The following is a 56,547-nucleotide window of genomic DNA, read 5'->3' as shown; positions in this document are numbered from 1 at the left end:
CCGAGGAACACGAGCCCCGCACAGACGAGCAGTGCCCAGAGCAGGAACAGGCTCACGTAGAAGTCGCCCATGAACACCGCGAACTTCAGCAGTACCGACAGCCCGTTGACCGCGACGGTCGCGGCCATCGCGGCCATCACCGCGAGCGGCGCGAGCTTCATCACGTAGCCGGTGATCTTGAGCATCACGTGCGACAGCTGGTCGATCGCGGCGATGAGGACCTTGCCGCGGTCGCCGAGTGCGGCGAGCGCGACGCCGAAGAACATCGAGAACACGACGATCTGCAGGATCTCGTTGTTCGCCATCGCCTCGGCGAACGACTTCGGCACCATGTGGCCGACGAAATCCTTCAGCGTGAACTTGGACGTCGCGAGGTTCGCGGAGGCGCCGATGTCCGGCAGCGGCAAGCCGAGATTGTCGCCGGGCCGCAGCAGGTTCGCCATCAGCAGCCCGAGCAGCAGCGAAACCAGCGACGCGGTGATGAACCAGGCGATCGATTTCGCGAACACGCGTCCGACCGACGCCGCGTCGCCCATGTGCGCGATGCCGACGACCAGCGTGGAGAAGACGAGCGGCCCGATCACCATCTTGATCAGGCGCAGGAACACGTCGGAGACGAGCGAGATGTACCCGGCGACTTCGGCGGCGGCCTTCTTGTCCGGAAAGCTCGTGAAGACCATGTAGCCGATCGCGATGCCTGCCACCATCGCGATCAGGATCCAGACGGCTGCAGCATTCTTTTTGCGCATCGTGAGCCTCCCATGCAGCGGTTTCGCAATCGGGGGATGGAAGGACGATACAGGACCAGAATGACGATGAACAGTGCAACCGGGTTCGGGTTTGCGCTAGCGCCGGGTGATGGCCGGTCCGGGCGACGGCGATTGCACCGGTGGCGCTTCGTGCCCGACGCCGGTGCAACCCGATGCCGGTTTGTGCGGAGCAGCACGTCGCTTGTATGAAGGCCGCCGCATTGCGACGACCGGCGCCGCGCGTTTCGCCCCGGTCATGCGCACGGAGATCCCGCTGCCTCGTGCTGAAATCGCGGGCCTGCGCCACGCACCGGACGATCCCGGCGGTCGGCGAATGCGCGCGTTGCGCGCGGCGGCCCACGGTTTTCGATCAGCCGGCCGGCGCGACCGATGCACCCGTGATGCCGTGCCGGCGCAGCGAATCGGCGACGAAGCCGGACGCCTTCATGTCTTCCACGAATGCGTTCAGGGCCGCCGCGGCCGCGTCGCCGCGGCTCTTCGGCACGCCCATCGCCTGCCGGATCACCATGAAGCGCTCGTCGAGCAGGTGCAGGCCGGGTGTTTTCGCGGCGTCGGCTTCGAGCTGCTGCTTCACGCCGGCCGCCACCTCCAGTTGCTGCTCGACGAACGTCGACACGACGGCTTGCGACGTCGGCGCGCGCACGATCCGCGCGGCTTTCAGTTCGCGGGTGAGGAACAGGTCGTACGCGCTGCCGTTGCCGACGGCCACGCGGTTGTGCGGCTGGTCGACGTCCGCGTTGGTGCGGATCGGCGAGGCGTCGGGAACGAGATAGAAGCCTTCGATCAGCACGTACGGCGCGGTGAACGCGACCGTTTCGCCGCGCAGCGGATCGACCGCGAAGAAGCCGAAATCGGCGCGCTCGTCGGTCAGCGCCTGCACCGATTTGCCAGCGGCGTCGAACACCACGAGTTCCAGGTCGGCCGACAGGCGCTCGGCGAAGGCGCGGGCGAGGTCGATCGAGACGCCGAACGGTTCGCCCGTCGCCGGGTCGCGGTTCGCGAGGATCGGGTTGCCGAGGTTGATCGAGGCGCGGAGCTTGCCGGTGGGCGTGAAGGCGGAGACGACAGCGGGAGCGATGGGCATGAGCGGACTCGCGGGAGGCATGGGGTCGGTCGGGTGACGGACGCGCGACGGTGCGTCGATGCTGAGCTTATCACCGGACGTCGTGGATCGCATGTGCGGGCGTGCCTGCGCGGAGACGACGAGACGTCGAGTCGGCCCGCGGCCTTCATGGGCGGTCGCTGCATCCTGTCACCGGGCTGCACACGTATCCGCAGGGGAAGCGGACGCCGGACGGCGAGCAACATGCGATCAACGCAGGCTGCAGCATGATCGGCAACGACAACGAGGCGCTTCTGTCGGCGGCGCGTGTCGGGCTGGGGATTCTCGCGCGCGGCGACTGCCTGATGATGCAGGACATCGACACCGGCAATCCGACGAGCGTGCTGCCGTGCCGGTGCCGGCTCACCCCTGCACGCTGAGCGCCTTCTCGAGCGCGGCAATCAGCTTGAACGCATCGCCGCGCGCGATCAGAAACCCGCGGCTGGTGTACTCGCACCCGAAGGCATAGAAGCTCGGCAGCAGTGTCACCATGTCGTTCTGCCGATCGAAATCGACTTCGCATTTCGTCAACGGGAAGAACGGAAGCGCGTCGGCCGGCATGTTGTACACGATGGGCTCCTAGTACATTTTCCGGGGCGGAAGCAGGCGCTTCGTCTGCAAGCGCTGTCGGGCAACGGCGCTGGCCTTTTTTCGCTTGCGCTCCGTCGTGGGCTTCTCATAGCTCGTGCGACTGCGCAGCTCGCGAATCAGCCCGGTTTTCTCGATGTCGCGCCGGAATCGCCGCAGTGCGACATCGATCGGTTCGTTGAGCTTCGGCGTAATTGTCGTCATGTAGATCCTGTCTGGAAAGCGGTTGGAACGGAAGGCTAGCCGAGCCGTGTCATGACGGCGCTGGCTATCTCGTCGGATTCGAATTCCGAATAGCCTGCTCCGATCGATAGCGCACGTACCGCCATGAACATGTGGAGCTCCGGTTGATGGCACATCGCTGAATCGGCGATTCCGGCGGGCACGGCGGTGTCGAGCCGGGTGACTTCACGCCGTCTGATCAAGCCGAGCAGTTCGTCGATGATCATTTCGACCTCCAAAATACCGAAAAAGTGTATGGCATTGACGAGCCGCGTCAGCTCGCGTTGGCGAAGAATCCCTGTTTGCCGCGATTGTCGTCGATGATGTTCTCGGCATAGCGGACCGACGCACGACGCGCGTCACCGGCGTTGTCGAAGGGGGACGTGTCGCGCAATCTGAAGGTCTGGCTCTGCGTCAGCGTATCGGTGGTGCCGCGCAGGCAAATCTTGACTGCCGCGTCGAACCCGGCGTCGTAGTTGTGCGGGCAGCCATGCGGCGCGGCCACGTGAGAGTAAATCAGTGGATAAATCTCGAATCCACGATAGACGTGCATGCTCATGACGAACTCCTGGCGTTCGGCCACGACGAGTCGCATGGGCGAACACATCCGGCCTGTACTTCCGTTGTGGGACGGGCCAGTGGGTGAAGGGGACAACGTTGCAGCGCGAAGGCGGGGCGATGCAGCAAGCGGGCGGGTGGAGGGGCGAACGGCCAAAGGACGGCTGATCGCGCGGATGGACCCATCATACGCGCATCGTTTGCCGAGCGGTCGATTTATTCGGTGGCCGCAAGTACGCAGCGGCACGCCCGGCGACGACGTCAGAGCGTCGTCAGCAAATGCAACTGACGTTCGGTCTCGTCGCCCGCGACCAGCGAAAAGAACCCGGTCTCGCGACGTTCGACTACTGTGAGCCCCTCGCTGTCGGAGAAGACGTTCCACGCGCTGTCGTCGACATGCGCGATTGCGCCGCGCGTGCGCGCGAATGCCAGCAATAGCGGACTCGCCTGGCGGCGCAGCACTTGACGATCCGAATTCAGCACATACGGTGGCCAGCCGGCCCGAAGGACGAGATAGTAAGGAATGGAGCCGGGATCGATTGTCATTGGAGCGGTTTCGTAGATGGGCCTGCGTTTGCCGCCCGGCTGCATTCGGAACGGCGGCGGGGAAAGCGTGCGATGGAGTGACGGGCGTTCGCCGTGATGTGTGTTCAGTCTATGCGTTGAACCGCTCGATTCGCAGGATATCGTAACGATCCCGTGCGGGGGCGATTGCGTATCCGGTTTCGGTCGGCGTGTGCGTTGCGGTCCGGCGACGAGAGCGGTCCGGTCGTCAGGTGCGGCGCGCGCGCTCCATGCGTCGAGTGGGGCTTCCGGCTGACGAAGCGTTGTAGCGATCTCTACTGAATTGCAGTGTTCGCGACAGCCCATTATGCTGCCTTCATGAATCCGGTCCCGACTTCCTGGCTCCTGTTGATCGTCAGTCTGCCGACTGCCGGCGCGACCGCGCGCATGCGCATCTGGCGTACCGTCAAGGCGCTCGGCTGCGGCGCACTGCGGGACGGCGCTTACCTGTTGCCCGCGCATGCCGAGCAGGCGGCGCAGTTGCGTAACCTCGCCGACGAGGCCCGTAACGGCGAAGGGCAGGCGTGGTTGCTGGATGTCCGTGCGGACGACCCCGCGGACGAAGACGCGTACAAGGCGCTGTTCGATCGCGCGGCCGATTACACGGGCTGGCTCGCCGAGCTTTCGGAGGCTCGCAAGACGCTGCCCGAACTGGCGGCAGCCGATCTCAATCGCATGCAACGCCGCCACGCTCGCACGTACGAGGCGATTCGACGCATCGATTTCTTTCCCGGTGAAACCTCGCTGCGCGCGGATGCGCAATGGCGGGATTTCACCGCCGCGATCGAAGCGTTGCGCTCGCCCGGCGAGCCGCATGCCGCCCAGCGCGGCATTCCACGCCGCGACCCTGCGCAGTATCAGGGCAGGCTGTGGGCGACGCGCCGTCACCTGTGGGTGGATCGCGTCGCCAGCGCGTGGCTGATTCAGCGTTTCATCGATCCGCATGCACGCTTCGTGTGGCTGGACAACCTCGCCGATTGCCCGCCCGACGCGCTCGGTTTCGATTTCGACGGCGCGCCGTTCACGCACGTGGGCGACCGCGTGTCGTTCGAGGTACTGGTCGCCAGCTTCGGGCTCGGCGACAACGACGGACTCGTCCGGCTGGGCGCCATGGTGCATGCGCTGGATGTGGGCGGCGCGACCGTGCCGGAAGCCGGCGGGTTCGAGGCCATTCTCGCCGGTGCCCGAAAGCGTCTCGCCGACGACGATGCGCTGTTGACGGAGATCGGCGCCGTACTCGATTCGTTGTACGTGCATTTCCGCGGCAACCGCCAACCCTGACCTTGTTGCTCGCCCGAACATGAACACACATCGCGACCGCCCGGCTTATACGTTGTGGCAACTGATCAGGTACTTCGCGTGGCTCGGCGCGACGGGTTTCGGCGGACCGGTCGCGCTCGCCGGCTACATGCATCGCGATCTCGTGGACACGCGTCGATGGATCGCCGACGCGGACTACAAGGAAGGCCTGGCGCTCGCGCAACTCGCGCCGGGCCCGCTTGCCGCGCAACTGGCGATCTATCTCGGCTACGTGCACTACCGCATCGTCGGCGCGACGCTGGTCGGGATCGCGTTTGTGCTGCCGTCGTTCCTGATGGTGGTCGGGCTCGGCTACGCGTACACGCGATTCGGCGGCCTGACGTGGATGCAGTCGGTGTTCTACGGTGTCGGCGCGGCGGTGATCGGCATCATCGCGATCAGCGCGCGCAAGCTGACCGCGAAAAGCATCGGCCACGACAAGCTGCTGTGGGCGATCTATCTCGCGCTGGTCGCCGTGACGGTGATCACCGAATCGGAAGTGGCGTGGCTGTTTCTCGCGGCGGGCCTGCTCGTCTGGTTCACGCGCGCGCCGCCCAGGTGGCTACGCCAACGGCGCGTCAATGCGGCGATGGTGTTGCCCGTCTCCGCCACCGGCGCGTGGCTCGGTATCGTCGACTGGCCGCAGCTCGCGCAACTTGCCGCGTTCTTTGCGAAGGCCGGCGCGTTCGTGTTCGGCTCGGGGCTTGCCATCGTGCCGTTCCTCTATGGCGGCGTCGTCACCGAGCACCATTGGCTCAACGAGAAGCAGTTCGTCGACGCCGTGGCGGTCGCGATGATCACGCCGGGCCCGGTCGTGATCACGGTGGGCTTCATCGGCTATCTGGTGGCCGGGTTGCCCGGTGCATGCGTGGCGGCTGCCGGCACGTTCCTGCCGTGCTATTTGTTCACGGTGTTGCCGGCCCCGTACTTCAAGAAGTACGGCAGGCTGCCGGCGATTCTGGCGTTCGTCGACGGCGTGACGGCCGCGGCCGTCGGCGCGATCACGGGGTCGGTGATCGTGCTGGCCCGGCGTTCGATCGTCGATGTGCCGACCGCGTTGGTGGCGCTCGCGACGATCGTGTTGCTGGTCAGGTTCAAGAAGCTGTCGGAGCCGGTGGTCGTGGGCGGAGCCGCCGTGCTGGGCCTGATCGTGTATCCGCTGTTGCATCACTGACCGTGGAGGCCGCCATGCAATGGATTACGCGACAACGTCCGAAAATCGACCGGGTGGCGTGTCCCTGGCTCATTGCCCGGTTCATCGACGAGACACCCGAATTTCTGTACGTTGCGCCGGCCGACGTGCTGCGGATCGCCGACGAGACCGGTGCGATTCCGTACGACATTCCGGGGGTGGAGCTGACGCACGTCGGCGAGCAATGCAGCTTCGATGCGTTTCTCGACAAATATGGTCTGGCCGACGATCGCGCGTTGCAGCACATGGCCCGCATCATTCGCGGCGCGGATACGTCGCGACTCGATCTGACGCCGCAGTCCAGCGGGCTTTATGCCATCTCGCTCGGGCTGTCGGACATGTTTTCCGACGATCACGACATGCTCGAACATGGTCTCGTCATGTACGACGCGCTGTATGCGTGGTGTCGGCATTGCCAGGCCGAAGGCCATGCGTGGCCGCCGAAGATGGCGGAGTGACGAGCGGGAAAGCGGGGATGCGTGCAGACGACTGGCGTGGCCGCCGGTCGGCTTGCTAGACGGACGAAACAAAGCCCGCGAGGCGCGGGCTTTTCGTCAACAGTTGCCTTTCTTGGCCTGTCCCGGCGGACAGAAGCCATTTCCCGGCCCGCCTTGCGGCGCGACCACGACCGGCGCGCCAGGAACATAGGCGACGCACCCGCCGAGCGCGCCCACCATGCTCGCCGCTGCGAGCAATGCGATCACCCCTTTTTTCACTTCGTTCTCCCGTTGGAAGGAAAGGGCCGTTCGGCCCTTTCGATGATGCCGTCAGTTCGTCAGAAACTGAAGTTGACGTTGGACTGACTGGTCGTTGCGTTGACGTTTGCCGATTGGGTCGCCCCCGATGCCGCGTCGGCCTCGATCGTATATTGGCCCGCGGCAGCCGGCGCCGCGGCCAGCGCGACCGGCAGCGAACCCGAGTAGGTGCCGACGATCGGTGTGGCAGCGGGCACGGACAGCGAATAGGCGCCGGTGTCCATGTTCGCGTTGCTCGACGTGATCTCGTAGGCGTTCGCATCGATCGTCTGCAGCGCACGCACGAAGGCGTTCGCGCTCGCCGTCACCGTACCGCCGACGGTGCTCATCGTCGAGGCCGGCAGCGTGATCGGCGCGTTCGACGCCGACACCGCCGTGGTCGTGTTCACGACCACCGGAACCGAGCGGACGATGCCCGATGCGAAGTGGTTCTGCACGATCACGACATCGTAATTGCCCTGCGTCGAGCTCTGGATCAGCGGCGACAGCACGAACTTGCCGGAACTGTCGGCCACCGTGCCGCGGACGACCTTGCCGCCTTGCTCGGCATAGACCGTCGCGCCGGCTTCGGCCGATGCGACGTAGCCGGAAATCGCACCGCTCACGACGGTCGGAATCGCGGTGACGACGGGTTTCAGCGCATACGAGCCGTTGCCGCGCTGGACGATCGACTTGCAGGCGTTGAAGTCGAGCACGAGATCGACCAGCGTATTGGGCTGAACCGTGAACGGCTGGATGATCTTGTAGCCGCTTTGCGTCGCGCTCGGCGTCGCGAGCGCCTGTTCGGTGCCGCCGGTCGGGACGACCGAGTTCGCGAGCGTGTTGCCCTGGTTCTGCGCGAGCACCAACCGAACTTGCTGATACTGGCCGGCGGGCAGCGCGGTCTGGCCGAGATCGGCGAGCACGCCGTTGGTCAGCGACAGCAGGTCGATCTTCTGCGGCGTCGCGAGGGAAACGGTCGACCAGCCACCGTCGTTGTCGGCGGCGTTCGCGTTGGCGTTGACGCGGACTTGCGAAACGGTGACGTACACATGGTCGAAGCCGCACGATGGCGCATCCGTCATCGCGACGTGCAGCGTACCGGTTTGCGTGCCGCCACCGTCGTCGCCGCCGCCGCAACCTGCAAGGACGAATGGTACGAAGGCGGCGCACAGGGCGCTCTTGATGATGTTGTTCATATGTCACCCCCAAGTGGGATCGTTATTGTGGGTGACGGAAGGATAGCGAGGCGGCAGCCGGCTATTTGGGCATCTTTGAAACCGACGGTAACAATTTGTTCGATCGGTCAATTTTTACCGGGATTGATGTCGCTTCGGATGGCCCGGGCCGGGTGGCGGCGGGCAATTACGTCGTACGGCATGGCCGCACGTTCTTTCGTCGTATGTTTGTATCGCCAGGGGCACGGGGACTCATGGAGCGGCGAGAAATTGCCCGGGCGGCGCGAGTGTGCCCGCCCGGGATGTATCGGGATGAAGTCGACCATCAGGGCAAGCCGGCCGGCTGTAACACTGAGTTGTCGGCAAAGCACGGCCGTTCGCGGCGGCAATCTGGCAAGATGCGGCGACTGACTGGATACAGGGTGTTCCATGCATATCGCGATCGTGACCTTCCAGGGCTTCAACGAGCTCGACTCCCTCATTGCGCTCGGCGTGCTCAATCGAATCAGGAAGCCGGGCTGGCGGGTAACCCTTTCTTGTCCGGAGCCTGCCGTCACCTCGATGAACGGAGTGACCGTGCAGGCGCAGTCGACGTTGGCGGACGCTTGCACGGCCGATGCCGTCCTCATCGGCAGCGGTATGCAAACCCGCCAGGTCGTCAATGACGCGGCACTGATGGCGCAGCTCGAGTTCGACCCTGCCCGGCAGCTCATCGGCGCGCAATGTTCGGGCACGTTGGTTCTGGCGAAGCTCGGCTTGCTCGGCAACATCCCGGCCTGCACCGATCTCACGACCAAACCGTGGGTGCTCGAGGCGGGCGTCGACGTCCTGGATCAGCCGTTCTTCGCTCGAGGCAACGTCGCCACGGCGGGGGGCTGCTTTGCTTCGCAGTATCTGGCCGCGTGGCTCATCGCGCGCCTGGAAGGCGAGGACGCCGCGCGCAGCGCGCTGCACTACGTCGCGCCGGTCGGGGAGAAGGACGAGTATGTTTCGCGTGCGCTGACGAACATCAAGCCCTACTTGGGGTAGCTCGACGAGCAATGACGCCGCCTCCATCGCAGCAAGCCGGGCGCGGCGAGTTGACGGGCCGTCGTCGTGTTCCTCACTGGAGGCATCGGCGACGACGATTCGCGCCGGTCAGGCTGGATAGCGGTTGATGCGCGATCAACCCGGCCCGTCGCTCGCTGCCGCGAGCAGCGGCACGACCAGATCGCTGATCGGCGTCGGAATGCCGTGGGTGCGTCCGTACCGCTGCACGACGCCATTCCGGCAGTCCCATTCGAGGGGGCGGTTGCCCTGTCGGTCGGCAAGAATCGACGTACCCAGATCGGGTGGAAAGCCATGGAATCCATCGACGATTTCCTGCGGCACGTCATCGCCCAGCTTCGCGCCCTCCGCACGCGCGACCTCGAGACATTCCCGCAGGTAGGCGAGCGCCAGGGCCGTGATGTCGCTGCGCGAGAACATGCCGGCGCGGCGGCCGGTCAGCACCATGAGTCCCGCCACGGCATTCTGCAAAAGCTTTCGCCACGCGAGCGAGATGAAATCCTCGGCGACCTCGGGCGAGCAGCGCGTGCCGCGTAAAGCCGACACCACCACATCGCTCGCCGGCGTATCGGGCAGCGTGAGCCGGGGCTTGCCCCGCAGCCACACCGACGCGTCCGGTTCGCGTTGCGCCGGAAACCAGACGACCGACGGCACCACCGCGGCGCCGGCCGCATACGGTGCGAACGCGGTCTTTTGCTCGACGCCGTTTTGCAGCACGCAGACGACGGTATTCGCATCGCATAGCGCGGAGATCCAGGGTGCGGCGCTCGCCGCCTGCGTCGCCTTGACCGCGACGAAGACAAGATCGACCCGTTCGGTGATCGCGTGCGGATCGGTCAGTACGGGCCCGGGCACGACGATCTCGCCGCCATCGAAGCGCAACGTCAACTGCGCGTGCGCCGAGCGGCCGCAGATCACCGGCGTGTGGCCGGCTTCGTGAAGGGCGGCGGCGACCGTCGTTCCGATCGCGCCCGGACCGACGAGGGCGACGCGCGGGTGGGGGGATTTCGTCATGGTGTTCGTCCTGTCGAGTCGTTTGCCAGATGCGGGCGCAGTGCGAGCGCGAGCGGGAAAATCGCGACGGCGGTCAACGCGGTCGCATACGTGGCGCCGTGCACACCGATCCTGTCGCCCAGAAAACCGTAGAGCACGGGCGATATCGCGCCCGATGCGATCGTTCCCGTATAGAAAATCGCGAATGCGCGCTCGGTGTGCTCGGGCGCGGACATCTCCGGAACGGTGCCGTACAGCACCGACGAGGTGCCGTTCAGCATCATGCCCAGAATCGGCAGCAGCACCATGGTCGGCGCCAGCGGGAGATACATCACCGCGACGATGCACGCCGCCGTACCGCCCTCCGTGAACAGCACCGTACTGACCATACCCATGCGCGCGCCGAGCCAGCCGCACATGAACTTGCCGGCCGCGCCGCCGATGAAAACGAGTGCAAGAGCCGTTCCCAACAGCTGAGGCGAGACCCCCTTTGCGTTGAGCAGGAAAGGCAGGAAGGTGAGGAGTCCCATGCGTACGGCCGTATCGAGCACGCCGATGGAAAACAGCGCGGCGAATCCGCTTGCTCCGGTGCCGCTGCGTTGAGTGGACGCTCGTACCTTGGCTGTCGTCTTTGCGGCGGCACCACGTGGCACGGCGGGAAACCACAACGCGATGACGGCAGCCACGACACAGCCCAGTCCGGCGACGATCCATAGCGCGTGGCGCCACGGCATCAGGGTCACGAGCAGCGAAATGGCGGCCGGCAGCGCGGATTTCCCCAGATCGCCGGAAAAGTTGTAGATGCTCAGCGGGCCCCGCGCGTCGCGCCCGTAGAGGCGCGACACGGCGCCCGACGCGATCGGATGCTGCGTGCTCGATCCGCCGCCCGAAATCGCCAGCGCCACGCCCAATCCGAGCAGGCCGCCCGACAGGCCCGCGATCGCATAGCCGAGCGCGGCGAGCAACGTACCGAGTGCGAGGGTCGTGCGGCTGCCCAGACGCTGGGCAAGCCGCCCGGCAGACAACTGCAGCGTCGCCATCGTGCCGGCGTAGATGCCGCGCAGGATCGCCAGCGCCGCAAAGTCGAGCCCGAATTCCGACTGCCACACGGGTAGCAACGCATAGATCATGTCCGTATAGCCATCGTGCATCGCGTGTGCAATGCAGGATAGCCATAGCACGCGCCGTCGGGATGGCGCGGTTTCCGACATGACGGGTGGGGAAAAAACCGGCAGGCGCATCGTCGTTCGCTCCGTGCGAGCGGGTCATGGAAGCCGCGCGCGGTATCGTTTTCAGGCTCGATGGGTGAATTTTATGGCTGACGGGACAGCCATTTCAATTGAGCTAAAATCGCGTCAATGGAGAGAAAAAGTCACGTCATGAACGAGAGCCGGGATGCTGCGACGCACCGCGGGGAGTTGCCTCCGCTCAATGCGCTGCGCGCGTTCGATGCGGTCGCGCGGCACGGCAGCTTCGCGGGGGCCGCGGCGGAACTGCATGTCACCCACTGGGCCGTCGGCAAGCAGATCCGGTTGCTGGAGGACTGGTTCGGCCTGCCGTTGTTCGACCGTCGTCCGCGCGGTGTCGTGCTGACCGACGAAGGGGCCGCGTTGCTGAACGACGTCAGCCACGCGTTCGAGCGCCTCGGCACCGCGGTGGTGCGGCTGCGCCACAACACGTTCACGCAGCGGATATCGGGTGTCGTGCGCGTGAATGTGCCGATGAGCTTCGCGCTTTGCTGGCTGCTGCCGCGGCTCGCCGATTTTCACGCGCGGTATCCCGACATCGACGTCAGGGTGTCGACGACCTCGCGCAAGCTGCGCTATGTCGCCGACGCTTTCGATATCGGCGTGCGTTCCGGTCCCGAGCAAGGCGCGGGCGTCGTATCGCGCCCGTTGATGCCCGACCTGCGCGTGCCGGCCTGCAATCCGGCCTTGCTGCGCCAGCATCCGATACAGAGCGTGGCCGACCTGCGTCATCACACCCTGCTGCATTCGGCCACGACGCGCTCCGCGTGGTCGCACTGGTTGAAGGAAGCGGGGGCTGCCGATCTGCGGGCGGCGCGCCATGTCGAATTCGATCATGTGAATCTTCAGCTCGGCGCGGCCATCGAGGGGCTCGGCGTCGCGCTGGCGTCGCTGCCGCTGATCGGGCGCGATCTCGCCGAGGGGCGCCTCGTGTGTCCCATCGCAGCGCCCGTATGGCGTGCCGACGACTACATGCTGGTGACGAACGCCGATCGCGCCGACGAGGCGGCGGTGTCCGCGTTCGAGGAATGGATGGAAGGCATGGCGAGCCAGGAGGGTGGCTAGGCTCGCCGGTCAGATCGGGCGGCAAGGGGCGACGAAACTGGCGGAAGCCTTCGTCGCCGGCGTCGTGCGCCCACTCGTCCGGACCGGCGAGTCGGCGATCAAAAGCCGTGGAACATGCCGATGTTGACCTGCACTTGGTTGCCGCCCGACGAGGTGTTGCCAAAGTCGGCAGCCGACGCCTGCGCGCCCTTCGCGTGAACGTAGGCCCCCATCGCGTACAGCGCGGTACTCTTCGACAGCGAGTACGTGGCACCCAGCGACACCTGGTTGATCGAAGCCATCGTGCGACCTTCGGCCGCTTGCTTGGGCGTGGCCGCGGAACCGTACACATACGTGTAGCCGGTCGCCAGCGACAGCGCCGGCGTGACCCGGTACTGCAGCAGCGCCCCCAGCACGTTGAAGTGGATCGAAGGCTGGCCATCGTTGCCGTGGTACTGGGCGTTCGAGTAGCGCAGGCCGGCCGTGTACGGCCCTACCTGGTATTGCGCGGCGATTTGCGCGATGCCCGCGCTCTTGAACGCATTGCCGCCGTTGTAGCCCGAACTCGGATAGCCGAGCGCACCCCCGAAACTCGGTTGTGCCGTTGCGTTCAACCAGCCGTTCTCGCCCTGGTTGACCGCACGAAAGTAGCCGCCGGCGACCGTCAGGCCGCCTTGAGCGTAGGTCGCGGCCGCCGACCACGATTGACCCGAACCCGTTGCGCCGGCCACGCCGCCGAACGAGTACGCGCCTTCAGCCTGGAAGCCGTGGATGATCGGCGAAATGTACTTCACGGCGTTGTTCTGGTTCGTCGTGTTGTCGTTGTTGTCGACGTCGCCCGGGGTCGAGAAGGTCGATGCCGAAATGACGTCGCCCGTCAGGGCCTGAACCATCTCCGTCACGGCGTCGAGCTGGCGCCCCATGCGCAGTGCGCCGTACTGTTCGGACGCGAGGCCGACGTAGGCCTGGCGGTTGAACAGCGAACGCGTGGTGCCGATCGGCCCTTGGCCGCCGATGCCGCCGGTGCCGATGTTGAAACCATTCTCGATCTTGAATACCGCCTGGAGACCGCCCCCGAGATCCTCTTGCCCCCTGAGGCCCCACTTGTTCGAACCGGCGGCGCCGCCATCGAGGCCGAACCGGCTGTGACCATTGATGTTCGACGTATAGCCGATGCCCGCATCGAGCATGCCATACAGGGTGACCGACGACTGCGCCATTGCTGCCGACGATGCTGCGAAGGCGGCAACCGCGATAACGCTGATGTTGATTTTCTTGTTTTTCATCTGCATTTCACTGTCAGGAGTGGGTTTCGGGATGGGTTGAAACGGCTTTGTTGTATTCGAATGCAGGTGACGCGCACGGCTTGCGCATCGTTTCGGTCGCGACGGTCAGCGTCGTATTCGCCACAGCGGCGGACCAGATTCACTCATTTCGTGATCCTTACAATCTTGTGTGGAGAACGCCGTATTGCCCGAGCGATCCGGCACCCGCTCGATTGGAACGATCGTGGTGCCACGACGTGAACGAAAGCTGCTGCCTTGCTACGTTGTCGCTTCAGCCGTGCTGCCGCGGCGCGCGCCACGCCCCTGCAACGTGGTCGCACTTTGCAGGTGGAAAAACCATATCAGGAACATAAATTCCCGTCAAAATTAGTTTGATATAAGTTAATCTCGTTTGATGACCTCGCGCCTTACGGAGTTTCCCTTATAGGAACTGCCATCAGGGCGACGTGCTGTCGACGTCCGCGCCATCATGCCGATGATCTCGACAAGGGCAAGCGAATGCGCGCTATGTGGCGGAGGACGATATCCGGCTGAAAGGGGCGACAATCGGGGGCGGAAAGTACCGGTCGGCAGATCTCGCTGATTGCGCGGCGCCGGTCGAATGAGGTCCGTTCGAGAAGCCGAAAGCCATCGCGGAAAATCGGTCACCAAGCGTGGTGCTCGGTAACCGGTCCATTTGCGCGTCGATTGCGATAATCGAAACGGATAAGGAGATTATTGAATGTTGCGCGTTAGTCGCACGTGAGCTTTCCGTGCGTCGCACTATTTTCGGACCAGCTACCAGTACCTTACAGGTTCCGATTGCGACCGAACGCCAGTCGCAGACGAAACTCAGCATTCGATCTCGCGCTGCATTAGATAGAATTTCATGTCGTCGCGGCCCTGCATTGAAATCGGCACCGGATCGCGATTAAAGCCGAGCATTTCGTAGAATCGATACGCCGACTCGCGGGCCGTGCACCACAGCAGCGTGCCATGCTGTTCGCGTACATGGCGAAGGGAGAGATTGACCAGCAGGCGTCCGAACCCCAGCCCACGTACCGACGGATGGACGGCCATGCCGCGCAGGCGCCAGGCCCCGGCGTTCGAAACGCCGGATTGTGCTTCTTTACACACCGATGCCACGGCAACGATCGTATCGTTATCGCGAACGGCAAAATGCGTTGTCGTGGGGGCGAGATCGCCGTGTAAAGCACTTCCTTCCTCATCTCCCGCCATCAGGATGGCGGCCCTGAGGGGATAGGTTTCTTCCGCACGGACGGCACAGATGGTAAAGCGCACATCTTGTGAAATCATATAATTATCGGCTCTTTTCGTGACGCAGATTTTCTTGCAGTTCTCTTTCGGTATACCCACTCGCAAAATTAGCAGTTGCCGGATATTGCCGGTAAGGGTAATTTCCTATCCGCCACTTCTTTTCCAATCATACGCTAACTGCGATCACAGATGACGTCGAAAGTCTCGACAGATGCAGAGCTTGCCTACGACGAGATCCGATCGAGGATCTTTGACGGCCGCCTTGCGCCTGGACAGAAAGTATCTCACCGCGGCCTGTCCGACGAACTGGGTTTCGGCCAAATGCCGGTGCGCAGCGCATTGCATTTGCTCGAATCCGAAGGGCTGGTCGTCGTCATCGAAAAGAGTGGAACCTATGTTGCCTCGCCCACGACGAGCGATCTCCGCGAAATTTTTGAAATGCGGCTGGCGCTGGAGAGTACCGCGGCGTTTCTTGCCGCGAGGTCGGGCGTCACGCCGGGTCTTTGCGAGGCGGCGGGGAAGATGCGGGAACTGATCGACCGGGACGTCGCGGACATCATGCTCGAGCAACGTATCGGCTGGGTGTTTCATCAAGAGCTGTTCGCTGCCGCACGGAACGTTCGAATCTCGTCGGCGTATGGTTTGTTGCGGGCCCAGACGCTCGCCTTGAACGAACTCCCGCGTGGCGACGCCGAAACCGTCCGGCGCGGCACGATCGAGCATCTGCACATCTTTCAGGCAATCGAAGCGAACAACGGCGAGCTGGCGCGTCAGCACATGTGGAACCACATCGTTGACGGTACGCCGGCACGGATAAAACTGCTAAAGGCGCGGCATGAACACGAAAAATAAAGGGCTTTCCCTCCCGATGCAAATGCTTGGCGGACTTGTCCTGGGCGCCGCTTGCGGCGTGCTTGCTCCGGGCTTTGCCGCGAAGCTGGGCTTCTTGAGCACGATGTTCGGCCACGCGATCAAGATGGTCGTGATGCCGTTGATCTTCCTGTCGGTCACGGTCGGTGTCTTTCGCGCGGGCAAGCTTCGCGAGCGGCTTGGAAAGGTCGCGCTGTCCAGTATCGCCTTCTTCGTGTTGATGACCGGCCTGGCTGCGTCGCTCGGCCTGCTGCTCAACTTCGCATTTCGACCGGGGCTCGGTGCGAGCATGGCGCAGTCGGGATCGATGCCGGCAGCGCTCGCGTCCAGCATCGACTGGACGAAGTTTCTCGTTGACCTGATTCCCGCGAACATCGTTGCGGCGCTCGCCGCGGGGAATTCTCTGCCGGTGCTCGTTTTCGGCGTCATTTTCGGCGCGGCATTGGCGGCTGCACCGGAGCGTGCGGAGCCTGCGATCGCCGTTTTCGAGGCGCTGCTGTCGGGGCTGTTCAAGATGGTCCAGTGGGTGATCGCATGGTCGCCGCTCGCGATCTTCGCCGCGATCGCGCAACTGCTGGCGGCCAAGGGCTTTACCGGCGCGCACTCGCTCATCGAACTGCTGGGCGTGGCCTATCTCGGCATGGCGGTGCTGGCCGTCGTACTCACGATCGTCATTCGCATTGCCGGTCAGTCGCCGGTCGCCGTTCTCAGGAAGGTGAAGGAACCGCTGATCCTCGGTTTCACGACGCGTTCGTCCGAAATTACCTACCCGTTGCACCTGAAGAAGCTGGTTGAACTGGGTGTGCCATACGGCGTCGCGTCCACGATTTTGCCGCTCGCCTATATTTTCAATCGCGACGGCGCCGTGCTCTATACGGCCCTTGCGGTCGGCTATCTGGCCGACGCGTATCACCTGGCCTGGTCCTGGCCGCTGGTGATCACGATCTTGATCCTGACGATCATCACCATCGACGGAGCGGCCAATGTGCCGTCCGGGGCGATCGTCGCCATCACCATCGTCCTCACGTCGATCGGGTTGCCGGCCGATGCGGTGCTGCTGCTGTTGGGCGTCGACGCCTTTTTCGACATGGGGAGAACCGCGCTCAACGTGTACGGGAGCACGACGGCGGCCGCTGTCGCGGTGAGGCTTTCCGGTTCAGACGACATGGCCGCGGAAACCGTGACGCGTCAGGCAAGCGTGTAGGTGCTTCGGAAGCGACGGGCGGCGGGCGTTTTTCAATGTCGCGCCCGGCGAATGTCACGCATTGGGGGGCGCCCGCTCGGCCATCCAGGCGCCGCGACGAGAACAGGACTGGACGAGCGTTCGTTCTTGGCGAGTTTCAGTGGGTAGGACGACGTATTTTTTGCCGGAGAAAGATGATGGTTGGTTCAGCGTCCGCAGATTTTTTCATGCTGCGCTTAGGCACGCCGCATCCGTCGTGGACATTCACCGATGACAGCAACATGCTCGGCATCGGCGATTGCGACGGGGTGATGAGTGCCATGTTCGAACTGGATCGCAACCAGGTCGCACGGATCAGAGGCTTGGGCCAATCGGTGGGGAGAATCAGGTGTACTTGCGAACGCGGTGGCCGGGAGCTGCAGTTTTATCTCCATGGCAAACAGGTGTCGCAAGGCGTGTGGGTCGGGGTCGCGTCGGCTGATCCCGACTATCTTCCGACGGCGGCGACGATCGCAACGTGGGAAGTGCCGAATCGCGACGATGTCTTCGCGTTTCCGGGCGCGCGCGCAGACCTGATCGCCTCCGCCAGCGTGGCCTGAACTGCGATCACAGATTGTTGCTCGGGCGCGGTCCGGGACCGCTCCGATTCTCGGGACGCGGTCGTCTGACGAGCCCGTCCGTCTGTACGCGCAGGCCGTCTAATGCATGTGGTTCTGGCACGCACCAACCTCGGATCGCCAGAACCAATTTGCTGGCCAGTTCACTGGCCAGCGTTTTTTATTCCTCGAGCCGATCTCGTCGGCTCGTTTGCCGGGCGCTTATCCGGACAAAACAAAAGGCCGGTTTGTTCGGGAAGTTCGTTCAGAGCGAGGCGAGCGGTTGCTGCATGACCGCTCGCTTTGCGCGCGATCCTTTATCGGGTAAGGTCAGGCAACGCTGCATCGTCGGTAGCGGCACATCAGACACTGTCCCACGCATCGCGTCAATCGCGTCAGCTCCATGCCCCTGATCTTCGTCCCCGTCACGCACGCCGACGCCGAAGCGCTCGTCGCGATCCGCATCGCCGCGATGCGCGACAGCCTCGAGCGCATCGGCCGTTTCGATCCGCAGCGTGCGCGCGAACGGTTTCTCGCGTCGTTCGATCCGGCGCGATGCCGTTTCGTCGAAGTCGACCATTCGCGTGCGGGGTTCTACACGCTTCGCCCGAGGGCGGATCACTGGTTGCTCGACCATCTGTACATCGTGCCCGCGCATCAGGGGAAGGGCATCGGCGCCGCCGTGCTGCGCGAGATTTTGGCCGAAGCCGACGAACACCGGATGCCCGTTCACGTCGGCGCGCTGCGCGGCAGCGACTCGAACCGCTTCTACGAACGGCATGGCTTCGTGCGAACCGGCGAAGCGGAATGGGACATCTACTACCGGCGCGAACCGGGCACGGCGACGACGTAGCGCTCGCGTGATGGATTCCGAATGAAATCGACACGCACGTATTAGCGTTTCCACCAATGTGGAAAACGCGGGGCCGGCCGATGTCGCAGAGAGGGCGTGAATAATTGATCCGAGGCCGATTATGACGACATCTGCAACAAACGACCTGAATGCCGTGTCGCCCGAAACGTCCGACACCGCGGTGGCATCCGGTGAAGCGGCCCGCGTACCGTCGATCCTGCTCGTCGACGACGAACCGAACGTGCTGTCGGCGCTCAGGCGCGTATTCCGGCCCACCGGCTACGACATCGCGACGGCCGACAGCGGCGAGGCCGCGCTCGAGATCCTGGCGTCGACCGACATCGACCTGATCGTGTCCGACATGCGGATGCCGCACATGAGCGGCGCGGAATTCCTGGCGCGCGCGCGGGCGCTGTACCCTGACACGATGCGCATCCTGCTGACCGGCTACGCGGAGATCGCGTCGGTCGTGCAGGCCGTCAACGAAGGCGGCGTGTATCGCTACCTGAACAAGCCGTGGGACGATCACGACCTGCTGCTGACCATCGAGCAGGCGCTGGAGCAGCGCCGTCTGCGTCGCGAAGCGGCGCGGCTGGCGGCCCTCACCGAAGCGCAGAACGACGCGCTGCGCCGGTTCAATACCGACCTCGAAACGCAGGTTCGCGCGCGCACCGAGGAGCTCGGCCAGACCGTGATGTTTCTCGAAGCGGCGCAGAGCGACCTGAAAAGCAGTTTCACCGCGATGGTCCAGGTGTGCGCGAGCATGATCGAGCTGCGCTGCGGGGCCGCGAGCGGGCATGCGATGCGGGTCGGCGAGATCGCGCGGCGGCTCGCGCTGGCGTCCGGGATGAGCGAACTGCACGCGCAGGACGTCTATTTCGCGGGGCTGTTGCACGGCATCGGCAAGCTGTCGCTGCCGGACGAATTGCTGCACAAGCCGCTCGCGCGGATGACGACCGACGAGCACCGCGTGTTCCAGGAGCATCCGCTGCGTGCGCAGATGGTGCTGACGCCGGTCGCCCAGTTGCACAAGGTCGCGTCGATCGTGCTGCACCAGTACGAGCGCTTCAACGGCCGCGGCACGCCGGACGGGCTGGTCGGCGACGCGATCCCGGTCGGGTCGCGGATCGTCGCGATCGCGCGCGATTTCGAAGGGCTGCGCCATGGCGAAATCGGTGCGCCGCATTCGATCGAGCAGGCGATCGACGTGTTGCGTTCGCAGGCGAACGTGCGTTACGACCCGCAACTGGTCGCGCGCTTCATCGAGTTGATGCGGGATCCGGCGAGCCTCGGCATCGCGGCGTCCGTCGCGGAGATCCGGTCGGCGCAACTGCGCGAAGGGATGGAGCTCGCCGACGATCTGCGCACGCATCGCGGCGTGCTGTTGATGACGAAGGGCAGCGTGATGTCCGCGCATCAGATCGAGCTCGTGCGCCGCTTCGAGACGCGCGAGGGCACGCCGTTCGACATTCTCGTGCTGGCCCGTCCGGCCGGGCAGGCGCACGCACCCAATGGAGGGGCGCCGCCGGCCTGATATCGAAGACGACCGCGGGGCGTGCGACCGCCCGCACCGCGACGCTGCATTCAACTCGTTGCGGGCGCCCCGATCATGCATGGCATCTACAACCTTCCGCTCGTCCTGCTGTCGCTCGCGATCGCGACGCTGGCTTCCTATACGACGCTCGACCTCGCCGCGTTCATTTCGCTGCTCGACAATCCGAAGCTCAAGCGCGCGTGGCTCGGCGGCGGCGCGGCGGCGATGGGCACCGGAATCTGGTCGATGCATTTCGTCGGCATGCTCGCGTTTTCGTTGCCGGTGCCGCTCGGCTATGCGTGGCAGGAAACGGGCGCCTCGCTCGCGATCGCGGTGCTCGTGTCGTATTTCGCGCTGAACGTCGTCACGCGCGCCCGGCTGGGCTGGCGGCGGCTGTGCGCGGGCGGCGTGCTGATGGGCGGCGGGATCGCCGGCATGCACTACACGGGGATGGCCGCGCTGCACATGCAGCCCGGCATTCGCTACGACGCCGCGCTGTTCGCCGCGTCGATCGGCATCGCGGTGGTCGCGTCGACGGCCGCGCTGTGGATCGCGCAGGCGTTGCGCATGCAGCAGGCGCGCCACGCGACCGCGCAGCGCATCGGCGCGGCCGCCATCATGGGCATCGCGATTACCGGCATGCACTACACGGCGATGGCGGCCGCGCATTTCGCACCGGACGCGCGGTGCGGCGCCGCGAACGGCGTCGACGCGCCGTGGCTCGCGACGACCGTCGCGCTGTTTACGATGGCGACGCTGGTCGTCACGCTGCTCGTGTGCCGTTTCGATGCGCGCACCACTTTCCTGCGCGGCATGACCGATACGCTCGAACGGCTCGTGCGGGTGCGAACCAGCGAACTCGAACGCGCGCTGCACAGCTACGAGCAGACGACGCAGATGCTGCAACGCACGCGTGAGAACATGGCGACCGAGATCGACGAGCGCAAGGCCGCGCACGCGCTGCTCGAACAGGAGAAGGACGAGCAGCGACGCCTGCTGCATGCGCTCGAGGAAACGCACGAGCAGTTGCTGCAGTCGGAAAAACTCGCGTCGATCGGCCAGCTCGCGGCCGGCGTCGCGCACGAGATCAACAATCCGATCGGCTTCGTCAGCGCGAACCTCAACACGTTGAAGACGTGGGTGCGCAGCCTGCTCGACGTGGTCGCGGCGCATGAAGCCGCGCTGCCGCAGCTCGATCCGGCCACCCGCGACGCGCTGACGGCCGCGCACCGCGCGGCGGATCTCGACTACGTCCGCGACGAGATCGCGACGCTGATCGACGAATCGATCGACGGCGCGCTGCGCGTGCGGCGCATCGTGCAGGACCTGCGCGATTTCTCGCGCCCGGCCAGCGACGAATGGAGCGTGGTCGATCTCCATGCGGGCCTCGAGAGCACGCTCAACGTCGTTCACAACGAGCTCAAGTACAAGGCCGACATCGTGCGCGATTACGGCGACGTCCCGCACGTCGAATGCCTGCCGTCGCAGTTGAACCAGGTGTTCATGAACCTGCTGGTCAACGCCGCGCAGGCGATTCCCGAGCGCGGCGTGATCACGATCCGCACGTCGAGCGACGGCGAACAGGTGTCGATCGCGATCAGCGATACCGGCGCCGGCATGACACCCGACGTCGTGCGGCGGATCTTCGATCCGTTCTTCACCACGAAGCCGGTCGGGCAGGGCACGGGGCTCGGGCTGTCGGTCTCGCACGGCATCGTCGAGCGTCATCGCGGCGCGATCGACGTGACCAGCGAGCCGGGGCGCGGCACGACCTTCCGGATACGGTTGCCGGTTCGGCGTGCCGGCGACCGCGCGGACGCCGCAGCGCTGGAGCAGCGGGTTTGACGTCATGACGGCGGCCGTTCGCAAGCGGCCGCTGCGAGCGTCGTGCGTCACGCCGATCGCTTGCGGCGCTGACGACGAAAGAAATGCCAGAACATCGCGGTCGCGTCCGGCCCCTTGGCGGAATGGAACGGCTCGCTCGGGTCCCCGCCGCTCCACGCATGCGGCAGCCGGCGGACGATGCACACCCTGACGACCAGCCGCCCCCCCTTCAGATAATCGACGTAGTCCGCATCGTCCTGCGCGTAGCTGCGTTGCTCGCCGACGCGGATCGCACCGTGTTCGTCGACGAGCCGGTTGAGCCGCGCGAACGCGATGCCGAGCTGCGTCGCGTTCCGGTCGGTCACGACCGTATCGAGCGCGCCGTGGATGACGAGGGCCGGCATGCCGGGATAGGACGCGACGTCGGCGCACGCGTCGAGCGCGGCGATCGGATCGTCGCGGAGCCCGCGACGCATCAGGCTCATCGCGGCCATCGTCGACGACGGCGGCGCGATGGCCGGGCCGGAGTGCAGGCCGACGGCCGCGAAACGGTCGGGATACCGGAGCGCCAGCACCGCGGCGAGCCCGGCGCCGGCGGACAGGCCGGCCACGTAGATCCGGTCGCGATCGAAGCCGTGGCGCCGCACGATGGCGTCGACCAGCGACGCGACGGCCGCGGCTTCGGACTCGGTCGCATCGCCATGCCAGTGCCAGCAGCGGTGCGCATGGGTTGTCTTGGCCTGTTCGGGAAACAGCACGGCGAACCCCGCTCGCTCGGCCAGACGGCAGATGCGCGTGCCCGCGGCGAACGATTCGGCGGTCTGCTTGCAGCCGTGCAGCATGACGATGGCTGGCATGCCTGCTGTCTTGGCAGGCGCGGCGGGAAGATACAGCGCATACGCAAGATGGTTCACGAGCCGGCCGGCGCTCGGGCCGGCGGAATGAAACGAGCGCAGCCAGGTGCCGGGCAGCTCGACCGACGGCGCGCGTGCGGCGGGCGCGGTGCCCGTCCGTTTGGCGGCAGGGGCGGCGACGGCCGGCTTGATGGTGCGTTGAACGACCTTTTTGGCGGCTTTTTGGGTGGCTGGTCGCGGCTTGCCGGCCCGCTTCTTCGGCCGCGCACCGGTCGCGATGGAAAACAGTTCGAGATGCCGTAACCAGAGGCTGGATTTTTTCCTGGGCATGTGCGGTTTCGTGCGGGCGGCCGGCCGTGGCGGGAAGAGGCGGCCGACTCCACCGTCGGATGGAAGTCGAACGGGCGCGGAGCAAGGTTCGTGCTGCCGGTGCCGCGGCAACCGAAAGGCGGCGTCCGGCTGAACGGGGGTGACGCGCATCGATTATCGGCGATGCTAGCCGCCCGACGTGACGAGCGTGCGAATCGAAGCCTCCTTCGGCCCTGAAAAGGACCATCGCGCATCGGGAATCGTCCGGTTCGCCGGGCCCTGGCCGCCGGGCATTCACCGCCCACGCGGCCGGAAATGACGACGGCGGCGATCGAATCGTCGGATAACGCCGTTGTTCAGTGATATCGTGCGGTTCGACAGAAGCGTTCACCGTTCATTCCGTTGTGAGGGGCGACATGCGTCTTGCTGATTTCATCGTACGGAACATGGAACCGATCCTGGTGCAGTGGGAGGCGTTTGCCGCCACGTTGTTACCGGCCGCGAGGCACATGAACTCGCAGGGGCTACGCGACCACGCGCGCGAGATCCTGACCGCCGTCGCCAAGGACATCGCGACGCCGCAAACGAGGGAAGCGCAACACGAGAAATCGCTGGGGCGCGCGCCCGAGCCGGCGAACGCCAGCGAGACGGCCGCCCAGACGCATGCCGTTCTGCGCGCCCGCCGGGGTTTCAACATCAACCAGCTGGCAGCCGAGTATCGGGCGCTGCGTGCCAGTGTGCTGCGGCTGTGGATCGATGCGTGTCACCCGGCGCCGCCTGATATGGGCGACATGATTCGCTTCAACGAAGCGATCGACCAAGCGCTGGCGGAATCCGTGGCTTTCTTTACCGACCAGGTCGAGCAGGCGCGCAACTTGCTGCTTGGCATGCTGAGCCACGACATGCGCACGCCGCTGCAGACCATCCAGCTCACGGCGTCGTATCTTGCCGCCCTCAATGCGGGCGAGGCCGTATCGGAGGCCGCCGCTCGGCTGATCCGAAGCGGCGGCCGCATGCAGGGCCTTCTCGACGATCTCTGCGATTTCAATCGAACCCAGCTCGGGCTGGGCATCAACGTCGTTCCCCGCAATATCGATCTCGCACACGTGCTCGTCAATGTGGTGGACGAGTTGCGGGCGGGTCATCCGGATCGCGAAATTACCGTCGATATGCGCGGTGATCTCCGGGGTGAGTGGGACGAGCAGAGAATGCAGCAGTTGCTGAGCAACCTGGTGGGCAATGCCATCAAGTACGGCGCGCGCGATACCCCGGTGCGGGTGGTGGCCACGACGACCGGCGATGAAGTGTTCGTCGAGGTCGGCAACAGCGGGCCGGCGATCGATCCGCGCATGCTCGACCGCATTTTCGATCCGCTCGAGCGCGGGGAAGAGCGTCAGGGACGGACGGGTGACGATGCCGGCCTGGGGCTCGGCTTGTTCATCGCGAGGGAAATCGCCAAGGCGCATCGCGGCCGGATCGACGCGCGGTCCGATCAGACGGAAACCGTGTTTGCGGTGCGGCTGCCGAGACGTGTATGAAGCGGGAAGCGCGGGTCGGGGGATGATTCCCCGTCGGGCTTGCGGTCGGCGGTGGCGAGAGGCCGCTACCGGCTAGAAGCCGCCTTTCGTGCTTCGCCACCCGGCGTCTGCTTGTCATCCCGCATCAGCCACACTGACGCACAATTGAGCGCGCGTGGCGCACGACCGTTGTCACCGAAAGCCTCTGTCGATGGGCGAATTTTGTCCGGCCTAAAATCTCCTCGATCGATGTACGGGCAGGTCAAAGCCAACGGAGCGCTGAGTGACGGTCATCGCACAACTTTCCGATATTCATGTCCGGCCTCACGGCGTCCTGTATCAAGACGCCGTGGATTCCAATGTCATGTTTTCGGCAGCCGTCGATTCGCTGAACCGCATTCGACCTGAGCCAGATCTGGTTGTCATCTCCGGCGACCTGACGGACGAGGGCACCGAACACGAGTATCGAAAACTTCGCGAATTGCTCGTCGAGTTGAGGCGACCGTTCGTGGTTCTGCCGGGTAATCACGACGACCGCGGCAATCTGCGGGCCGCGTTCCCGGATCACGCGTGGCTTCCGGACGAGGGCGCACTCTCGTTCGCGCTGGACGTGGGCGAACTACGCGTCGTGGCGTTGGACACCTCCGTTCCAGGGCTACATCACGGTGAACTGGACGCCGAAACCCTGGCGTGGCTCGACACTGAACTTGCCGAGCATCGCAATCGGACGGTGGTTATCGTCATGCACCATCCACCGTTCATGACCGGCATTCCTTATCTCGACATCTACGGGTTGCGAAATGCGGAGGCATTTGCCGCGGTTCTTGCGCGGCATAGCAACGTAGATCGCATTCTTGCCGGGCACGTCCACCGGTCGATGCAGACGCGTCTTGGGCGCGTTCCGGTACTCACCTGCCCGAGCACGACCACTCAGATTGCGCTGCGCGTTGAAGCGGACGCGCAGCCCGCTTCTTTTCTCGAACCCCCTGCATACATGCTGCATCGCTGGGCAGGTCGAGGTCAGCCAGCGGTCTCCCACTTGTGTTACGTGGGGCACTTCGAGGGCCCGTTCCCCTTCGCGTAAGCGTCCCCGTCGGGGACACGGCGGTCGATGACGTACGAGGCATTGGCACGACATGGACAGGCCATGTCGCTTGTTACCCCGGAGCAGACGATCGACCGGCGTTACCACCGGCGCGTCGCCGCGCCGGCAGGCGCGCCGCCGTCAATGCGCGTCGACGAGCCGCGGATCGATATACGCGTCCACGTCCTGCGACTGCTTGTACACGGCGTTACGCACGTTGAACGCATTCGCGTTGCGCGTCGAGCCGTAGATCGAATCGAGCCCGTCGCCCTTGCGGAACGCGCGCTTCGCGGCCGCTTCGTCGAGCAGATGCGTGCCCTTCAGCAGCGGAAGGTATTGCGCCGGCGCGAGCCCGACGCGTGCCGACATGATCTTGACCGCATCGGCCTGCGTCTTCGGATCGTTGATGTAGGCGACGCAGCGATACCAGACCTTGACCACCTTCGCCCAGTCGGCCCGGCGCGCGGCGAGGCTCGCCGGCGCGACGGTGATCGCATCGTAGATCAGCCCCGGCGCATCCGCCGACGTGAAGATCGCGCGTGCGCCCGGCGCGCGTTTCAACGCCTCGCCCGCATTCGGTTGCCACGCGGCCACCGCCGCGATGTCGGCCGACGAACCGAGCACCTGCGGCAGCTCGTTGGTTTTCGCATTCACGAGCGTGACGTCGCCGTCCTTGAGCCCGTGCTTCTGCAGCGCGGTTTCGAGCAGCAGGTGATCGACCAGGCCGAGCTCGACGCCGACCTTCTTGCCCTTCAGCGCCTCGACGGTGCGCAAGGGCGGCTTCGCGACGATCATGTCGTTGCCGGCCGAGTAGTCGGTCAGCAGGATCATCACGTTCTTCGCGCCGGACGCGCCTGTTACCAGCGCATCGCCGTTGGTCGCCGCGACCGCATCGAGCTTGCCTGCGGAAAACGCGTCGAGCGACGCCGAATAATCGAACCATTCGAAATCGACGTCGACGCCGGCCTCCTTGAACCAGCCCTTGTCGAGCGCGACCTGGAAGGCGACCCAGCCGGGCCAGTCGCTGTAGCCGATCTTCAGCGGTGCGGCAGCCTGCGCGGCAGGCGCCGCCCATAGCGTGGCGGCCGCAACGGCGGCGCCCAATGCATGACGGATGAAACGGAAGGACGGCAGGCGGCGGAACGCCGGGGCGGGACGGGTCATCGTTGTTCTCCAGGAGACCGGGATCGGGATCGTCGATACGGATCGTGCGTGAGCACACGTTCCGACTGCATGGCCGGTTCCTGCGGATGCGGAACAAACGAGGCGGCCACGGAGAGGCGCGACGGCCGTTGCCATCGCCAATCTCCCGGGCTTTTGTCCCGCCGTGTAGCGCGTGCGCATCCGGTCTCGCGAACGGATGAACCCGCGCCGGGCTGCTCTCGGACCAGACGCTCGATGAACCGGAACCCTAGCACCCCTAAGATGCGACGCCGCCGCACCTCTCGGCGTCATGCCGAGCGAGAAGCGTGCCAATGGCACGCGGCCATCCGATTCAACGTCGGCGCAAGGGGCGCTGAAGTTCGATGAAACGGGCGGCGAACAGCGCGTGCAGTACGCGTCGGAGCAGGTCGAGCTTGTTCATGAAGGATCGTGCGTGAGGTGACGGTGCACGGATTCAGCAATAGCCATGCCATCGCGGAGCGCGCAGTGTGCGAGCACGCGACGCGCACTGCGCCGGTGCGCGCTTGCGTGCGCGTGGTGCGCCGCACGCCCGCCGCGAGGGCAAGAAAATGCGTCCGCCATTCGGATGCCATGCATCATCGCGCCGCCGAGCCGCGTCGTGTGGTCATTGGGCAGCGCCTGGCACGCAACTCGCTTATTCGACGCTCGAGAGGTGCGAAGCAATTTGCATCATCTTCAGGATCGCTAGGGTTCCGGTCGTGCGGCATGTGCCGTGCGATGTCTGGTCCGAGAGCAATCCGGTCTTGCCTTCGCCTCGATGAGAGGAAACGGCGAGGCTCCACGGAGGGATAAAAGCCCGGGAGGTCGCGATGTCGTTCGGTCGCCCTCTCACGCCTTTTATCAACCGACCCCGGAGCCGTCATGTCGCCGAGCCCCCAAACCATTCTTGCCCCGCCGCCGCACGTCGCGTGGGAAACGCTGATTCCCGCCGGAACCCACTGGTCCGGCATCCTGCGCCGCGGCCTCGCACTGCGCATCGTCGACGTCGACGGCGGCGCGAACCTGTCCGCCGTCTTTCATCGCCAGGAAGACCTGCTCGAACGCTACAACATGGCCGATACGCTGAAGGCGCAGCACACCGCGCATCTCACGCGCGGCCATGCGCTGTATACGGACATGGGGCGCGTGATCGCGTCGATCACGGCCGACACGCTCGGCTGGCACGATCCGCTCGGCGGCGTCGGCGATGCGCGGTTGTTCGCGCACAAGTACGGCGCGTCGTCGTACCAGGCCGATCGCAACGCGATGATCCGCAACGGCCGCGACAGCCTCGTGCTCGAGCTCGCGAAATACGGGCTGTCGGCACGCGACCTCGCCGCGAACGTCAACTTCTTCAGCAAGCTGGACACGCGCGACGACGGCGCGCTCGATTTCGTTGCCGGACATTCGCCGGCCGGCAGCGCGTTCGACCTGCGCTTCGAGATGAATACGCTCGCGGCGTTCTCGACCGCGCCGCATCCGCTCGATCCGCGTCCGGACTATGCGCCCAAAGCCGTGAAGCTGATCGCGTACCGCGCGTATCCGGCCGACGGCGCCGCGCCCGACGACGACCCGTGCCGGCGCGCATGCGCGGAGAACACGCGCGGCTTCGCCAACACCGACCGTCTGTTCGCATGAGGAGCGAGACCATGCCGATCACCGAAAGCCGTCTCGATCCGCGCGACGCGATCCACGACGTCACGCTGAACGCGGGCGACCCGTGGCTGCACGACCTGAAGCGCGGGCAGACTTTCCGCATTCTCGACCTGGAAGGCAACCAGGCCGTCGATACGCTGTTCTACCGCACCGACGCTCCCGAAGAGCGCTACAGCGCGCAGGACACGATCCGCGCGCAGCGCAACCTGTACCTGAGCGCGGGCAGCGTGCTCGTGTCGAACCACGGCAACCCGATGGCGACGATCGTCGCCGACACGTGCGGCCGTCACGATACGCTCGGCGGCGCGTGCGCGGCCGAGAGCAACACGGTGCGCTATGCGCTCGACAAGCGCTACATGCACAACTGCCGCGACAGCTTCCTCAACGCGATCGCGCACTGCACGTGCGGCGCCGGCGCGCGGCTCACCAAGCGCGACCTGGTCGGCAACGTCAACTTCTTCATGAACGTGCCCGTCACGCCGCTCGGCGGGCTCACGTTCGAGGACGGCATCTCCGCACCCGGCAAGTACGTCGAGATGCGTGCGGAGATGGACGTCACGGTGCTGATCTCGAACTGCCCGCAACTCAACAATCCGTGCAACGGCTACAACCCGACACCCGTGCGCCTGATGGTGTGGGAGGCGGAATGAACGGCCCCCACGCGCACTTGCTTTGCATGGAGCCGGAGTACGCGCTGAAGCGTTACTCCGGGCCGATACGTTCGCTGCGGGAGGCAACATGAGATTCGCCAAAGTCCTCGTCGCGAACCGCGGCGAAATTGCCTGCCGCGTGATCCGCACGCTGAAGCGCCTCGGTATCGCATCGGTCGCGATCTATTCGGATGCCGATCGCGACGCGCGCCACGTGGCGCTCGCCGACGAAGCCGTACGCGTCGGGCCCGCGCCGGCGGCCGACAGCTATCTGAACGTCGCGGCGATCCTCGCCGCCGCGCGCGAGACCGGCGCGCAGGCCGTGCACCCCGGCTACGGCTTCCTGTCCGAGCATGCCGCCTTTGCCGACGCATGCGAAGCCGCAGGCCTGCGCTTCATCGGGCCGCGCGGCGAACACATGCGCGCGTTCGGCCTCAAGCACACCGCCCGCGAACTCGCGGCCGCGCACGGCGTCGCGTTGCTGCCCGGCACCGGACTGCTCGACGACGTCGCGACGGCGCTTGCCGAAGCCGACGCGATCGGCTATCCGGTGATGCTGAAAAGCACCGCGGGCGGCGGCGGCATCGGCATGTCGCTGTGCCGCGATGCCGCGCAGCTCGGCGCGGCGTTCGAATCCGTCGTGCGGCTCGGCGCCGCGAACTTCGCGCATGCGGGCGTCTATCTCGAGAAGTTCGTCGAACATGCGCGACACATCGAAGTGCAGATCTTCGGCGACGGTCGCGGTGGGGCGCTCGCGCTCGGCGAACGCGATTGCTCCGTGCAGCGGCGCAACCAGAAGGTGATCGAGGAAACCCCCGCGCCCGACCTGACCGACGCCGAACGCGATGCGCTGCACGCGAGCGCGGTGCGGCTCGCCCGCGCGGTGGGCTACGCGTCGGCCGGCACGGTCGAATTCGTGTTCGACGCGAGCACGCGGCAGTTCTATTTCCTCGAAGTGAACACGCGGCTGCAGGTCGAGCATTGCGTGACCGAGGCCGTGACGGGCGTCGATCTCGTGGAATGGATGATCCTGCAGGCGGAGGGCGACCTGCCGCCGCTCGACACGCTCGCCGTCGCACCACGCGGCGCGAGCATCCAGGTGCGGCTGTATGCGGAGGATCCGCACAAGCAGTTCCAGCCGAGCGCCGGGCTGCTCACGCACGTGGCGTTTCCGGACAACGTGCGGGTCGACGGCTGGATCGAGGCAGGCACGGAGATCAGCGCGCATTACGATCCGCTGCTCGCGAAGCTGATCGTGCGCGGCGACACGCGGCGCGACGCGCTGGCCGCGCTGCGTGCCGCGCTCGACCAGACCGAGCTGTACGGGATCGAGACCAACCTCGACTACCTGCGTGCCGTCGTCGGCTCCGACGCGTTCGCGCGCGGCGCGCCGACGACCGCCTTCCTGTCGCGCTTCGCGTTTGCGCCGCATACGATCGACGTGCTCGACGGCGGCGTGCAGACCACCGTTCAGCAGGCCCCCGGGCGGGTCGGCTACTGGAGCGTCGGTGTGCCGCCGTCGGGGCCGATGGATGACCGCGCATTCGACCTTGCTAACGCGCTGCTCGGCAACCCGCGTGACGCGGCCGGGCTGGAATTCACGATGGTCGGCGCGACGCTGCGCTTCAATACCGCGACGCTGTTCGTGCTCGGCGGTGCGCCGCTCGCGGCCACGCTCGACGGCGAAGCGGCGCCGTTCTGGCAGGTCGTGCGCGCACGAGCGGGCGCGGTCCTGAAGCTGGGCGGCGTGACGGGCGCGGGCGTGCGCGCGTGTCTCGCCGTCAAGGGTGGGCTGCAGGTGCCCGACTATCTCGGCAGCAAGGCGACCTTCACGCTCGGCCAGTTCGGCGGCCATGCCGGTCGCGCGCTGCACAAGGGCGACGTGCTGCATCTGCACGCGCAAGCGGGGCGCGGCGATGCCGGCGCGACGCTGGCCGCGGCCGACATTCCCGCGCTGACGCATGCATGGACGCTCGGCGTGCTCGACGGTCCGCATGGCGCACCGGATTTCTTCACGCCGGACGACATCGCGATGCTGTACGGCACGCAGTGGACCGTCCATTACAACTCCAGCCGCACCGGCGTGCGGCTGATCGGCCCGAAGCCTCGATGGGCGCGTGCGGACGGCGGCGAGGCGGGGCTGCATCCATCGAACATCCACGACAACGCGTATGCGATCGGGGCCGTCGATTTCACCGGCGACATGCCGGTGATCCTTGGCCCCGACGGGCCGAGCCTCGGCGGCTTCGTCTGTCCAGTGACGGTCGTGCGCGACGAGTTGTGGAAGCTCGGGCAGTTGCGGCCGGGCGATACCGTGCAGTTCGTGCGCGCGGGCGTGTCGTCCGGAATATCGGCCGGGGAACCGGCTGCCGCGGTCGTGGAGGCGGCACATGACGTTGCCGCGGCTGCATCCGGCTCGTTCGACGATTGCGTGCTGCATCGCGATCCGTCGGCTGGCGGCGGCATCGGCGTCGTCTACCGGCGCTCGGGCGATCGCAACGTGCTGGTCGAATACGGGCCGCTCGTGCTCGACCTGAACCTGCGTTTTCGCGTGCACGCGCTGATGGGCTGGCTCGACGCGCACCGGTTGCCCGGCATGCTCGACCTGACGCCGGGCATCCGGTCGCTTCAGGTGCAGTTCGACGCGCGGACGCTACCGCTTGCCGCGCTGCTCGCGCATCTGCAGACCGCCGAACGCGAACTCGCCGACGTGGCCGACATGCGCGTGCCGAACCGCATCGTGCATCTGCCGCTGTCGTGGGACGACCCGTCGACGCGCGTCGCGATCGAGCGCTACATGCAGTCGGTGCGGCCCGATGCGCCGTGGTGCCCGAGCAATATCGAATTCATCCGGCGCATCAACGGCCTGGCGAGCATCGACGACGTGAAGCGCATCGTGTTCGATGCGCGCTATCTGGTGATGGGGCTCGGCGACGTCTACCTCGGTGCGCCCGTCGCGACGCCGATCGATCCGCGGCACCGGCTGGTGACGACGAAGTACAACCCCGCGCGCACCTGGACGCCGGAGAACGCGGTCGGCATCGGCGGCGCGTATCTGTGCGTGTACGGGATGGAAGGGCCGGGCGGCTATCAGTTCGTCGGCCGCACCGTGCAGATGTGGAATCGCCACCGCACCACGCGCGAATTCGAGGCCGGCAAGTCGTGGCTGCTGCGCTTCTTCGACGAGATCCGCTTCTACGAAGTCAGCGAGGCCGAGCTGCGTGCGCTGCGTGAGGATTTCATCGCGGGCCGCGCGACGCTGAAGATCGAGGAGTCGGTGTTCGACCTGCGCGCCTACAACCGCTTCCTGCACGACGAGGCGGAGTCGATCGCCGCGTTCAAGGCGACGCAGCAGGCCGCGTTCGACGCGGAGCGCGAGCGGTGGCGCGTGGCCGGCCATGCGGAATATGTCGGCGAGGGGGAGCCGGGCGATGCGCAACCGGAACGGGTAGCGGGCGCGCTCGACGACACGCAGCGGGCGATCGCCGCGGACGTGTCGGGCAGCGTGTGGAAAGTGCTGGTCGAAGCCGGCGAGCGCGTGAGCGCGGGGCAGGTCGTCGCGATCGTCGAATCGATGAAGATGGAGGTGGCGGTGACGGCAACGGAAGACGGCGCGATCGAGACGATCGATTGCGCGCCCGGCATGGCGGTGGTGGCCGGCCAGCGGCTGATGGTGATGAAGGCGGGCGCCGCCGAGGAGGTCGCATGAGCACGACGGAACGCTCGATCCTGCGCGGAGTGCATGCGATTGCCGCGCTGCGCGCCCGCTACGCGGCGGGGGACCTGACGCCGCCTGCGCTCGTCGACGCGATCGCCGCGCACTTCGATGCGGGTGACCCGCACCATGCGTGGATCCGGCCGCTCACGCGCGACGAGATGATGCCGTACGCCGACGCGCTGGCCGGACGCGACATCGCGTCGTTGCCGCTGTACGGCGTGCCGTTCGCGATCAAGGACAACATCGACCTCGCCGGCATCCCGACGACGGCCGGCTGCCCCGCCTACGCGTACACGCCGGCACGCAGCGCGCCCGTCGTCGAGCGGCTGATCGCGGCCGGTGCGATTCCGGTCGGCAAGACGAATCTCGACCAGTTCGCGACCGGGCTCTCGGGGCAGCGCTCGCCTTACGGCGCGTGCCGCAATGCGCTCGACCCGCGCTACGCGTCGGGCGGCTCGAGTTCCGGGTCGGCGGTGGCCGTCGCGCTCGGGGTCGCGACGTTCTCGCTCGGCACCGACACGGCCGGCTCCGGGCGCGTGCCGGCCGCCTTCCACGGGCTCGTCGGGCTCAAGCCGACACGGGGCGTGCTGAGCACGCTCGGCGTGGTGCCGGCCTGCCGGTCGCTCGATTGCGTGTCGGTGTTCGCGCGTTCGGCGGACGACGCGCGCGTCGTGTTCGCCGCTGCGCACGGCGTGACGGAAGGCGATCCGTACGGGCGCGCATGGCAGCCGCTGCTGGGTGCGGACGGGTTGCGCGCGCAGCCGGCGCGGCCGCTCGGGCAAGTGCGGTTCGGCACGCCGCGTGCCGATCAGCTCGAATTCTTCGGCGACGCATCGTATCGCGCGGCGTGGGGCGCGGCGCTCGAACGGCTGCGCGCGACCGGCGCGCGGGTCGTCGAGATCGACTTCGCACCGTTCCTGGCCGCCGCGCGGCTGCTGTACGACGGCCCGTGGGTCGCCGAGCGGCTGGCCGCGATCGGCGCATTCGCCGCGCGCGAGCCCGACGCGCTGCATCCGGTGATCCGCGAAATCGTCGGCGGGGCGTCGCGCTTCAGCGCCGCCGACGCGTTCGCCGCATTCGACCGGCTGGCGGCGCTGCGCGTCGACGCAGCCCGCGCGTGGGACGGCCTCGACGCGATCGTGATGCCGACCTCGGCGACGACCGCGACCGTCGATGCGCTCGAAGCCGATCCGATCGCGATCAATTCGCGCTTCGGCTACTACACGAACTTCGTGAACCTGCTCGACCTGTCGGCGATCGCGGTGCCGGCGGGCACGTGCTCGACCGGGCCGCATGCGGGCTTGCCGTTCGGCATCACGTTCGTCGGGCGTGCACACGACGATGCGCGGCTGCTCGATCTCGCACACGCGTGGGGCGACGGCGTTGCCGCTGTCGATGACGGTCGGCCGCCTGCGGCCACCGTGTCGGCGCGTGCCGCAGCCCCGGGTGTCGTGCGGGTGGCCGTCGTCGGCGCGCATCTGCGCGGCGAACCGTTGAACGGGCAGCTCACGCAGCGCGGCGCGCGCTTCGTCACCGCGACCACCACCGCGCCGGCCTATCGCCTCTACGCGCTGTCCGCGGAAGCAAGCGGCGGTGTCGCGAAACCGGGCCTCGTGCGTGTGCCGAACGATGGCGCACCGATCGCGGTCGAGGTCTGGGAGATGCCGGTCGACGCCTACGGCAGCTTCGTCGCCGGAATTGCGGCGCCGCTCGGCATCGGCACGCTGACGCTCGCCGACGGTACGCGCGTGCAGGGCTTCCTGTGCGAAAGCGTGGCGCTCGACGATGCGCAGGACATCACACGCTTCGGCGGCTGGCGGGCCTACCGCGCGCAGGCCGCCAGCGGCGCGCTGCAATGAACGCCCGGTCGCGCGATGCCGCGGCATCCGCGCGACCGGCACCCGAAACGATACGGAGATTCCGATGACAACGACCCGCAACACGACCGGCTGGCTCGCGGTGCGCCGCGAGCTGACGACGCGCGGCCAATGGACGCTCGGGCTGGCGTCCTTCCTGCTGCCGTTCGCCGTCTGGTGCCTGATCAGCTACGTCCCGTTCATCTGGCATCCGCAGATGCGCATCACGAATCCGGGCAGCGTCGACTATTTCCAGACCGGCATGCAGATCGACCGCGACGTGTTCGACGACGAGCTCGCGCATGCGCGTGCGGCGCACGCGGCGGTGCCCGAGGGCGAGCGCGCGAATCCGGTCTACCTGCCGGCGCCGCACCAGGTATTGCGCGCGTTCTACACGGCGTTCACGACGCCGCCCGCGTCGCGCGACGGCGTGTGGCTGCACGAAAGCCTGTGGCACAGCATCCGCATCATCTTCTGGGGCTTCGTGATTTCGTCCGCGATCGGCGTGCCGCTCGGCATCGTCTGCGGCACCTTCAGTGCGCTCGCGCGGCTGCAGGAGCCGTTCCTGGAGTTCTTCCGCTACCTGCCCGCGCCGGCGTTCGGCGCGCTGATGGTCGCGATTCTCGGCATCTATGACGCGCCGAAGATCGCGATCATCGTGATCGGTACGCTGTTCCAGCAGGTGCTGATCATCGCGAACACCACGCGCAAGCTCGAATACGGGCTGTTCGAGGCCGCGATGACACTCGGCACGAAGAAGCTGAAGCTGCTCACGCACGTCGTGATTCCGGGCGTGCTGCCCGACCTGTATCGCGATCAGCGGATCCTGCTCGGTTGGGCGTGGACCTACCTGATCGTCGCCGAACTGGTCGGCACGAGTTCGGGCATCACGTGGTACATCAGCCAGCAGGCGCGCTACCAGCATTTCGACAACGTATATGCGGCAATCCTGATGATCGGGATCATCGGCCTCGGCACCGACATCGTGCTCGGGCTGCTCGGCCGCCGGCTCTTTCCGTGGGACCGCACGCTGAAAGCGTGACGTCCGCTCCCACGTCCCCATCGACCGATTTCCGCAGAGGGCATCATGCAGAACCCGCAAGCCGTCCCCGATTACCTGATTCAATCCGACGCGGTGCGCGAGCGCTTCGCGCGGCTGAAGGAGCGCGACGTGATCCTCGACGTGCGACACGTCGGCAAGCGTTTCGCGACGCCGCAGGGCGAGTGCGTCGCGCTCGACGACATCAGTTTCCGCACGCACCGGCGCGAATTCGTGTGCGTGATCGGCCCGTCCGGCTGCGGCAAGTCGACGTTGATCCGGATCCTCGCCGGGCTCGACACGCAGACGAGCGGCGACGTGCTGCTCGACGGCAAGCCGGTCGACGGGCCGGGCGCCGATCGCGGGATGGTGTTCCAGGGCTATACGCTGTTTCCATGGCTCACGGTGAAGAAGAACGTGATGTTCGGCCTGCGCATGAACGGCAGCAGCAGCGGCGCGGCCGAGCGCGAGGCGCTGCAGTGGCTCGATCTCGTCGGGCTGACGCGTTTTGCCGACGTGTATCCGCACCAGTTGTCGGGCGGCATGAAGCAGCGCGTGGCGATTGCCCGTGCGCTCGCGAACCGTCCGCGCATCCTGCTGATGGACGAACCGTTCGGCGCGCTGGACGCCCAGACGCGGGCAAGGATGCAGACGCACCTGCTCGACATCTGGCGCAACATCGACGTGACGATCCTGTTCATCACGCACGACCTCGACGAGGCGATCTTTCTGGCCGACCGGATCCTGGTGCTGAAGGCGAATCCGGGCGGGGTGCAGGAGTTGATCGAAGTGCCGGTGCCGCGGCCGCGCGATTATTCGCAGGTCAATACGCCCGAGTTCATCGCGACGAAGGCGCGACTCGAAGCGCTGATTCATCCGAAGGAGACCGCGACGGCCGAAGACGACGGCATCAAGCCGCACATGATCCGGATGACGGACGTGACGGATAGCGTCGAGTAGCGTGGCGCCGGCTCATGCCGTCACGCCAGAACGCCTGTCGCATCGGGCCTGCGATGTTTCGGGTTGGTGACTGCATCGACGGGCGCGTCAGGAAAATGCCGCCAACTTGCTTACATCCGGATTAATTTTGTCCACGCTGAGTGGACCTCGACTTCCCACGGTAAGCTGATGCATTCCTGATCGATTCTTCGGCTTGCGAGAGAAAGCGATGAAGGTGACCATTGCGTACATCGAAGAACCGCCATTCGGCTGGACCGAAGCGGATGGCACCGCGACCGGTGCCGATCTCGAACTCGCGGCGACGATCCTCCGGCAGATAGGCGTGACCCGGATCGAGTATTGCCCGGCGACGTTCGGCGAATTGCTGCCCGGCGTTGCATCAGGTCACTGGGACATGAACGTGCCGCTTTTCGTGACACCGCAGCGTGCCGATACCGTCGCGTTCAGCGTGCCGGTGTGGGGGATCGAAGACGGTTTTCTGGTTCGCCCGGGAAATCCGAAGGCGCTCAGGCGTTATGCGTCGATTGCCGAACGTCCTGACGCGCGCCTCGGCATCATTGCCGGACAGGTCCAGCACGATTCCGCGATCGCGGCGGGCGTGAGCCGGCGGCAAATCGTCGTCTTCGAACAGCAGGCCGACGCGATCGCGGCCGTTCTTTCCGGCGTGGTCGATGCGTATGCGAGCACCGCGTTGGGGAATCGAATCGTGGCGGGCCGGATAGGCAGCGCGCTGATCGAGGCCGTCGCGCACGAGTCGGATGTCGACGGCAGCCCGCGGACGCCTCCGCTGGGCGCGTTTTCATTCAACCGGGAAAACGGGGATCTGCTGGCGGCGTTCAATCAGCGACTTCGCTCGTATCTCGGCTCGCCGGACCATCGCGCTCGCATGGCGAGATTCGGGCTGACGGCGCGCGAGATCGATCCGGCCGTCTTGCAGACGGGATAGGTCGGCACTCGGCCGGCAAGCGTCGCTCGATAGCGACGCATCGCTCGACGAATGATGGAACGGTCGGCCGGCGCCGACGAATTCCACGGCGGCGGCGCGCGCGATGTCGCGATCGTGGAGCTGCAACACGTCGACGACACGGTTCGCGACGATCAGGTTGCCGAAGCGCTTGCCGACGTGGCCGGCACCCACGATGGTCAGCCGAGACATGGTGATTCCCCGGCGACGGCCCGAAGGCCGTCGCGCCGTTGTGGCCGTCAATCGTGCCTGATCGCGATGGTCTTGAGCGCGGTAAAGCCGAGCAACGCTTCAAAGCCTTTCTCGCGGCCATATCCGCTTGCCTTCACGCCGCCGAACGGCAGTTCCACGCCGCCACCCGCGCCATAGTTGTTGATGAAGACCTGTCCGGCCTGCAGCTTGCGCGCGAGGCGCAGCGCACGTGCGCCATCCCGCGTCCAGACGCCGGCGACGAGGCCGTACTGCGTGCCGTTCGCGAGCGCGACCGCCGCGTTCTCGTCGTCGAACGGCATGGCCGCGAGCACGGGGCCGAACACCTCTTCCTGCGCGAGTTCGCTGTCGGGCGGTACGTCGCGGAACAGCACCGCTTCCTGGTAGTACCCCGAACCCGATGCGCCGGCCGCGATGGTGCCGCGCGCCGCCACCCGAATGCCGTCGGCCTGCGCGCGCTCGACGATGGCCCGGACCCGCGCATGCTGCCTGGCGTTGACGAGCGGCCCCATCTCCAGATTCATCGACGGCGGCCCGGAACGCAGCCGCGCGAACTGCTGCGCGAGACGATCGAGCACGCGCTCGTAGACGGTGCGCTGGACGAGCAGGCGGCTGCCGGCCGAGCAGGTCTGGCCCGCGTTCTGCACGATCGCATTGACGATGACGGGCAGCGCCTGGTCGAGGTCGGCATCGTCGAACAGCAACTGCGGCGACTTGCCGCCCAGCTCGAGCACCGCGGGGCAGTGACGCTCGGCCGCCGCGCGCCCGACCAGCGCGCCCGTTCCGGTCGACCCGGTAAACGAGATGTGACGAATGCCGGGATGGGCCGACAATGCCGCGCCGGCTTCGCCGCCCAACCCCGTGACGACGTTGACCGCGCCGGCCGGAAAGCCGACCTCCGCCGCGATTTCGGCCAGCCGCAGAATGGACAGGCTCGCATCCTCCGCCGGCTTGACCACGCACGCATTGCCGGCGGCGAGCGACGCACCGACCGAGCGGCCGTAGATCTGCATCGGGTAATTCCACGGAACGATGTGGCCCGTCACTCCGATCGGTTCGCGCACCGTCAATACCGTGAACCCGGCGGTGTAGGGCAATGTGTCGCCGTGCAGCTTGTCGACGCATCCGGCGTAGTACTGGAGGTAGCGCGCGAGCACCGCCGCGTCGGTACGCGCGGTGTTCAGCGCCTTGCCCGTGTCGCGCGCTTCGAGCTGCGCGAGTTCGTCCGCATGCTGCGTGACGGCCGCGGCGTACGCGAACAGCAGGTTGCTGCGCTCGACCGGCGACAGCTTCGCCCACGGGCCGTCGAGCGTGTCGCCCATCACGCGCTGGGCGGCGGAAACGGCGCGCTGCACGTCGGTCGCGTCGCCGCGCGCGATCGTCGCGAACGCTTCGCCGGTGCTCGGGTCGACGACGTCGATCCGCTCGCCGGTCGTCGGCGCGACGCGGGCGTTGTCGATGTAGTGATCAAATTGCATGGGTCATTCCTCGATCGATGCGGGATTCGCGATGGTGTGCGCTATCGCGGCGCCCAGTTCCGCAGTGCTGGCCGTGCCGCCCATGTCGCGGGTGCGCGGGCCGGCGACGAGCACGGATTCGATCGCCGCGACGATTTCGGCGGCCGCGGCTTCGTAGCGCGATTCGCCGCGACCGAGGTGCTGGAGCAGCAACGCGGCCGACCAGATCTGCCCGATCGGATTGGCGATGCCGCGGCCGGCGATGTCGGGCGCCGAGCCGTGCACCGGCTCGAACAGCGACGGGAAGCGGCGCTCGGGGTTCAGGTTCGCGGACGGCGCGATGCCGATCGTGCCGGTACAGGCGGGGCCGAGGTCGGACAGGATGTCGCCGAACAGGTTGGAGGCGACGACGACGTCGAAGCGATCCGGATTCTGGACGAAGTGTGCGCACAGTATGTCGATGTGATATTTGCGCGTTTCGATGTCCGGGAACGACCGCGCGATTTCCGCGAGGCGCTCGTCCCAGAACGGCATGGTGATCGAGATGCCGTTGGATTTCGTCGCGGCCGTCAGCTGCTTGCGCGGGCGCGAGCGGGCGAGCTCGAACGCGAACCGGAGCACGCGGTCGACGCCGACACGCGAGAAAACCGACTGCTGCACGGCGATTTCGCGGTCGGTCCCGGTGAACATCCGGCCGCCCACCGACGAATACTCGCCTTCCGTGTTCTCGCGCACGACGATGAAATCGATGTCGCCGGGCCGGCGTCCGGCGAGCGGCGCGGGCACGCCCGGCATCAGGCGCACCGGACGCAGGTTCACGTATTGATCGAACTCGCGCCGGATCTTGATCAGCGATTCCCACACCGCGACGTGGTCGGGCACGATATCGGGCGCGCCGACCGCGCCGAAGAAGATCGCGTCGTGCGCGCCGATCTGCCGCGCCCAGTCGGCCGGCATCATCGTGCCGTGGCGAACGTAGTGATCGGTACACCAGTCGCCGAACTCGTCGAACGCGAGCGGAATGTCGAAACGGTCGGCGGCAGCGCGCAACACGCGCATGCCTTCGGGCATCACTTCCTTGCCGATGCCGTCGCCGGCGATGACGGCGATGCGGTGCGGGTTCTTCATATGGCGGGAAGCCTCCATGACGAAGCTGGCGTCCCGCACGGGAGGGGCTGACACGGGGAGCGGCGTGAACCGCGCAGCGTCGAACGGCCGCGCGACCTGCGATACGCGACGCTGCACCGCTCACGTCGGATCGCGTCGCCGTGTCTCCTGCGTCTCTTCCGTTGCGGTAACCGGCGGACTGTTGAATCGGTCCGTCGAATCTACTTCTTCGCAGGCGCGGGCAGGAAGTGCGGATCCGCGAACGGGACCTTCGAAAATCTGCAACACGCCGGCGAGCGCGGGCGCGGGGCGGCGTATCAGTCGACCGCCTGCCCGGCTTCGCCGGACACGAGCGAAGGCGGCGCGAAGGACGCGAGGAACTCGAACAGCTTGCGCGTCGGCAGCGGCACGGCGCCCGCGCGGATGCCGATCGACATGACGCGGTTGGCCCACGGATCGTTCAGGCGAATGAAGCGCAGGCGCATCGGTTCGCGAAACAGCGCGACCGCGCGCTCGGGCAGGATGCCGATGCCTTGCCCCGCGGCGATCAACCGGCACATCGCCTCGAAGCTCTGCACCTGCACGCGGAAGCGGACCGACTTGCCGAGCAGCGCCGCTTCCCTGACGAGCGAGCGCGTCAGTTCCGAGCGGTCGTCGAGTGCGACCAGATCGTGGTCGAGCAACGCGCTGAAATCGATCGACTCGCCGGTCAGCGGGTAGTCGTCGGGCACGACCACGCTGGCCCGGTCCATGCAGTAGGGCGCGAGATGGATCCCTTCGGTCGCGGTGCGCGACGTGACGATCCCGACGTCCGCGCGGCCTTCGCGCAGCGCCTGCAGGATGTCGGCGCTTCTCAGTTCGCTGATCTGCAGCTTGATGTCGCGATAGCGCTGCGAGAACGCGCGCAACTGATCGGGAAGATCCTGGCTGATCGCCGAGATGTTCGCGAAGACGCGGACGCGGCCGACCGCGCCTTTCGTATAGTCGGACAACTCGCTGTAGATCGCATCGGTGCGCAGCAGCAGGTCGGTCGCGTGACGCAACAGCGCTTCGCCGGCCGGCGTGAGTTCGACGCCCGCCACCGTGCGGTTCAGCAGTACCACGCGAAAGTGATGCTCGAGCAGCGCGATGCGGCGGCTCGCGGTGGAAAGCGACATGTGCGACTGCTGCGCGGCGCGCGACAGGCTGCCCAGCTCGGATGCACGGACGAACAGGGCGAGGGACGTGAGATCGAACAAGCGCGGACTCCGGTTGACACTGCGGCCAGTATGTCATCCATCGATGCGCTCCATGGTGCCGGGCGAAGTGGTGCTAACCCTGAGCGGCCGCGAATGGTGCGCCGCACACCGCGACGCCGCGATCATCCCGCGGCTGCCCGTGTCGCGCGGGCGATCGGCGCTAGAATCCGTTTTTCCGGTGGCTTGTGCATTGCACCGTACGATGGCCGGCGCGGGCATGCGTTCGAGATATTCGAAGTGCCGCTTGAAGGATTTCGCATATCGGGCGGCCGGGGCAGCCGGTAGATTCGAACGGTCCCCTGTCGCACACACTTATCTCGACAGCGACTGCACGCGGGGCCATCCATGAACTTTCGGAGACAAACGTGGAAATCGACGCGACCTGCGATCCGGGCGACCTCGCCGCCCCGACATCGGCGCACGACCTCGCGCAGGAGGACCGGATCTTTCGTCGGCTGGCCGTGCAGATCCTGCCCATCCTGATGTTCGCGTACGTCACTTCGTACATCGACCGCGTGAACGTCAGCTTCGCCAAGCTGCAGATGAGCCAGCACCTGGGCTTTTCGGATGCGGTGTTCGGCTTCGGCGCCGGAATATTCTTTCTGGGCTACGTGATCTTCGAGGTGCCGAGCAACATGCTGCTGGTGCGGGTCGGGCCGCGGCGCTGGATCACGCGGATCGTCGTGTCGTGGGGCATCGTGTCGGGATTGACCGCGTTCGTGTCCACGCCGATGCAGTTCTACGTGATGCGCTTCCTGCTCGGCGTCGCCGAGGCCGGCTTCATCCCGGCCATCGTGCTGTACATGGCGCGTTCGTTCCCGGGGCGGCGGCGCGCGCGGATCCTGTCGATGTTCTACGCGGCGCTGGCGCTGGCCGGCCTGATCGGATCGCCGTTGACCGGCTTCATCCTGCAGTATTTCGACGGGGCGATGCAGATACCGGGCTGGAAATGGATCTTCATTCTCGAGGCGCTGCCGGCATTCCTGGCCGCGCTGTACGTATGGAAAGGCCTCGACGACGACGTCACGCGCAGCGCGCGCTTCTCGCACGCGGAGCGCGCCGTCCTCGCACGCGTACTGGCGGAAGACCGCGCGACGACCGAGTCCGTCGCGCACCGCGGCCTGTTCTCGAGCTGGCTCGTGTGGGCGTTCTGCGTGATCTACTTTCTCGACGTCTTCGCGATTTACGGCTATACGTTCTGGGCGCCGACGATGATCAAGCAGATGGGCATCGGCAGCGATTTCGTGATCGGCCTGCTCGCCGCGCTGCCGAACGCGGTGGCCGTGGTCGTGATGGTCCTGTTCGGGCGCAGCGCGGACCGGCGCGGCGGACGGCGGCTGCACGTCGCCGCGCTTCTGCTGATGGGCGCGACGGGGCTCGGGCTGTCGGTCGTCTGGCACGATCAGCTGTGGCTCGGGATGTTCGCGCTTTGCATTGCGAACGCGGGGCTTATCTCGTTTCCGCCGCTGTTCTGGAGCATGCCGACCGCGGCGCTCGGCGCCGCGTCGGTAACGATGGGCATCGCGGTGATCAGCTCGTTCGGCAACCTCGGCGGTTTCTTCGGCCCCTATGCGGTCGGCTACCTGAAGCAGCTGTCCGGCAATCTCGCCGTGCCGCTGTTCCTGATGGTCGGGTGCCTGTTGCTGGGCCTCGTCCTCACGATGCTGCTGCCGGCGCGGCTGGTCGAGCGGTAACGACAATCCGGTTCGCCGCGGCGCAGCGCCGCGGCGCCTTTTTTGACGGGAATGACATGAAACAGCAGATTGGCCTGATCGGCGTGGGTTTGATGGGGCATGGTATTGCGCGCAACGTGCTGAAGCACGGTTATCCGCTCACGGTCGTCGAGCATCCGGGCAACCAGCCGCTCGACGAACTGCTGCAGGGCGGCGTCCGGACCGTGCGGACCGCGCGCGAACTGGCCGCGCAAGCGGACGTCGTCATCCTCTGCGTGACGGGTTCCCCCGAGGTGGAAGCGGTGCTCACCGGCGAGGACGGCGTGTTGGCCGGCCTGAAGGACAACGCGATCGTCGTCGATTGTTCGACCGCGGTTCCCGAGTCGACCGTCCGGATGGCGCGGCTCGTCGAAGCGGCAGGCGGGCGCTTCGTCGATGCGCCGATGACGCGCGGCGCCAGGGAGGCTCACGAGGGCCGGCTGAACCTGCTGGTCGGCGCGACGCCCGGGTTGTTCGCGGAGATCCGGCCGGTGCTCGCGTGCTTCGCCGAAAACATCACGCGCGTCGGCGATGTCGGGGCCGGCCACAGCATGAAGCTTTTGCACAACTATGTTTCGCTCGGGACCATCGCGCTGCTGTCGGAAGCCGTCGCGTGCGCGAAGCGCGCGGGCGTGGACGTCGCGGTGCTCGCCGACGTGCTCGCCAACGGCGGTGGCGGCGGCGCCGCGCTGAACCGGCTGCGTCCGTTCCTGGAGTCCGGCGACACGTCCGCGCTGCCGTTCCATATGGCGAATGCGCTGAAGGATCTGTCGTACTACTCGGCGATGGCCGAAGGCGTCGATGCGGCCCATGCGATCGCGGCGGCCGTCACGGATACGTACCGCGATGCCGTTGCCGGGGCCGGCGCGCATTGTCCGGTGCTGAAACTGACCGATGTGCTGATGGCGGGGCCCACGCGCGACGACGGCGCGTCGCTTTGAGGAGGCGGGCGATCGTGCGTGCGGGGCAGGATCGCCGGAAAAGATCCGGGAACCCGTTTGTCGCGGGTGCGACGACCGATGACAAAAAGAACGAAATCGATTGCTGCCGTGGTAGCCGTACTGATCTGCGTCGGCCTGTTGCTCATGACCAAGGTGCACCTCGGGTATTACTCGCATGAAGGCCATTGCAGACGATGCCGAAAAGATCGCGATTCAGCGCTTCAACAGCAAGCAGTTCGATGCGATCTACGACAGCTTCGCCGAGAACGTGAAGCAGGCTATTCCGAGGAAACGGGCGCTGGAAGCCATGCACGCCACCTTTGATCGTTTCGGGACATAGCCCGGTCGATCCGGAAATCGTCCGTGCGCACGCATGCTCCGGCCGCGCGTATGGTGCACCGCTTAGTCGGGTCTCGTAGCGTATGCACATACGTACGACGTCAACGTATGCGTCTCGGATATCGTGGTACGTGAAGCAGGAGCGGGAAGCCTAGTCCGGCGCGACCGACCGGGCGAACTCGACGAATTGCTCGACGCAGGTCGACGAAAACGGTTCGGACCACGTGACGACCAGCTCGAGCACGTGCGGCCTCGCCAGCGGCACGTAAGCGACGCCCGGGCGGTGCAACGTCGACGTGAAGCCGGGCACGATGGCGACGCCGCGTTCCGCCGCCACCAGCGACACCAGTGTCGTGATCTGCGACGCGGTCGGTCCTATCCGTGGCGTCACGCCTTCATGCGCGCACAGATCCTCGAGCGCGGCGTTCAGCGCGGAACCGTACCCGGAAGGGAACGTGACGAAGTTCTCCATCGCGAGTTCGCGGAACGCGATCGTCGCGTTGCCTGCGTATCGGCTCCGGGCCGGCACCGCGGCGACGAGCGGTTCCCGCGACACGACGAGGGAGCGGATGCGCTCGCCGGACGCCGTCGCCGTTGACCAGCCGAAGCCGATGTCCAGCGTGCCGTCGGCGATCTGCTGGCGCTGACTGGCGGTCGATACCTCCCGAAACGCCAACTCGACTACCGGCATGCTGCGGCTCACGTTGCGGATGATGTCCGAAAACGCGTCGGACATCGGGATGGAGCTTGCGTAGCCGATCACGACACGGCCTACCATACCCTGCGCCATCTTGCGCGCGGTCGCCTCCGCCTCGTCGACCGCATGAACGACGGTTCTCGCCTGTTCGAGAAACAGCGCGCCTGCCGGCGTGAGCTGCACCGCGCGCGTGGACCGCTCGAACAGCCGGATGCCGAGGTCGGCTTCCAGCGCGGCGATATGGCGCGTCAAAGGCGGCTGGGCGATACGCAAACGCAACGCCGCGCGTCCGAAGTGCAATTCGTCGGCGACGGTCACGAAATAGCGGAGGCGGCGTAGGTCGAGCATTTTTGTCGTTTCGGTATCAATGGCCACGAAAACAGTATTGGCACGCGTGCCGCCCGCTCGTCAGACTGTCACCCACATCAGAGACGGCATCACCCGTGGGCAACAGAACCATCCGATTCGCATTTTTCCTGTGCGGGTTCGCGGCATTTATCAATCTTTATTCGACGCAGGGCATCCTGCACGAACTCGCCGCGGCCTTCAACGTGAGCGCCGAACAGGCCGGCCAGGGCATCAGCGCCACTACCTTGGCGGTTGCCATTATCGCTCCGTTCGTCGGTACGCTGGCCGCCCGCTTCGATCGCCGGACGGTCATTTCGTGCGCCGCCGTGGCGTGTGCGCTTCCCGTCCTGTGGTCGGGGCACGCGGCGCACTTTTCATCGTTTCTCGCCGCCCGCTTTGCCGCGGGCATGCTGATGCCGTTCATCTTCGCGATCTCGATCGCCTGTATCGGCGAGATCTTCAGCCACGACGCGGCGACGGAGGTCAGCGCACTGTTCGTCGCCGGTACGACGCTCGGCGGATTCGCCGGGCGCTTCGTGACCAATATCCTGACGTCCGCGTTCGGCTGGCGTCACGCGCTCGATTTCATCGCGTTCCTGTGTCTCGCGACGGGCCTCGCGATCCACGCGTGCCTGCCGAGGTCCGGCGTCGCGCGTCCGGATGGCGATGGCGTGGCGACGCCGCGCCGGAAGCTCTTGACACGCGGCCCGCTGCTGGCGTCGTTTCTGGTCGGCGCATGCGTGCTCGCATCGCAGGTCGCGACGTTCACGTTTGTCGGACTGCGGCTGGCCGGTGCGCCATTTGGCTTCGATACGGTCGAGATCGGCGCGATCTATGCGGTATTTCTCGTCGCGGTGGTCGTCACACCGCTCGCGGGCCGCGTCGCGGCGCAACGCGGCCCGCGCGATCTCGCGCTTGCGGCGACCGGGCTCGCGATCGTCGGTGCATTGCTCACGCTGTCGAGCAGCGTCAGTGCGATCCTGACCGGTCTCGCGCTCAGTTCAACCGCGGTGTTCGTCGAGCAGGCGTCGGCCAATGCGTTCATCTCGCGGGTGGCACGCGGGGCACGATCGACGGCGATCGGCATCTACCTTTCCTTCTATTACCTTGGCGGCAGTCTCGGCTCGGTCCTGCCTGTTCCCGCATGGAATCGCTGGGGCTGGGCGGGCTGCGTCGCGTTCGTCGTCGGCGCACAGGCGATCGCGGGCGCGCTCGTGTTTTTCTTCTGGCGCGGGACGCCGCCTGCCGGCGCAAGCAAATCTCGCTCGCCTGAAGTCAGGCCGACTCGGTAGTCGATTTCAACTCGCCGCGCGCACCCGCCGCCCCCACGCTGTCCGCGGGATCATACCCGGCCGGCAACGCCACCCGCACATAAAGAAACGCACGCCGCTCCCGATCGGGCAGCACGTGCGGTCCGTAGCTGATCCTGACCGCTCCGTCGTCGATCTCCCCGGCCTGCGCGAAGCGCCACGCGCGGGGATCGCTGTCGAGCAGGAATTCGGCGCGCGCATACGCGTGCGGCTCGAACAGCGCGGGAATCGTCACCGTCCTGCCGTCGAGCTTGTCGAGCAACGCTTCGACCACGTTGAAGCCGTACCCGTCGCGCACGATGTCGCAGATGAAGCTGCCCGCGATACGCGGGTTCAGTTCGATCACGTGCGGCACGCGATCATGCACGATGCAGTCGAGATGCACGGGCCCCCACGTGAGCCCGGCGGCGGCCGTCGCACGCGTGCCGACGTCGATCAGCGCGCGCAGCGTGTCGGCGTCGAGATCGAGTTCGGACGTATAGCCGCGTTCGAGAAAGCCGGCGCCATGCCGCTTCAGCTTGCGCAGCGCGCCGACATAGCGGCCGTCGAAATACTCGACGCAGTATTCGCTGCCGTCCAGGAACTCCTCGATGACGACGCGTTCGGTCGCAAGCGACGGGGCATCGGCCCGCACGGCAGCGAGCGCGTCGAGCTGCGCGCGCACGGCGGCGATGTCCTCGCAGCGGCGCACGCCGTCGCTCGCGGAGCCTTCCGCTGGCTTGACGACGACCGGAAAGCGCAACGGCGCGGCCGCGGCCGCGAGCGCCGCCGGCGCGGCCAGCGTGCCCGCGACGAACTGCGCGGCCGGGATGCCGTGCGCGGCGAGCAGCGCCTTCTGGTTGGACTTCGACACCGCGTGCGCGACGTGCCGTGCATCGGGGCCGGGCAGCCCGAGCGCATCGGCGACCCACGCGGCGGTGCGCGCATAGGTGTCGTGCGCGGTCGTCACGCGCAGCGTGTCGAGTTCGTCCGGATAGCGCGCGCGCAGCCAGCCGGCGAGCTGGCCGGCGTCGGGCGCGAGGTTGACCGTCTCGACGCCGTCGGGAAACACGCCGTCGAGACGATGGCCGGGCGCGGTGACGACGGTCACGGCCACCTGGCGTGCGAGGGCGCCGCGCACCAGCGCGATGCTGCTGCCGGTGGCGCGTGCGCCGATCACGATGAGTCGCTTCATGAGGAATCCTTGATCGAGGGCGGAAGAGGAAAGCCGGCTAGCGCGCGCGCCTGCGCAGGCGCTGGGCTTCGAGGCGCGGCAGCAGATGCTGGACGACGCGCGGCAGCGTATAGATCGGCAACTGCGCGCACGCGAACACGAGCGCCATGGTCGGCGTGGCGGCCAGCCCGAGCGCGGCCCACATCAGCCCGACGTTGCGGTTGGCGACGATCAGCGCGACGTTCAGGCGCGTGCGGACGTCGCCGGGCGTGAGCCCGTACGCGACGATCTGGAAACCCGCGTTGACGGCGAACGCAACGGCGATCGCGGCCAGTGCGCGGTGCGGTGCGTCGATGATCGACTGCTGCATGCCGGCCATCGTGCCGAGCGCGAATATCAGCAGCGCGACGACGACGATCGCGTCGATCGGCGTCGCATGGCGTGCGAGCCGCGCGCCGGCAAGGCGGCGCACGAGCAGCGCGACGCCCTCGGCGCTGCCGATCAGCAGCGCGAGCCGCAGCGCGAGGCTCGACGGCGGGATCGACACGGCCGCGTCGTGGCTGAACCACGCGGTCAACAGCGGTGCGGTCAGCGGCACGAACACCATCGACGCGAGGGTCGCGACGAGCGCGACGCTTGCGTCGAGCGACAGCATCCGTGCGATCGTCGACGTACCGCTCGACGGCGGCGCGCAGTATGCGATCACCAGCGCGACGACCCAGTCGTACGGCAGGCCGGCGAGCCGCGCGGCGATGCCGAGCGCGACCGGACACGCGATCATCGTCACGGCGGGCAGCAGCAGCGACACGGCCGGCCGCCGCGCGACCGCGCGCACCGCGCTCGGCTCGACCCGCAGCAGCGTGCCGAGCACGAACAGGAACACGGTAACGGGCATCAACGGCCGCGCGAGCGCCGCGAGCGGCGGCACCAGCAGCCCGAGGCCGACGCCGCACGCGAGCACGGTCGGGCCACGCCGCACCAGCGCGGCGATCAGTGCGCGCACGGACGAACCTCGAGCCGGCGGCGAACGGGGGTGAAGCCGAAGCAGGCAGCGAATGGCATGCGGATTCCTTGAGAAGGGCCGGCCGGCAGGGAATACCCGCTAGGCTAATCCGGATGATTGGCGAAGTAAAATGATATAAACTGAATCGGTAACAAGAGAAACCGATATGAACATCCCTCTGCTCGAAACTTTCCGGGCCGTCGTGCAGGAAGGCAGCGCGCTGCGCGCGGCCGAACGGCTCGGCTGCACGCAATCGAACGTCACGGCGCGGCTGCGCCAGCTCGAAGAGTCGCTCGACGCGCCGCTGTTCGACCGGCACGGCAAGCGGCTGGTGCTGAACGACGCCGGGCGCCGGCTGATGCCGTATTGCGACCGCATCCTGCGCCTCGTCGACGAAGCGACGCAGGTGGTGCGCGAAACGCCGGTCGCCCGCAGCTTCCGGCTGGGATCGATGGAGAGCACCGCCGCCACGCGGCTGCCGGCGCTGGCCGCCGCGCTGAAGGAGCGCGACCCGGCGCTCGGCCTCGCGGTGCAGATTGGCAGCGAGCCCGATCTGGCCGAGGCGCTGTTGCGCGGCCGGATCGACGCGGCGTTGACCGCTCGCGCGGTTGTCCGGCCCGGGCTGCGTTACGAGCCCGCATTCGCGGAAGACATGGTGCTGGTGAGCGCGGCGACCGTCACGCGCCGGCAGTTGCTGGCCGACAACACGGTGCGCTTGCTCGCGTTTCACGACGGCTGTCCGTATCGCGCGGTCGCGGAACACTGGCTGAAGGCGCGCGGCGTCGCGATCGAGTCGGTGTCGTCGTTCGGCACGTTCGGCGCGATTCTCGGCTGCGTGGCGGCCGGGATGGGTGTCGCGATCCTGCCGAAACGGATCACGACCGAGCACGTGGCGCGCAAGGAACTGCGCACGCACGCGTTCGACGATCTCGACAGCGTGACGACCTATCTCGTCACGCCCGACGAAGCGCCCGCGCTGCCCGAACTCGACGCGTTGCGCGCGGTGCTCGGCCGGCAGGCGGGTGCGCTGCTCGCGCGCTGACGCGAGACGATCCGGCCCTAGGCCGGCGCGACCGCGCGTTCGTCCGCGAAGAAGTCGGCCTCGATTTCGCGAATCCGCCGGCAATCCTCGAGCAGCCGCTCGAAGGTCGGGCTGTACAGGCCGACCGTGCCGAGGGCGGTCTGCAGGTCGGTGGTCACGCGCAGCGTGTCACCGACCTTGATCCATTGCTTGAGCCCGACGAACGACGGCAGCGCCTGGATCGCCTGCCACGTGAAATCCTGCCGCAGCACGCCGTTGCGCGACGACAGCAGCAGCACGTGCCCGCAGTAGCCGCGAAAATCCGTCGGCGTGGTGATCTCGCCGAACAGCCGTTCCGGATGCAGCACCGCTTCGACGGCGGCCGACACGTGATTCTCGCCGCTGACCGCGCTTGTCAGCCGCGGATCGAGACTGCCGTGGAGCCGCGCGTTCAGCTCGACGATCGTCGGCCCGTCGGCCGTATCGAACAGCTCCAGATGGGTCGGCCCGAAGCGCACGTCCAGCGCGTCGAGCACGTCGGCCGCGTAGTCGAGCAGCGGTGCGTAGCGCGGGTCGGCATGGTTCAGCACCAGCATCTTGTCGAGCCGCGGCGCGTGCGTGCGGTCGCGATGCACCTCCCACAGGCTGACCACGCGATGGCGGCCCTCGAACGACACCGAGTCGACGATGTATTCCTGCCCTTCGGAATAGCTCTGGATCACGATGTCGTCGTTCGGCTGGTTGTACAGCGAACGGGTCGCCAGCACGTCGCGCGCGGCGGCCTCGACCTGCGCGAGCGTCCGGCAGATCTTCACGCCGGTCACGCCCGCGCTGCGCGCCGGCTTCACGACGAGCGGCAGCGTGCCCTGCGCGCGCGCCCAAGCGAGCGCTTCGTCGACCGACGTGCTGTGGAAGTGCGCCGGCGCACGCAACCCGGCCGCGCGAATGCGCTCGTTCATCGCGAACTTGTCGCGTCGTGCGGCGGAGGTCGCGAGCGGGTTGCGATAGGGCACGTCGAGCCGCTCGGCGAGCGTGTCGGCCAGCTCGAGCGCCGCGTCGAGGCCGTGCAGCACCGCGCCGATCCGCAGGTCGGCCAGTTGCGCGAGCGTCGCGTCGATGTCGCCGCGATGCTGGACCTGGCGGACGTAGTCGGACGGCACGAACTGGTTCCGGTAGATTGCGGGCAGATCGGGGTCGCTGATCACATGCGCGCAACGGATGCCGTATGCGCGAAACGCGGGGGCCAGATAGGCGGCGGTCGACGCGCCGTCGACGATCAGGACGGTATCGATGAAGCGATGCTGCATGGATTCCTCGCTCGGATGGGGGCGGTTGAAGGACGTCGTGCGGCAGCGCGCTCAGGCCCGCGTGCCGGTAACGGGAGTGTCGCGGGGCCAGCGCACGGCCAGCACGACACAGATCGCGACGAGCACGGCCGCGACGGCGAACGCATGCGCGGCGCCGGCCACGATGGCCGCGCCCTGGCCGGCGACCAGCGCGCCGAGTGCCGCGACGCCGATCGCGGCGCCGACCTGGCGCGCGGTATTGAGAATCGCGGACGCGGTGCCCGAGCGGCCGGCCTCGACGCTGCCGAGCAGCGTCGACGTCAGCGCGGGAATCGCGATGCCGCCGCCGATCGCCATCGCCGCGAGCCCGGGCGCCAGCAGCGCATACGGCGTGTGCGCGGCGAGCGTTTGCCACAGCCACACGTAGCCGGCGAGCGACACGGCGAGCCCGACGATCACGGTCGCGCGAAACCCGTAGCGGACCGCGAGCCGTGCGCTCGCGATGTTGGCGAGCATGATGATCGTGAGCGGCGCGAGCGCGAGCCCCGATTCGGTCGCCGTGAAGCCGCGCGCGTTCTGGAAATAGAGGCTGAGCGAGAAGATCAGCCCGTAGAACGCCGCATTCGTGATCGCGCCGATCGCGAGCACGCCCGGCACGCGGGCGATCCGGAAGAACGCGAGCTGCAGCATCGGCGCGGCCACGCGCCGTTCGATCGCGACGAACAGCGCACCGAGTGCGACCGACGCGAGCAGCGCGCCGGCCGCATACGGGTCGCTGATCCCGTGCGCACCGGCGCGGATGATCCCGCCCGTCAGCAACCCGAGCACGAGTACCGCGACGATCTGGCCGGCCGGATCGAACAGCCGGGTGCGCGCGGCGGCCGAATCCCGCACGTGGCGCAGCGTGAGCCACAGCCCGAGCGCGCAGATCGGCAGGTTGATGAAGAAGATCGCGCGCCAGCCGAGCGAATCGATCAGCAGGCCACCGAGCGTCGGGCCGGCCGCGCTGATCGCGCCGCCCGTCGCGCTCCACCACGCGACGGCTTTCACGCGCGCGGCGGCGTCGTTCGCGCACGCATGCGTGATGAGCGCGAGCGACGTGGGCAGGATCATCGCGGCGCCGACGCCTTGCGCGACCCGCGCGGCGACCAGCGCCGCCAGCGACGGCGCGAGCGCGCAGCCGAGCGACGCGAGCAGGAACAGCGCAAGACCGTACGCGAACAGCCGGCGGCTGCCGAAGCGGTCGGCCAGCGTGCCCGACGTCAGCAGCAGCGCGGCGAACGACAGCGTGTACGCATCGACGATCCACTGCAGCCCGTGAACGCTCGATCCGAACGCCTGACCGAGGCTCGGAATCGCGACGTTGACGACGGTCACGTCGAGCTGGACGATCGCGAAGCCCAGGCTCGCGGCCGCGACGGTCGGGAAGATGGCGCGCAGCGACGTACGCGGCGCAGTCGCGGCGGCGGCAGGTGGATGGTCGACGCGGTCGAGCGCCGGGGCGTGATCGTTCATCGCGGCTCCCGGTGCGGGCCGGACGTGTGCGACGTCGGGTGCGGCAGGCGGTATCGATTCATCTGGCGGGTTCCCGTAGGGCGGATAGAGGAAGCCGGCTGCCCGTCGGGCGCCGGCCGCATCGTCGAATCCGACAGAAAACTAGCATCGACCCGTTGGCGAATACAAATAATAAGCAGCGATTTTTTAACAAGTATTCGTGTTAAGGGCAGGTGCAAACGACGTGAACCGGTTCCGCCCGGATTGCTGAACTTATATCGATAATTTTCGTTTGCAATCGAATTAATATCATTTCGCAATGCAATGACGGTCTCCTAGTCTTGTCGAGCGCTTCGCCCCGAGGACGGTGGAGCGCGGCGGTGATGCCACGCCGCTCTTCGAACCAGATCTTTATACGAGAGACCTATGACCTATCTCGCAGATGAACGCATCGCTTTGACGGCAGTGGAATCCGCTCATATCCGCACGACGCTCGGCGCGCTCGACTACGACCCGGCCGGCGGCGCCGGTTATATCAGCGCGGTCCGCAAGCTCGCCTACAACGCGTTTCCCGACCGGGTCGTCGACGCATTCGATCGGGCGAAGGCGCCGACCGCCGACGCGCACGGCTCGATCGAGATCGACAACCTGCCGATCGACGACGGCGTGACGGGCAGCCCGCGGTTCGAGGAAACCGGCCGCTCGTTCAAGGCCGGCGTGTTGAGCGAGAACGTGCTGGTCGCGTTGAGCACGCTGGCCGGCGAGCCGTACTCGATCGCGCACGAAGGCCGCGAGCTGGTGAACAACCTGACGCCGCACAAGGCGACCGCGCGCGACTACACGGGCCTGGGGTCCGAGGTCGAGCTCGACTTCCACATCGAGAACGCCGCGCAGGCGCACATGCCGGAAGGCGACACGTCGCCGTTCGCGCTGCTGCTGCTCGGCGTGCGCAGCGAGGCGGGCGGCGGCCCGTACACGCGGCTCGCCGATGCGCGTCGCGCGCTGCAACTGCTGTCGCCGGACGATATTGCGCAACTCTACGGCGAGCACTACATCATCCGCGTGCCGTACCGGTGGCGCGGCGCGGCGCCGACGCCGCGCGACAACACCGACCTGAGCGCCGTGCTGTCGGGGCCGCTCGATGCGCCGCGCGTGACGGTCGCGTTCTATCCGGACATGGTGCTGGCGGTCAACCCGCGCGCGCAGGAAGCGCTGGCCAACCTGTATCGCGCGGTGCGCGAGGTGTCGTTCGGCGTGCAGGTGTCGCTGGGCAAGCTGGTGCTGATCAACAACCACTTCACGCTGCATTCGCGCGACCGCTTCGACCCGCAGTACGACGAGAACGATCGCGCGTTCCGCTGGGTGCAGCGTGTGTTCGTCGCGCGCAGCCTGTGGAATTTCCGTGCGTTCACGCCGCTGCAGGCGCGCGTGTTCGACCCGAAGGCGCTGTATGCGGGCGAGTCGGCGCAGGCGAGGCAGCCGGCGCCCGTCGTGCAACCAGCACCGCGGCGTGCGGCCGCGGTCGAACTCGAAGCGACGCCTGCATAAAGGAGCCGGGCCGGGCGGCAAGGTATGCGGAACGTCACCGAACCGCCGCCCGCGCGTGCGCCACGCATCATCGAATAAAAAGGGATTCCACCAGACATGAGAAGCCACGCTTTTCCCGTGACACACGTTGCCCGCTTGCTGGCCGCCGCGCTGATCGCCGGCAGCGCCTTCGCCGCGCAGGCCGCGTCGTTCGACCTGAGCCCCGAGCAGCCGGCCCGGCAGCGCGGCGCCGTGAACCCGGCGGTCGAGCAGGCGTTGCCGGCCGGTTTCCGGTTTGCCGAAGCGAATACGCTGACGATCGGCATCGCACCGAACCTGCCGCCGCTCAGTACCTATGCGACCGACGCGCGCACGGTGGTCGGCTTCGATCCGGATCTCGCGCAACTGATCGCGGACAGCCTCGGCCGCAAGCTGAAGATCGTGCCGCTCGCGTGGGCCGACTGGCCGCTCGCGCTGCAGTCCGGCAAGGTCGACGCGGTGATCTCGAACGTGACGGTCACCGAGCAGCGCAAGGAGAAGTTCGACTTCTCGACCTACCGCAAGGACCAGCTCGGCTTTTACGTGAAAACCGGCAGCAGGCTGGCCGCGATCCGCGAGCCGAAGGATGTCGCCGGGCTGCGCGTCGTGACCGATTCGGGCACGAACCAGGAAAAGATCCTGCTCGAATGGAACCGGCAGAACGTCGCGCGCGGCCTCGCGCCGGTCGAGATCCAGTATTACGCGGATGCGGCCGAGCGGTGGGTCGCGCTGCAGTCGGGCCGGGTTGACACGATCTTCAGCGTGAACTCGATGCTCGCGTACCAGGCGTCGCTGCGCGGCGATGCGAAGCTGATCGGCACCGTCAGCGGCGGCTGGCCGCGCACCGCGGACATCGCGATCACGACCCGCAAGGGCAGCGGCCTGGCCGAGCCGCTGACGCTCGCGATCAATGCGCTGATCGCGAACGGCAGCTACCGGAAAGCGCTCGATCACTGGCGGCTGGATGCCGAGGCGATCGACCGGTCGCAGACCAATCCGCCGGGGTTGCCGCGCACCTGAACACGGCACGCGGCGGCGCTTGCGTGATCGGCCGCCGTTCGGCTGCATCGTGAAACGGCGGTTGCGATCCGGCTACGGTTCGACGCCGGGCTGTTTCGTGTCCGGCCGGCTGCCGGCGATCTCGATCGCCGTTTCCCAGCGGAAGTAGCCCGATACGGCGCCGTCGCGATCGAGCACGGCGAAATCGGCCGTGCACGTGGTGATGCCCGGGGCCAGCACCTCGCTGCGCCAGAAATGGTCTTTCATCGGCCGGCACGACGGATGCAGCAGGTCGTCGCCGTCCGGCACCGGGGTGGCGGCGTCGCGGATTTCCGCTTCGATCGGCGCGACGATGCCGGCGTCCTTCAGCGCGAACCGGATGAACAGCACGGTCACCTCCGCCCGCAGCGCCAGCGCGGTTTCGCGCAAATGCAGCTGGTCGCCGGGCGACAGGCCGGCAAAGAGCCGGTTGTCGTTGTGGCCGACCTGCCCGGCGTCGCCGGGGCGCAACACGTAGATGTGCCGGCCGTCGATCACGGTCGGCGCGTCGGCGTCCCGGCTCGCATCGGGGTAGGCCGACAGCAGCGTGACGGCGTCGACGATCGCGAGACCATCGCAACGAACACCAGACATGAGCACGTCCTCCGCAACAAGGGAGCGGCACGGGCGGCCGTCGTGCGGCCGCCCGCGTGCCGCGATCAGTTATGGATCGAGATGAACGGATCCCACGAGAAGCAGCCCTGGCTCTGGCAGTTGCGATCGATGATCTGGAACTGGAAGTGGTAGGTGACGCGGCCGACCTTCAGGCATTCCGACGACCAGTAGTAGGGCGAATTCAACCGGTCGTCGCAACACCTTTAATCGAGGAGGTGTTGCATGGGGCGAAGCGCAAAGCGGGTGTATCAGTTGACAGGCCGAGGAGCGATGCACTCGCCGGGCGCACCATCGCTTCGG

General features: G+C 66.7%; 53 protein-coding genes and 2 riboswitches (1 of these 55 only partly in view). Of the genes, 28 read left to right on the top strand and 25 right to left on the bottom strand.

The window, feature by feature from the left end; translation table 11 throughout:
* Together MMB92_RS16775 and MMB92_RS16770 are read right to left on the bottom strand one after the other, a co-directional pair.
* Positions 1-749, bottom strand: the 5' portion of a protein-coding gene (locus MMB92_RS16775) for a dicarboxylate/amino acid:cation symporter (RefSeq protein ID WP_006485551.1). 559 nt of this gene lie to the left of the window's left edge; only the first 749 of its 1,308 coding nucleotides appear in the window; the start codon lies at positions 747-749; its stop codon lies beyond the left edge, outside the window.
* 370 nt (positions 750-1,119) lie between these two features.
* Positions 1,120-1,854 carry an ABC transporter substrate-binding protein gene (locus MMB92_RS16770; protein WP_058903877.1) on the bottom strand — a complete coding sequence of 245 codons (735 nt, stop codon included), beginning with the start codon at positions 1,852-1,854 and terminating at the stop codon, positions 1,120-1,122.
* Positions 1,855-2,099: 245 nt separating this feature from the next.
* Here MMB92_RS16770 and MMB92_RS16765 point away from each other — a divergent pair, with 245 nt between their 5' ends.
* Entirely contained in the window at positions 2,100-2,252 is a 153-nt protein-coding gene (locus tag MMB92_RS16765) for a hypothetical protein (RefSeq protein WP_164530928.1), read from the top strand.
* Here MMB92_RS16765 and MMB92_RS16760 read toward each other — a convergent pair.
* From MMB92_RS16760 to MMB92_RS16740, 5 genes are all read right to left on the bottom strand, one after another.
* Positions 2,236-2,442, bottom strand: a complete 207-nt coding sequence (locus MMB92_RS16760) for a hypothetical protein (RefSeq protein WP_077175759.1) — start codon at positions 2,440-2,442, stop codon at positions 2,236-2,238. The two genes, MMB92_RS16765 and MMB92_RS16760, sit on opposite strands and share 17 nt — an antisense overlap.
* A gap of 9 nt (positions 2,443-2,451) precedes the next feature.
* Complete coding sequence (gene rpsU, locus MMB92_RS16755; RefSeq protein WP_006485562.1) at positions 2,452-2,664, bottom strand: 30S ribosomal protein S21; 213 nt, start codon at positions 2,662-2,664, stop codon at positions 2,452-2,454.
* Between the two features lie 35 nt (positions 2,665-2,699).
* On the bottom strand, positions 2,700-2,909 hold the full coding sequence (locus tag MMB92_RS16750; protein WP_006485579.1) for a hypothetical protein: 210 nt from the start codon (positions 2,907-2,909) through the stop codon (positions 2,700-2,702).
* A gap of 47 nt (positions 2,910-2,956) precedes the next feature.
* The gene (locus MMB92_RS16745) at positions 2,957-3,241 is read right to left on the bottom strand and encodes a hypothetical protein (protein WP_034178507.1); all 285 of its coding nucleotides are present in this window, start codon (positions 3,239-3,241) and stop codon (positions 2,957-2,959) included.
* 260 nt (positions 3,242-3,501) lie between these two features.
* Positions 3,502-3,786: a hypothetical protein gene (locus MMB92_RS16740; protein ID WP_006485538.1), complete on the bottom strand. Its 285-nt coding sequence runs from the start codon at positions 3,784-3,786 to the stop codon at positions 3,502-3,504.
* 336 nt (positions 3,787-4,122) lie between these two features.
* Between MMB92_RS16740 and MMB92_RS16735 the strand changes: the two genes are divergently transcribed.
* The 3 genes from MMB92_RS16735 to MMB92_RS16725 are packed head-to-tail and all read left to right on the top strand — an operon-like array spanning position 4,123 to position 6,753.
* On the top strand, positions 4,123-5,085 hold the full coding sequence (locus tag MMB92_RS16735; RefSeq protein WP_012493704.1) for a chromate resistance protein ChrB domain-containing protein: 963 nt from the start codon (positions 4,123-4,125) through the stop codon (positions 5,083-5,085).
* A 19-nt stretch (positions 5,086-5,104) separates the two neighbouring features.
* Positions 5,105-6,277, top strand: a complete 1,173-nt coding sequence (locus MMB92_RS16730; RefSeq protein WP_048985950.1) for a chromate transporter — start codon at positions 5,105-5,107, stop codon at positions 6,275-6,277.
* Positions 6,278-6,291: 14 nt separating this feature from the next.
* Positions 6,292-6,753, top strand: a complete 462-nt coding sequence (locus tag MMB92_RS16725; protein ID WP_006485541.1) for a chromate resistance protein ChrB domain-containing protein — start codon at positions 6,292-6,294, stop codon at positions 6,751-6,753.
* Positions 6,754-6,849: 96 nt separating this feature from the next.
* On the opposite strand, the gene MMB92_RS16720 is transcribed toward MMB92_RS16725, so the two are convergent.
* Positions 6,850-7,011 (bottom strand): hypothetical protein, encoded by a 162-nt coding sequence (locus tag MMB92_RS16720; protein WP_085964409.1) that lies wholly within the window; start codon positions 7,009-7,011, stop codon positions 6,850-6,852.
* Positions 7,012-7,070: 59 nt separating this feature from the next.
* Positions 7,071-8,228 carry a DUF4382 domain-containing protein gene (locus tag MMB92_RS16715; protein ID WP_277562794.1) on the bottom strand — a complete coding sequence of 386 codons (1,158 nt, stop codon included), beginning with the start codon at positions 8,226-8,228 and terminating at the stop codon, positions 7,071-7,073.
* A gap of 408 nt (positions 8,229-8,636) precedes the next feature.
* On the opposite strand from MMB92_RS16715, the gene MMB92_RS16710 reads away from it, so the two are divergent.
* Positions 8,637-9,236 (top strand): DJ-1/PfpI family protein, encoded by a 600-nt coding sequence (locus MMB92_RS16710; RefSeq protein WP_006485564.1) that lies wholly within the window; start codon positions 8,637-8,639, stop codon positions 9,234-9,236.
* A 135-nt stretch (positions 9,237-9,371) separates the two neighbouring features.
* On the opposite strand, the gene MMB92_RS16705 is transcribed toward MMB92_RS16710, so the two are convergent.
* Both MMB92_RS16705 and MMB92_RS16700 read right to left on the bottom strand, forming a co-directional pair.
* Positions 9,372-10,268, bottom strand: coding sequence for an oxidoreductase (locus tag MMB92_RS16705; protein WP_277562793.1), 897 nt, complete (start codon positions 10,266-10,268; stop codon positions 9,372-9,374).
* The gene (locus MMB92_RS16700; protein WP_006498048.1) at positions 10,265-11,488 is read right to left on the bottom strand and encodes an MFS transporter; all 1,224 of its coding nucleotides are present in this window, start codon (positions 11,486-11,488) and stop codon (positions 10,265-10,267) included. The genes MMB92_RS16705 and MMB92_RS16700 overlap by 4 nt, the downstream gene beginning before the upstream one ends.
* A gap of 138 nt (positions 11,489-11,626) precedes the next feature.
* On the opposite strand from MMB92_RS16700, the gene gcvA reads away from it, so the two are divergent.
* Complete coding sequence (gcvA, locus tag MMB92_RS16695) at positions 11,627-12,559, top strand: transcriptional regulator GcvA (protein ID WP_006485586.1); 933 nt, start codon at positions 11,627-11,629, stop codon at positions 12,557-12,559.
* 98 nt (positions 12,560-12,657) lie between these two features.
* On the opposite strand, the gene MMB92_RS16690 is transcribed toward gcvA, so the two are convergent.
* Positions 12,658-13,824 (bottom strand): porin, encoded by a 1,167-nt coding sequence (locus MMB92_RS16690; protein WP_006485558.1) that lies wholly within the window; start codon positions 13,822-13,824, stop codon positions 12,658-12,660.
* An 831-nt stretch (positions 13,825-14,655) separates the two neighbouring features.
* The gene (locus tag MMB92_RS16685; RefSeq protein ID WP_034203986.1) at positions 14,656-15,120 is read right to left on the bottom strand and encodes a GNAT family N-acetyltransferase; all 465 of its coding nucleotides are present in this window, start codon (positions 15,118-15,120) and stop codon (positions 14,656-14,658) included.
* Positions 15,121-15,270: 150 nt separating this feature from the next.
* Here MMB92_RS16685 and MMB92_RS16680 point away from each other — a divergent pair, with 150 nt between their 5' ends.
* The 6 genes from MMB92_RS16680 (at position 15,271) to MMB92_RS16655 (ending at position 21,962) form a co-directional block, all read left to right on the top strand.
* Positions 15,271-15,933: a GntR family transcriptional regulator gene (locus MMB92_RS16680; protein WP_006485559.1), complete on the top strand. Its 663-nt coding sequence runs from the start codon at positions 15,271-15,273 to the stop codon at positions 15,931-15,933.
* Positions 15,917-17,155 (top strand): dicarboxylate/amino acid:cation symporter, encoded by a 1,239-nt coding sequence (locus tag MMB92_RS16675; RefSeq protein ID WP_006485544.1) that lies wholly within the window; start codon positions 15,917-15,919, stop codon positions 17,153-17,155. The genes MMB92_RS16680 and MMB92_RS16675 overlap by 17 nt, the downstream gene beginning before the upstream one ends.
* Before the next feature lie 173 nt (positions 17,156-17,328).
* Positions 17,329-17,733: a hypothetical protein gene (locus tag MMB92_RS16670; protein WP_060214091.1), complete on the top strand. Its 405-nt coding sequence runs from the start codon at positions 17,329-17,331 to the stop codon at positions 17,731-17,733.
* Positions 17,734-18,133: 400 nt separating this feature from the next.
* A complete protein-coding gene (locus tag MMB92_RS16665; protein WP_059723860.1) occupies positions 18,134-18,583 on the top strand; it encodes a GNAT family N-acetyltransferase in 450 nt (149 codons plus the stop codon).
* A gap of 121 nt (positions 18,584-18,704) precedes the next feature.
* Positions 18,705-20,117 (top strand): HD domain-containing phosphohydrolase, encoded by a 1,413-nt coding sequence (locus tag MMB92_RS16660; RefSeq protein ID WP_006498056.1) that lies wholly within the window; start codon positions 18,705-18,707, stop codon positions 20,115-20,117.
* A gap of 75 nt (positions 20,118-20,192) precedes the next feature.
* The gene (locus MMB92_RS16655) at positions 20,193-21,962 is read left to right on the top strand and encodes a histidine kinase (RefSeq protein WP_006485591.1); all 1,770 of its coding nucleotides are present in this window, start codon (positions 20,193-20,195) and stop codon (positions 21,960-21,962) included.
* A gap of 47 nt (positions 21,963-22,009) precedes the next feature.
* Here MMB92_RS16655 and MMB92_RS16650 read toward each other — a convergent pair whose 3' ends face one another.
* The gene (locus MMB92_RS16650; RefSeq protein ID WP_006498058.1) at positions 22,010-23,125 is read right to left on the bottom strand and encodes a PHB depolymerase family esterase; all 1,116 of its coding nucleotides are present in this window, start codon (positions 23,123-23,125) and stop codon (positions 22,010-22,012) included.
* A 395-nt stretch (positions 23,126-23,520) separates the two neighbouring features.
* On the opposite strand from MMB92_RS16650, the gene MMB92_RS16645 reads away from it, so the two are divergent.
* Together MMB92_RS16645 and MMB92_RS16640 are read left to right on the top strand one after the other, a co-directional pair.
* Positions 23,521-24,642 carry a sensor histidine kinase gene (locus tag MMB92_RS16645; RefSeq protein ID WP_125333310.1) on the top strand — a complete coding sequence of 374 codons (1,122 nt, stop codon included), beginning with the start codon at positions 23,521-23,523 and terminating at the stop codon, positions 24,640-24,642.
* Positions 24,643-24,904: 262 nt separating this feature from the next.
* The gene (locus tag MMB92_RS16640; RefSeq protein WP_034203989.1) at positions 24,905-25,705 is read left to right on the top strand and encodes a phosphodiesterase; all 801 of its coding nucleotides are present in this window, start codon (positions 24,905-24,907) and stop codon (positions 25,703-25,705) included.
* 141 nt (positions 25,706-25,846) lie between these two features.
* Here MMB92_RS16640 and MMB92_RS16635 read toward each other — a convergent pair whose 3' ends face one another.
* Positions 25,847-26,869, bottom strand: a complete 1,023-nt coding sequence (locus tag MMB92_RS16635) for an ABC transporter substrate-binding protein (RefSeq protein WP_006485590.1) — start codon at positions 26,867-26,869, stop codon at positions 25,847-25,849.
* Positions 26,870-27,009: 140 nt separating this feature from the next.
* A riboswitch (guanidine-I (ykkC/yxkD leader) is annotated at positions 27,010-27,131 on the bottom strand.
* A 432-nt stretch (positions 27,132-27,563) separates the two neighbouring features.
* A riboswitch (guanidine-I (ykkC/yxkD leader) is annotated at positions 27,564-27,695 on the top strand.
* Between the two features lie 56 nt (positions 27,696-27,751).
* Here MMB92_RS16635 and MMB92_RS16630 point away from each other — a divergent pair.
* The 7 genes from MMB92_RS16630 (at position 27,752) to MMB92_RS16600 (ending at position 37,694) form a co-directional block, all read left to right on the top strand.
* Complete coding sequence (locus MMB92_RS16630) at positions 27,752-28,507, top strand: urea amidolyase associated protein UAAP1 (RefSeq protein WP_058903882.1); 756 nt, start codon at positions 27,752-27,754, stop codon at positions 28,505-28,507.
* 11 nt (positions 28,508-28,518) lie between these two features.
* On the top strand, positions 28,519-29,175 hold the full coding sequence (locus MMB92_RS16625) for an urea amidolyase associated protein UAAP2 (RefSeq protein ID WP_058903883.1): 657 nt from the start codon (positions 28,519-28,521) through the stop codon (positions 29,173-29,175).
* An 88-nt stretch (positions 29,176-29,263) separates the two neighbouring features.
* Positions 29,264-32,884: an urea carboxylase gene (gene uca / locus MMB92_RS16620; protein WP_277562792.1), complete on the top strand. Its 3,621-nt coding sequence runs from the start codon at positions 29,264-29,266 to the stop codon at positions 32,882-32,884.
* Entirely contained in the window at positions 32,881-34,752 is a 1,872-nt protein-coding gene (gene atzF / locus MMB92_RS16615; protein ID WP_034203992.1) for an allophanate hydrolase, read from the top strand. Before uca ends, atzF begins: the two co-directional genes overlap by 4 nt.
* A gap of 64 nt (positions 34,753-34,816) precedes the next feature.
* Positions 34,817-35,791: an ABC transporter permease gene (locus tag MMB92_RS16610; protein ID WP_048985962.1), complete on the top strand. Its 975-nt coding sequence runs from the start codon at positions 34,817-34,819 to the stop codon at positions 35,789-35,791.
* Between the two features lie 45 nt (positions 35,792-35,836).
* Complete coding sequence (locus MMB92_RS16605; protein WP_277562791.1) at positions 35,837-36,748, top strand: ABC transporter ATP-binding protein; 912 nt, start codon at positions 35,837-35,839, stop codon at positions 36,746-36,748.
* 208 nt (positions 36,749-36,956) lie between these two features.
* The gene (locus tag MMB92_RS16600) at positions 36,957-37,694 is read left to right on the top strand and encodes a transporter substrate-binding domain-containing protein (RefSeq protein ID WP_048985964.1); all 738 of its coding nucleotides are present in this window, start codon (positions 36,957-36,959) and stop codon (positions 37,692-37,694) included.
* Positions 37,695-37,951: 257 nt separating this feature from the next.
* On the opposite strand, the gene MMB92_RS16595 is transcribed toward MMB92_RS16600, so the two are convergent.
* The 3 genes from MMB92_RS16595 to MMB92_RS16585 all read right to left on the bottom strand — a co-directional run bounded on the left by MMB92_RS16595 (position 37,952) and on the right by MMB92_RS16585 (position 41,724).
* Positions 37,952-39,400: an aldehyde dehydrogenase family protein gene (locus MMB92_RS16595; RefSeq protein ID WP_212158027.1), complete on the bottom strand. Its 1,449-nt coding sequence runs from the start codon at positions 39,398-39,400 to the stop codon at positions 37,952-37,954.
* Between the two features lie 3 nt (positions 39,401-39,403).
* Positions 39,404-40,507: a tartrate dehydrogenase gene (locus tag MMB92_RS16590; protein WP_006493819.1), complete on the bottom strand. Its 1,104-nt coding sequence runs from the start codon at positions 40,505-40,507 to the stop codon at positions 39,404-39,406.
* Positions 40,508-40,803: 296 nt separating this feature from the next.
* Positions 40,804-41,724: a LysR family transcriptional regulator gene (locus MMB92_RS16585; protein WP_277562790.1), complete on the bottom strand. Its 921-nt coding sequence runs from the start codon at positions 41,722-41,724 to the stop codon at positions 40,804-40,806.
* Positions 41,725-42,089: 365 nt separating this feature from the next.
* Here MMB92_RS16585 and MMB92_RS16580 point away from each other — a divergent pair, with 365 nt between their 5' ends.
* The 3 genes from MMB92_RS16580 (at position 42,090) to MMB92_RS16570 (ending at position 44,717) form a co-directional block, all read left to right on the top strand.
* Positions 42,090-43,418, top strand: a complete 1,329-nt coding sequence (locus MMB92_RS16580; protein ID WP_277562789.1) for an MFS transporter — start codon at positions 42,090-42,092, stop codon at positions 43,416-43,418.
* A gap of 56 nt (positions 43,419-43,474) precedes the next feature.
* Positions 43,475-44,377, top strand: a complete 903-nt coding sequence (locus tag MMB92_RS16575; protein WP_006493817.1) for an NAD(P)-dependent oxidoreductase — start codon at positions 43,475-43,477, stop codon at positions 44,375-44,377.
* Between the two features lie 175 nt (positions 44,378-44,552).
* Positions 44,553-44,717, top strand: coding sequence for a hypothetical protein (locus tag MMB92_RS16570; protein ID WP_277562788.1), 165 nt, complete (start codon positions 44,553-44,555; stop codon positions 44,715-44,717).
* A 150-nt stretch (positions 44,718-44,867) separates the two neighbouring features.
* On the opposite strand, the gene MMB92_RS16565 is transcribed toward MMB92_RS16570, so the two are convergent.
* Positions 44,868-45,761 carry a LysR substrate-binding domain-containing protein gene (locus MMB92_RS16565; protein ID WP_277562787.1) on the bottom strand — a complete coding sequence of 298 codons (894 nt, stop codon included), beginning with the start codon at positions 45,759-45,761 and terminating at the stop codon, positions 44,868-44,870.
* Between the two features lie 95 nt (positions 45,762-45,856).
* On the opposite strand from MMB92_RS16565, the gene MMB92_RS16560 reads away from it, so the two are divergent.
* Positions 45,857-47,053, top strand: a complete 1,197-nt coding sequence (locus tag MMB92_RS16560) for an MFS transporter (protein ID WP_124675524.1) — start codon at positions 45,857-45,859, stop codon at positions 47,051-47,053.
* On the opposite strand, the gene MMB92_RS16555 is transcribed toward MMB92_RS16560, so the two are convergent.
* Complete coding sequence (locus MMB92_RS16555; protein ID WP_277562786.1) at positions 47,037-48,245, bottom strand: ATP-grasp domain-containing protein; 1,209 nt, start codon at positions 48,243-48,245, stop codon at positions 47,037-47,039. The genes MMB92_RS16560 and MMB92_RS16555 overlap by 17 nt on opposite strands.
* Positions 48,246-48,282: 37 nt before the next feature.
* A complete protein-coding gene (locus MMB92_RS16550; RefSeq protein ID WP_034204000.1) occupies positions 48,283-49,227 on the bottom strand; it encodes a hypothetical protein in 945 nt (314 codons plus the stop codon).
* A gap of 166 nt (positions 49,228-49,393) precedes the next feature.
* Here MMB92_RS16550 and MMB92_RS16545 point away from each other — a divergent pair, with 166 nt between their 5' ends.
* Positions 49,394-50,269, top strand: a complete 876-nt coding sequence (locus MMB92_RS16545) for a LysR substrate-binding domain-containing protein (protein WP_006491158.1) — start codon at positions 49,394-49,396, stop codon at positions 50,267-50,269.
* A 17-nt stretch (positions 50,270-50,286) separates the two neighbouring features.
* Here the strand turns inward: MMB92_RS16545 and MMB92_RS16540 are convergent, their stop codons facing one another.
* Both MMB92_RS16540 and MMB92_RS16535 read right to left on the bottom strand, forming a co-directional pair.
* The gene (locus MMB92_RS16540) at positions 50,287-51,555 is read right to left on the bottom strand and encodes an ATP-grasp domain-containing protein (protein ID WP_275526158.1); all 1,269 of its coding nucleotides are present in this window, start codon (positions 51,553-51,555) and stop codon (positions 50,287-50,289) included.
* A 51-nt stretch (positions 51,556-51,606) separates the two neighbouring features.
* Positions 51,607-53,049 (bottom strand): MFS transporter, encoded by a 1,443-nt coding sequence (locus MMB92_RS16535; RefSeq protein ID WP_200061804.1) that lies wholly within the window; start codon positions 53,047-53,049, stop codon positions 51,607-51,609.
* 405 nt (positions 53,050-53,454) lie between these two features.
* Between MMB92_RS16535 and MMB92_RS16530 the strand changes: the two genes are divergently transcribed.
* A complete protein-coding gene (locus MMB92_RS16530; protein WP_200061805.1) occupies positions 53,455-54,576 on the top strand; it encodes a TauD/TfdA family dioxygenase in 1,122 nt (373 codons plus the stop codon).
* Between the two features lie 96 nt (positions 54,577-54,672).
* Positions 54,673-55,614 carry an ABC transporter substrate-binding protein gene (locus MMB92_RS16525; protein ID WP_034204003.1) on the top strand — a complete coding sequence of 314 codons (942 nt, stop codon included), beginning with the start codon at positions 54,673-54,675 and terminating at the stop codon, positions 55,612-55,614.
* Between the two features lie 72 nt (positions 55,615-55,686).
* Here MMB92_RS16525 and MMB92_RS16520 read toward each other — a convergent pair whose 3' ends face one another.
* Both MMB92_RS16520 and MMB92_RS16515 read right to left on the bottom strand, forming a co-directional pair.
* On the bottom strand, positions 55,687-56,226 hold the full coding sequence (locus MMB92_RS16520; protein ID WP_006483188.1) for an AidA/PixA family protein: 540 nt from the start codon (positions 56,224-56,226) through the stop codon (positions 55,687-55,689).
* Between the two features lie 65 nt (positions 56,227-56,291).
* A complete protein-coding gene (locus MMB92_RS16515; protein ID WP_233633707.1) occupies positions 56,292-56,432 on the bottom strand; it encodes an AidA/PixA family protein in 141 nt (46 codons plus the stop codon).
* Positions 56,433-56,547 lie beyond the last annotated feature (115 nt).

The sequence above is a fragment of the Burkholderia sp. IO2 genome, from assembly GCF_029522185.1.
In the GTDB taxonomy this organism is placed as follows: domain Bacteria; phylum Pseudomonadota; class Gammaproteobacteria; order Burkholderiales; family Burkholderiaceae; genus Burkholderia; species Burkholderia cenocepacia.
This window is presented reverse-complemented; position numbering and strand designations above follow the sequence as displayed.

Bases quoted from the DNA above. Each gene is read 5' to 3' on its own strand.
- MMB92_RS16665 (WP_059723860.1), top strand. From the start codon at position 18,134: ATGCCCCTGATCTTCGTCCCCGTCACGCACGCCGACGCCGAAGCGCTC.
- rpsU (WP_006485562.1), bottom strand. From the start codon at position 2,664: ATGACGACAATTACGCCGAAGCTCAACGAACCGATCGATGTCGCACTG.
- MMB92_RS16770 (WP_058903877.1), bottom strand. From the start codon at position 1,854: ATGCCCATCGCTCCCGCTGTCGTCTCCGCCTTCACGCCCACCGGCAAG.
- MMB92_RS16650 (WP_006498058.1), bottom strand. From the start codon at position 23,125: ATGCCCAGGAAAAAATCCAGCCTCTGGTTACGGCATCTCGAACTGTTT.
- gcvA (WP_006485586.1), top strand. From the start codon at position 11,627: ATGAACGAGAGCCGGGATGCTGCGACGCACCGCGGGGAGTTGCCTCCG.
- MMB92_RS16735 (WP_012493704.1), top strand. From the start codon at position 4,123: ATGAATCCGGTCCCGACTTCCTGGCTCCTGTTGATCGTCAGTCTGCCG.
- MMB92_RS16520 (WP_006483188.1), bottom strand. From the start codon at position 56,226: ATGTCTGGTGTTCGTTGCGATGGTCTCGCGATCGTCGACGCCGTCACG.
- MMB92_RS16570 (WP_277562788.1), top strand. From the start codon at position 44,553: ATGAAGGCCATTGCAGACGATGCCGAAAAGATCGCGATTCAGCGCTTC.
- MMB92_RS16725 (WP_006485541.1), top strand. From the start codon at position 6,292: ATGCAATGGATTACGCGACAACGTCCGAAAATCGACCGGGTGGCGTGT.
- MMB92_RS16540 (WP_275526158.1), bottom strand. From the start codon at position 51,555: ATGCAGCATCGCTTCATCGATACCGTCCTGATCGTCGACGGCGCGTCG.
- MMB92_RS16655 (WP_006485591.1), top strand. From the start codon at position 20,193: ATGCATGGCATCTACAACCTTCCGCTCGTCCTGCTGTCGCTCGCGATC.
- MMB92_RS16750 (WP_006485579.1), bottom strand. From the start codon at position 2,909: ATGATCATCGACGAACTGCTCGGCTTGATCAGACGGCGTGAAGTCACC.
- MMB92_RS16685 (WP_034203986.1), bottom strand. From the start codon at position 15,120: ATGATTTCACAAGATGTGCGCTTTACCATCTGTGCCGTCCGTGCGGAA.
- MMB92_RS16660 (WP_006498056.1), top strand. From the start codon at position 18,705: ATGACGACATCTGCAACAAACGACCTGAATGCCGTGTCGCCCGAAACG.
- MMB92_RS16715 (WP_277562794.1), bottom strand. From the start codon at position 8,228: ATGAACAACATCATCAAGAGCGCCCTGTGCGCCGCCTTCGTACCATTC.
- MMB92_RS16525 (WP_034204003.1), top strand. From the start codon at position 54,673: ATGAGAAGCCACGCTTTTCCCGTGACACACGTTGCCCGCTTGCTGGCC.
- MMB92_RS16555 (WP_277562786.1), bottom strand. From the start codon at position 48,245: ATGAAGCGACTCATCGTGATCGGCGCACGCGCCACCGGCAGCAGCATC.
- atzF (WP_034203992.1), top strand. From the start codon at position 32,881: ATGAGCACGACGGAACGCTCGATCCTGCGCGGAGTGCATGCGATTGCC.
- MMB92_RS16705 (WP_277562793.1), bottom strand. From the start codon at position 10,268: ATGACGAAATCCCCCCACCCGCGCGTCGCCCTCGTCGGTCCGGGCGCG.
- MMB92_RS16605 (WP_277562791.1), top strand. From the start codon at position 35,837: ATGCAGAACCCGCAAGCCGTCCCCGATTACCTGATTCAATCCGACGCG.
- MMB92_RS16700 (WP_006498048.1), bottom strand. From the start codon at position 11,488: ATGCGCCTGCCGGTTTTTTCCCCACCCGTCATGTCGGAAACCGCGCCA.
- MMB92_RS16630 (WP_058903882.1), top strand. From the start codon at position 27,752: ATGTCGCCGAGCCCCCAAACCATTCTTGCCCCGCCGCCGCACGTCGCG.
- MMB92_RS16675 (WP_006485544.1), top strand. From the start codon at position 15,917: ATGAACACGAAAAATAAAGGGCTTTCCCTCCCGATGCAAATGCTTGGC.
- MMB92_RS16745 (WP_034178507.1), bottom strand. From the start codon at position 3,241: ATGAGCATGCACGTCTATCGTGGATTCGAGATTTATCCACTGATTTAC.
- MMB92_RS16765 (WP_164530928.1), top strand. From the start codon at position 2,100: ATGATCGGCAACGACAACGAGGCGCTTCTGTCGGCGGCGCGTGTCGGG.
- MMB92_RS16610 (WP_048985962.1), top strand. From the start codon at position 34,817: ATGACAACGACCCGCAACACGACCGGCTGGCTCGCGGTGCGCCGCGAG.
- MMB92_RS16575 (WP_006493817.1), top strand. From the start codon at position 43,475: ATGAAACAGCAGATTGGCCTGATCGGCGTGGGTTTGATGGGGCATGGT.
- MMB92_RS16535 (WP_200061804.1), bottom strand. From the start codon at position 53,049: ATGAACGATCACGCCCCGGCGCTCGACCGCGTCGACCATCCACCTGCC.
- MMB92_RS16710 (WP_006485564.1), top strand. From the start codon at position 8,637: ATGCATATCGCGATCGTGACCTTCCAGGGCTTCAACGAGCTCGACTCC.
- uca (WP_277562792.1), top strand. From the start codon at position 29,264: ATGAGATTCGCCAAAGTCCTCGTCGCGAACCGCGGCGAAATTGCCTGC.
- MMB92_RS16625 (WP_058903883.1), top strand. From the start codon at position 28,519: ATGCCGATCACCGAAAGCCGTCTCGATCCGCGCGACGCGATCCACGAC.
- MMB92_RS16530 (WP_200061805.1), top strand. From the start codon at position 53,455: ATGACCTATCTCGCAGATGAACGCATCGCTTTGACGGCAGTGGAATCC.
- MMB92_RS16670 (WP_060214091.1), top strand. From the start codon at position 17,329: ATGATGGTTGGTTCAGCGTCCGCAGATTTTTTCATGCTGCGCTTAGGC.
- MMB92_RS16595 (WP_212158027.1), bottom strand. From the start codon at position 39,400: ATGCAATTTGATCACTACATCGACAACGCCCGCGTCGCGCCGACGACC.
- MMB92_RS16565 (WP_277562787.1), bottom strand. From the start codon at position 45,761: ATGCTCGACCTACGCCGCCTCCGCTATTTCGTGACCGTCGCCGACGAA.
- MMB92_RS16590 (WP_006493819.1), bottom strand. From the start codon at position 40,507: ATGAAGAACCCGCACCGCATCGCCGTCATCGCCGGCGACGGCATCGGC.
- MMB92_RS16600 (WP_048985964.1), top strand. From the start codon at position 36,957: ATGAAGGTGACCATTGCGTACATCGAAGAACCGCCATTCGGCTGGACC.
- MMB92_RS16680 (WP_006485559.1), top strand. From the start codon at position 15,271: ATGACGTCGAAAGTCTCGACAGATGCAGAGCTTGCCTACGACGAGATC.
- MMB92_RS16730 (WP_048985950.1), top strand. From the start codon at position 5,105: ATGAACACACATCGCGACCGCCCGGCTTATACGTTGTGGCAACTGATC.
- MMB92_RS16740 (WP_006485538.1), bottom strand. From the start codon at position 3,786: ATGACAATCGATCCCGGCTCCATTCCTTACTATCTCGTCCTTCGGGCC.
- MMB92_RS16635 (WP_006485590.1), bottom strand. From the start codon at position 26,869: ATGACCCGTCCCGCCCCGGCGTTCCGCCGCCTGCCGTCCTTCCGTTTC.
- MMB92_RS16690 (WP_006485558.1), bottom strand. From the start codon at position 13,824: ATGAAAAACAAGAAAATCAACATCAGCGTTATCGCGGTTGCCGCCTTC.
- MMB92_RS16545 (WP_006491158.1), top strand. From the start codon at position 49,394: ATGAACATCCCTCTGCTCGAAACTTTCCGGGCCGTCGTGCAGGAAGGC.
- MMB92_RS16645 (WP_125333310.1), top strand. From the start codon at position 23,521: ATGCGTCTTGCTGATTTCATCGTACGGAACATGGAACCGATCCTGGTG.